Below are 57053 nucleotides of genomic sequence, written 5' to 3'. Positions count from 1 at the left end.
CAGGCATCTTCGAGCAGATAAAACCCGTATCGGTCCTTCAGGGTCTGCAGTTCCTGCATGCGATGCGGGACGCCGAGCACTTGAACGAGTAATACCGTCTGCGCGTCATGGCGTTGTAAGAGGTCTTCCAGATGATTGAGGTCAAGTCCGAAGGTATCAGGATCGGCCTCGCACATGATGGGTGTGAAGCCGAATTGAATCGCCGGAGCGATCGAAGTCACCCATCCGACACTCGGGACGATCACATTCGTGTTGCGCAGCTTGCCGGAGCGCAGCAAGGCGTAATACATCAACAGATTGGCCGACGAACCGGAGTTGCAGTGTACCGAATAGGGACGCCCCAGCCATTCCGACCATTGGCGTTCAAAGTCGAGGGTCACCGCCCCCTTGGTGAGGCGAGGATAGGTCCGCAGCCACTCGATCAAATGGTCGATATCCTGCCGGTCGATCGTATCCTGTGCGAGACACCAGCGAGGATTGAGCTTGGCACTCTGTGTATGAAGCGTCATGATTGTCGTCCCTCTTGCTCCTGAACATGGCCTGCGTCCCTCACAGGACGAGGTGTGGCAACGGGATACCAATCAAGATGTATGCCACTGGCGTGTATGGCGGGAGGAATTGAAACGACGGGATTTCCGGGCGTTGGGAGCGAGTGGCGGCACAGGACCGGGCAAAAACTTCCCAGTCATCGGCAACCGCTGCAGTCTAGGCGGACTCGAAGGTATGTTTACGATGTACGAAGGATTCAAGCGCGTTCCGCACTGATCCTCCCCAGCCCCGGTACTCGATCGTTTCTTTGCCGTCGAACCGGAACTCCAGACCAAGATGCGTTCCGTCGGCCTGCGGTGACAGGTTTCGGACGACCCCTGTCAGATTGTTGACGTGTCCGGTGCCGGTGATTTCAAACTCAACAAGCAGAGCCATCCCCGGGTAAAAGTCCTGTACCGGACGTTGAATGAGCACGGCGCAGCCGGAGGCACTCAAATCCTTCAGGAGCCCGCCGATTCGGATCGGGGGTTCATTTGGCAGGTTGGATGCGAACTCCTGCACGACAGACAAGACAATCGGCTCCTGGGCCGATACCCGCCCGTGCTTCCGGAGCGGCACCTCTTCCAGCTCGGAGGGAAATGCGAGCAGCAGAAACGGGAAGGGTTGCATCTGCGTGTCCAGCACCTTCGTGCGATATCCGATCATGTTTCCTTCATGGATGTACCGCAGCAGGCAGATGGTTCCTTTCACGCAAGGAACCGGCTGCCCCAAATGAAACGGCCATTCACAGACGATCCAGCTCCGGTGTTTCCACCCCAGGACCGATGAGCCGTATTGCCCCCGCGTGTCGTCCTGCGACACGCTGAGCTGAAGCGAGAGACCGACCGACAGAAACGAGGACGGATGACGATGAATAACCAGTTCGCTCATAGACTCTTCCCCCACCCTGCAGGTGCGTAGACGCACCCTCGTCAGCTCTATCGGTCGCCTTTCGCAAGACCTGAAGGAACCGGTGGATCTAAGTGGTCGCACAGGTAAAGACCGGCCTCTGATCAACCGATATGAACGTTACATCATAGATGAATCACCGGAAACACTGCGCTCAATCCAATCCGTGTTGGCAGTAGGTACAGCTCTGATATGGCTTCGACAAAGCACATCTCTATCGATCAGCTCACCGTCGGCATGTTTATCGCCGGTTTGGATCAGCCTTGGTACCGCACTCCGTTTCTCCTCCATAAGTGGTTGGTTTCAAATCCCGACGACATCGTGCAACTCAAACGCCATGGCATCCTCGTCGTCACCATCGATACTGACCGCGGGCTGGACGTCGGGGCTGCCACCCCGCCAGCGCCGGCCGCCGTGCCTCCTCCGGAAGAACCGCCGCCGGCCAATGTTGAAGCCGTCGTGCCGCAGGAGAGCGAGCAGAGTTCGCACGCTGCAGTGGCTGCCGCAGCCTATCGGGAAAGCATGGCTGCCGTGGAACGCGTCTTCAGTGACCTCGAAGCGGGTAACCCGCCAAAGATCGCGGCCCTGAAGCCGATCGTGAGCAGGCTCCTGGAGCAGATCGTGGCACAGCCGGAAGCGATGCTGATCCAGTTCTGTCTGGATAAAGTCCGACGTTTCGACGCCACCCTCGCCAGCCATGGCATGGATGTCTGCGTGCTCACGCTCATTCTGGCGGTGGAAAACGGCTGTGCGGAAGCCGATCTGGAAGCGCTCGGGTTGGGGGCTCTGCTTCACGACATCGGTTACGTGCGGCTCCCGCGTAACCTGTATCGAAAGACCACCCCGCTGACCGATCAGGAGCAGGTCCTCATGAGACAGCACCCGCAATTGGCGGCTACCGTACTCGCTCAAGTGGGCACGGTCCCCGATGCGGTCTCTCGCATTATCCTGCAACATCATGAATATCAGGACGGGAGCGGGTTTCCTCAACGCCTGAAGCACGACAGTGTCTCCACGTTGGCGCAACTGGTGGGTTTGGCGGACAGCTACGACGATTTAGTCAGTGCGCGCCATGGCCGTCCGCCGCTGTTGCCGCACGATGCGATCCGGCAGCTCTTCGTCTTGGGAGCGAAAGGCCGGTATGAGAAGACGCTGGTGGAGGTCGCCATCAAGGCCTTGGGCGTCTACCCTCTGGGGAGTCTCATCAAGCTGAATACCAATGAATGCGCATTGGTCGTCGGTCTGAATCATGAAGACCGGTTGAGACCACGTATCCGAATTATCAAGGGAGCTGAAGGGCAGAGTCAGCAGGAGCCTTTCGAAGTCGACCTGCAAAACCAACCGCCCGACCAACCGACCCGCACCATTCTTCGGGCATTGGATCCAAAACTGGAACAGGTCGATCTCCCGCACTACCTTGAACCTGCCGTGGGTGCTCGCTCGTGACGAATCATCCGCAGCATCCACGCACCCCGCAGCCCCAGCACGCAGCCGGCCTGGCCGTCCCACCGGAGGTCTTAACCCTGCTGTGGGATGCGGTGCCGCTGGGCATCTGTCTTCTGGGGGCCGAGCAAACCGTTATTTTCGCGAATCGGACCGCTGCTCGTCTGTTCAGGCGATCTCCGGGGGGCTGTGCCGGACAAGCGCTGTCGGATCTCCTCGGTCAGCGGCTCGATCTGAGCGACTCGCTTCGCGCCACGGGAATCGTGAAACTGCCTGACGAGCCGTTTTCTCACGCCGGCCAGGCGGCCAGTCACGATGAGAGCGAAACCGGCAATTCCACTGTGATCGAATGGCAACACCTTCGCATCTCCGGAATTCCCTCGGTCGCCACGTTGATGACCTTGCGCGATGTGTCACGCGAAGTCGAATTGGAGAAAGATCGTGACCGTCTGGCCGAAGTGGCCGAGGAAAGTCCCTATCCGATCGTGGAAATCGACCGGCACGGAAATCTGGTCTATGCGAATCCGGCCATGGCAGACGTACTCGGTCGCTTCGGATACGACCTTGCAGGAAAGCCGGAGATCCTTCCGGACAACCTCCCCGCGCTTGTCGCGACCTGCTTATTGGAAGGACGAACCTTGACGTCCCAGGACGTCGTGCGAGGCGAAGCCTGTTATAGCTGGACTCTCTGCCCGGTCCCCGGACACGGCCTCGTGCGGGCTTTTGCCATTGATCTGAGTGAAGTGCATGCCACCCACCGGGCGCTCAACGAGACCGCTGATCGTCTTCGCGAGAGCAACCGCCAGTTGGACCAGGCACTTCAGCAGGCGCAGACCGCGGCACGGGCGAAGTCGTCGTTTCTAGCCATGATCACGCACGAATTGCGCACGCCGATGAACGGCGTGATCGGGATGGCGAGCTTGTTGCTGGAGACACCGTTGACCGAAGAGCAACGGTCTTTCACGAATACCATTCAGCAATGCGGAGAAGCGCAACTTTCGCTCATCAACGATGTGCTGGAATGCAGCAAGATCGAGGCGGGCAAGTTGGAATTGGAACACCTCGATTTTCATCTGCGTACGACCGTTGAGGACGTGTTGTCTCAGTTCGCGGAACGGGCTCAGCGTAAAGGCCTGGAGATTACGGGCCTCGTCCATGCCGCCGTGCCGAACGCGTTACGAGGCGACCCCGGACGGCTGCGTCAGGTGCTGACGAATTTCGTCGGCAACGCCATCAAGTTCACCGAGCGAGGAGAAGTCACGTTGCAGGCCTTTCTGGAACGCGACTCCCCTTCCGAGGTCATCATCAAGTTCGAAGTGACGGACTCCGGCATCGGCATCAGCGAAGACGTGCAGTCACGGCTGTTCCAGGCCTTCACCCAAGCCGACAGTTCCACCACCAGAAAATACGGAGGGACGGGACTGGGGCTCGCCATCTCCAAACAATTGGTGGAACTCATGGGTGGTCAGGTCGGGCTGCGCAGCCAACCGGGCCAGGGCACCACGTTCTGGTGCACGGCGAGATTTCAGAAGCAGGCGGTCTGTGCGCCGGCCATCGTTCCTTCGGTCGAGTTGAGCAATCGCCGTATTCTGATCGTGGACGATAATGAGTCCAATCGCACCATTCTTCATCATCTCGTATCAGGCTGGGGGATGCAGGACGGCCAGGCGCGTCATGCCGATGAAGCCATTCTGATGCTCGAACAGGCTGCCGCACAGGGCCGGCCCTACGATGCGGCGGTGCTCGATATGCTGATGCCGGGGAAAGATGGACTTCAACTGGCTCAGGAGATCAGAGCCCACCCTCAGGGTGCCGGGGTTCGCTTGATCGTCTTGACCTCCCTGATCCAGCCGGGGCATGCCGAACGAGCGCGGCGCGCAGGCTTTACGGCCTACCTGACGAAGCCCGTACGTCATGACCAGCTTCAAGGCTGTCTCCGCGTCGTGTTCGGTCTGCAGGGATCAGCCACCGCCACCGCTCCAGGGGTGGCGGCGGGACCGACGATCGCCCCGACATTGATCACCCGTCACACCTTGGCCGAACAGCGTGCCCGCCCGCGTATCCTCGTTGCAGAAGACAATGTGGTGAACCAGAAGCTGGCCGTGCGTATGCTGGACCGCCTCGGGTATCAGCCGGACATTGTATCGAACGGCCAGGAGGCCGTGGCGGCATTTGAACGAGGTCTCTATGCCGCGATCGTCATGGACTGTCAGATGCCGACGATGGATGGATATGAGGCGACCCGCCGCATTCGCGAGCAGGAACAGAAGCCCGCCGCATCCGGCACCCGCGCCCATATCCCTATCATTGCGCTGACGGCGAACGCCATGCCGGGAGACCGCGAGCGCTGCAAAGCCGTCGGTATGGATGACTATCTCTCCAAACCGGTGAAGACCGACGATCTCGGTAGAATCTTGCAGCGGTGGGCTCCCCTCGCGACACCGGACCATGCACCGGCCCCGACGCCTCCCCGTGAAATGACGAAGACCGATGCCCGCGTGTTCGACGCGAGCACGATGCTGGTCAATATCGGCGGCGATGTGGATCTGTTCGATCAGTTGATTCGTCTGTTCTTGGAGCGACACCGGATCATGGTCCAGGAGATCGAAGCGGCCATCAAGCAAGCCGACGGCGTCGCTCTTGAGCGGGCGGCTCATAGCCTCAAAGGCACGGCAGGCAACTTGTGCGCACCGGAAGTGGTGCTCGTGGCCAGTCAGTTGGAGGCCAACGGACGTCTCGGGACGCTCGCCGAAGCCCCTGCCCTCTTCTCCCAGCTCGAACGTACGGTTCAGCAACTCGTCGCCGTGCTCGAGCGTCAAATGACACCAACCGACCCGGCTCAGCCCCGTTAGTCGATTCACCGTACGTCGGACAACCACAGCGCGCTTGTCGGCAGGCTGCGGAAACAGTCCGGCAGCGGCGTTTTCGACATCCGCGAAGCGTGAAGCGTATCTCGTCCCGGTCAGAACGTATAGCTGAGAGTAGAGGCCCCCACTCTCGATTTCTGGCCATACGCTCGTTTCTGCGGACGAGAGACGAACGGCGTGTCACGAACGACGGGTTATGAGGAAGGCGCTTTTGCGAAGCCTGCCGGTGATCGTCCAGGCGACAGCGGCACGTCGATCCTGGTGTGCAAATGAGTAAGGCGTGATTTAGCGGGCCGTCGCCTGAAGCGGAGCCGCCGGAGAGGGGCGTTGTGCGGGGGCGGCGGAAAAGAGAGGATATCGAGTCGGCCACTCCTCCGAGAGGACCAATTGCTTGCAGAGCCTGGTCCGGTGATTCATGACCAGCGGTCCCCGCAAATTGGCCGTCACGGCCGTGGGATCGTCCGAGGGAATGGTCAGGATCGTGACGACGGACAGTTCATCGCCGTCCTGCTTTTGAATTTCGATGAGCGCATCCAACGACACCTCGATCTGATAATCGGGCTTGAAGAAGGCCGGGTCCAGGATGACGAAAGCCAGCTGCGGTTCTTCGACACATTGCAGCCACTTGAACGGGGCCTCGGTATCGTGGTCGAGCAGCACGTACTTACTCCACTCGGGAAAGCCGAGGATGCCCGATGGAAACACCAGGAGTGTGTCGTCATTCACCTCAAAATTCCCGAATCTGGTCGACCGACACTTCATGACGCGTCCTCAACCTCCACGGCGGCCTGTTTTGTTCGACAATTGACGAAACGCTTCCAACGGAATCACCCCCGGCCCGGCGGCAATGCGATTTTCGTCCTGGATCCTCGCATGCACTTCATCGCGATGCACTTGCACATTGGGCGGGGCTTCGATCCCGAGCCGGACCTGGCCGCCTTTGATGCCGAGCACCACGATGCGAACATCGGGCCCGATGGTCACGCCTTCTCCCCGGCGTCGTGTTAAGACCAGCATACAAGCCTTCCTTGGCGTGTGAATACAAGTACATGGATATATCGGTTTCGATAAAGGTGAACTTGAGCGTCGATCAGCGGAGATAGTTGATCAACGACGAGTCAAAAATTTTGGTGAAGGTTTGACTGGCGGCCTGCACGGCAACTTCCTGGAGACGGAGTTGGGTAATGGCTGTTGCCAGGTCCGCATCCTGATTGTCCGAGATGGATTTTGTGATGGTCAAGGTGGCCGTATCCAAGGCGTCGTGTGTGACCTGGAGGCGATTGGCCAGCGCGCCGACGGTGCCCTGCGCATCGCTGATTTGAGCCGTCGCCAAATCCAGGTTTCCCAGGCCGGCTTGAATGCCGGCGCGATTGTCGCTTTCCAGGGCCGTGAGCAGGTCACGCAGCGAATCGAACATGTTGGTCGTCGACCCGGTGAAGATGCTGCTTCCCGGCACCAGGATCTGCACGGTTTGATTTTCACCGACCGCGATCGACTGGGTCTCGCTGTTGCCCTGATAGGCGACCGTATCCCCTGAGGTGATCGTGAAGGGCTGCACATCCGTTTTCGTCCCGCCGAAGATCGCCTGCCCGGCCACTTCGGTGTTGCCCAGTTGAACCAGTTGCCGCTGAAGCTGCCGGACCTCTTTGGCGATGCTCTGACGCCCTTCTGTTGACGTCGTGTCGCTGCTTGCCTGAATGGTCAACTCCCGCACTCTGGTGATCAGGTTCTGGACCTGTCCCAACGCCTGATCGGCGGCATTCACGCGTGCGGTCCCGAAATTAATATTGCGAACCCACTGCGTCGTTTGCGAGAGCGCGGACTTGTCGAGCACGATCTGGCCGTACGAGCTCGGATCGTCTTCGGGAGTCGAGACCCGCTTTAGGCTGGAGATCTGCTCCTGCGAGGTCAGCATTTGCAAGCGGGAGCGTTGGAGATTGCCGAGTAGGGTGTTGTACATCTGTTGATCGGCGACTCTCATAATGCCTGCTCCCGGTGAAGTGACAAGAGGGTTATCGCTTCAAAGACAAGATCGTTTGCAGCATTTCATCGCTGGTGGTGATCAGCTTTGAAGCGGCCTGAAACGCACGCTGATACTTCAACAAATTGATGAGCTCTTCATCCATCGAGACCCCGGAGACTTCCGCTCGGTGGGCCAGCAATTGATCGTGGAGAATCTCCTGTCCTTGCAGGTCCCGGGTGGCCCCTTGAAGGGTGGCGCCGAAGCTACCGGCCATGGCGCCGTAGTAGCTTTGAAAAGTCGTATTTCCTAAGCCCGCGACCGAAGCCGTTTGCAGGTTGGCCAGGGCGAGGGCATTGACATTATTGCCGGGCACACCGGCTGCGGTCGAAGAGGCAGCGATTTTCTGGCGATCCGTCAGGGCCATGCTGATCGTGCTGGCCGTGGTCCCGGTGGCCGTGAAGAAATCCTGTGTCGTGGATCCATCCAATCCATAACCGGAACGATGCTGAGTGTTCACTTGCGACACGAGCTGCGACGTGAGGGTGTCGAGAGAAGTTTGCAGCCCCGCGGCAGTGGTATCACGCGCGTCGATCAATCCCTTGAGGCGACCGCCGCTGATCGAAGAGGTGATATCCGTGTTGGGGCCGGTCCCGCCGTCATACCGCACGTCGAGCAATCCACCGTTGGTCACATCGGGAACGCCCGTGAGTTTGTATGCCGTGTGGTCGGTCACAAGGATTTGGCCGACCCCGACAAAAACGGTGACCTGCCCGCTTCCATCCTCGATCGAAGAAATATCCACCAGTCCGGCGAGGTCGTTCAGGAACCGGCCTCGTTGGTCCCGCAGATCATTGGCCTGCTGCCCGCTCACTTCGGTCAGTTTGATCTGGCCGTTCAGATCAGCGATCTTGCTCGCGAGCGAATTGATGTCGTTGATCCCGCTCCCAATTTGTCCATCAAGGGAAATCCGTTGCGCCGACAGTTGCGATGACGCCTGGTTCAACTGTTTGGTCAGCCCGTCGGCTTTGGTCAGGAGCACCGTGCGCGCGGTCAGATCGGCCGGATTGGTCGCCACGTCCTGCCAGGCCTTGAAGAATTCGTTGAGCCCCGCCGCGATGCCTTGATCATTCGCATCGTTAAAGAGGATTTGAATTTGCGACAGGGCCTTCTGCGACGCGCCGAATTGCCCGATCCGTTCATTTGAGCTCAGGAGTTGCTGTTCAACGAAACTGTCGACGGAGCGGCGGATTTCCGATACCTGGACGCCGGTTCCGATCTGGCCGGGGCGTCCGTTTTCCGGGAGGGATTCGGTCAGAACAGCTTCCTGGCGGGAATAGCCGGGGGTGCTGACATTGGCGATGTTTTGCCCGGTGACGGACATCGCCCGTTGAAAACTGGCCAGCGCGTTGGAACCTACACCGAATAGTCCGTTGAGTCCCGACATACGATCACCCGTTATCCCTTGGCTCTCACCCTGCCGCCTGTGCTGGCTACTGCGGTGCCCGAGGACGAATACAGTGCCGCCGACTGCGGTGAGCGTTGCCAGATGCGGAGCGTGCCTTGCAAGAACTCGAGCGACTGCCCGATCAGGGCGGCGTTGAACCGGTTGAGCCGATCCGTCTGCTCGATGGCCGCGACAAGATCGGCCTCCTGCTGCTTGCGCGAGGACGGCGAGCTATACGAAGCCGACAACGTCGACTCGTTTCGGCGTTGCTGCTCCAATTCTCGAATCTCATCCAATAGGTGAGCTTTTCGCATAGTCACGGATGTGAATTGTCCGAAGGAAAGGGACCGAATGGCATCCTGCTCTTCAATCAGCAGAGCCTGAAAGGCCGTGAGTTTGTCGAGCATGTGGCACAGAAGGGAGTCGGAGACTGTGGCAAGTGGCTGCTGTGCGGTCGACACCATGTCTCCCCTTCAAACGAACGGTTCCGCCATGTGAGGCCGCGTGATCGAAGAGTCGAGCCGTACGCGAAGGGCGTTACAGGACCGCGTCGGTCAGGACGTTACGAATGATGGCATCCGCAACCTTCTTACCGTCCACGTTGTACGTGCCCCCTTCGACCGACTGACGAATGTGACCGACTCTGGCATCACGCTCCGCGTCCGGCTGTTCCGCTGCCGCCCTCAGACGCTGGAGTTCTTTGGCCTGTTCGGAAATCTGGACACGATCCTGAGACTGCGTCCCTTGAGACGCGGTCTTCTTGTTGTGTGTCCGTTCAGTGTCCTGAACTCCCAACAGGATTTTCGCGAGATCTGCCGCCCGGCCATTATGTGAGATCTCCATGACTGCTTCTCCTCCCCCATTGCCAGGGTGTTCCGAAAGGCCTTTCCCCTAGTCGAGTACTCTATCGGCGGGACCGGCCGGGAACTTTAGGAAAAGCGATCGAATTAAGGAAGTTTTTCTGCATAGGCATCGACGAATGCCGTAATGCCGATCCCCCCTGCTTCTGTGGATAACTTGGCTATTTCTTGATCGTAAAAGGAGTACCAGACCTGCTCGTTTTTCCGGTCCAGGAGTCCCTTCGGAACGGTTTCCCTCATATTTTTAATAAGATAGGAAATGAAATACGATTCAAACTCCTGCCCGGCTTTATGGAGCGCCGCGCGGGCCTTCTCCCCTGCCGGCGCTTGCTCGACCGGACCGCGGAATCCAAGCGGCTGTGGAGTCGCCATTTGGGCCAGATCGAGTTGTCCTGACATCAGATGCTGTATTTCCATTGGAGACGCGACCCTTTCTTAGACAATCTCAAGATTTGCTTGAAGTGCTCCCGCGGAACGCAGGGCCGAGAGGATGGCCACGAGGTCTCGTGGAGTCACGCCCACCGCGTTGAGCGCCCGTACGACTTCTCCAAGCGTCACCGTTTGATCGACCACGATCAGTCGCGACTCCTGTTCGGTGACTTCCGTCTGCACATCGGGAGTGACCGTCGTTTGCCCTTGTGTCGAGCCGATCAACGGAGCCGGAGGCTGCGAGACGTTGAGCGTGTTCTTGACGGAGATCGTCAGGTTGCCGTGGGAGATCGCACAGGTGGAGAGTCGAACATGTTCACCCAGGACCACCGTGCCGGTCCGTTCGTTCACCACCACTTTGGCGGCGACATCGACGGTCACGTCTAATCCCTCCATGGTGGCGATGTATTCCACGACTCGGCCGTGAAAGGTTGCGGGAAGCGACGTTTTCACGAGGCCCGCATTCACCGGAACAGCCGTACCCTTCCCGAACGTTCCATCGATCGCTTCGGCCGTTCTGATGGCGGTGGTGAAATCGGGGTGTCGCAGCAACACGGAGACACTGTCCCAGTTCTCGATATCCACCACCAGCTCTTTTTCCACGATGGCACCGGCAGGCACCACTCCGGCGGCCTGATGGTTTTTGGTGATCGTCGCGCCGCCCGCCCCGCCGGTCCCGCCCAGGAATCCGCCGATGGAGACAGGCCCCTGCGCGACCGCAAATACCTGTTGGTTCGGCGCCTTCAGCGGCGTGGAGAGCAACGTGCCGCCTTGGAGACTTTTCGCATTGGCCATGGAAGAGACGACCGCGTCCAGCGTCATGCCGGGTTTCACGAACGGCGGGAGCTTCGCCGTCACCATCACCGATGCAATATTGCGGGTGAGCAACTGGATGGGATCGATCACCAGATTGATACCCATTTTGTTCAACATGGACATCATGGCTTGAATCGTGAACTGGCCGCCGATGACCTGATCACCCGTCCGGTCGAGACCGACGACCAATCCATACCCGATCAGCTGGTTTTCGCGCACGCCTTCGATTGTGGCCACATCCTTGACTCGAACAGCCTGCGCCAATGAGGCCGTAAATAACGTGATCGTGAGGAAGGCCAGCATGCCCACCGCGGTGCGCCGAAACCAGGCCGCTCCTTGTGGCTGCCGGTCAGGAACAGGCGCCGGTTTCGGCGGCGGGGGGGACCAGGGGCGCGCGAGAAGGCCGGGATCCATCGAGGCCGGTCGCAGCACCCCGCTTGAAAGCATGAGACGAAAGCATTGCGTGATCATCGCCCGTTGTTGTTTGCGCGGCCTCGTCATGATGACTCCTGTGGCTGGTCGATTCTTCCCGACGGACTTGCGACTAAAACGGATAGACCCAATCCAGAATTCTGACGAGCCAGCCGGGCCGCTGCACATCGTCGACGACTCCCAGGCCGGAGTATTCGATCTTGGCGTCGGCAATGGCACTCGACTGCACGGTGTTCTTCGTATTCACATCCACGCGCCTGACGATGCCTCCGATGGTCATGATCTGGCGTTCCGAATTGACAGTCACCTCACGTCGCCCCTCGACCCGTAAGTCGCCGTTCGGCAACACTTCCGTCACGATGGCCGAAATCGTGCCCGTCAACGTGTCTTCCCGGTTGGTTGCGCCTTTGCCGCCGAACTTGCTCTTGGCGGTGGCATCGATGCCGAACCCTCGCTTGGCTTCTCCCCCCAGGCGGATTCCCGGGATGCCCAGGTAGCCCATCCCCGTCCCGCCGATCCCATTCGAAATGGTGGAGTCCCGCTCTGCGTTCGTGTCGGCGCTCTTCGAGCCCTTGTGTTTTTCCACGATCAGAATCGTGATGATGTCGCCGATGCGCATCGCGCGAAGATCTTCATAGAGATAGGCCCGCCCATTCTCTTCCTGCCACAGCGATCCCATGGTCTTGGGGGGAGGCAATTTGGCCATCTCCACCTTTTGCTGCTTCGTGCTGGGCGAGGCCGAACACCCGACCATCACGCACAGCGCCAGACCGAACCAGATGAACCGGATGCGGCGATATTGTGTGAGCGACCGGTTAAAAACTGACACGGACCACCCCCGGGGCAACGACGGTCGCCCGCAATTCCTTGCCGGAATCGACATTGGAGACCGTGATGGTTTGACCCAATTCACCATGCGATTTCGTGACGCCCACGGTTTGAATCGACAGCCCGCCCTGCCGGGCTTCAATCGTCACCCGATCGCCCTTGTGCACGGCGAAGGGGCGCCGGACTGAGGTCATGCGTATGGCATTTTGAGGCGGAAGCGGGCGAATGGCCGCTTTGCCGATGACTTCGGCGGGGCTGGTCACAAACGGTTGCTTCAGGTCGTACTGGACGATCCGTTCCGTGGTGACGTCGTCGGCCGCGATCTCCTCGTCGACCTTGATCGACCGCACCGGCACCACCACCTCCACAATGGCGGCCACATCGGCGGTGGCCTCGATGGTCTTAATGAATCGACCGTTCACGGCCAGATGAATCTGGAACACTCGACGTCCCAGCGGTTCGTCCGATCGCCCGGCGCTGACTTGCAGATCGACCGTCCCGGAGGGCACGACGATCGGTTGCTGAGGATCGCCGATCGCCACCTGGCAATCGACGGCGCGTCCGGCCAGTTCCCGTTTGACGAAATCGTGGATCACCCCGCGGATTTGTTCGGGATAGATGAGCCGTTTCCCGCGGGCCTGCGGGAGACTCTGCGCCTGATGCGCATCAGCCCCCTGCACCTGGAACAGCGGCCGGACCGGAGCCCGCTCCCCTGCCATGGCCGGCAGGACGGCACTCATGACCAGGCTGATGATCCCAACAGACAGGAGGCTGAGTCGATTCACAGGTGTCACCCTTGGTTGAAGGTGCGGCGCCGATTACCGGCGCAGATTGTTGGCAATCTGCATCATTTCATCGGATGCCTGAATGGTCTTGGAGTTAATTTCGTAACTCCGTTGGGCGATGATCATGTTGACCATCTCCTCCGCCAGATTGACGTTCGAACTTTCGAGGAAGCCCTGCTGCAAGGTGCCGAAGCCGGTTGAGAATCCGCCGGTGCCCTGTTGCGCCGGCCCGGAGGCAAAGCTGTCCAGGAACAGGTTGCCGCCCATCGCCACCAGGCCGGAAGGGTTGTCGAAGCGGACCAGCTGAATCTGCCCCACCTGTGACGCTTGTGTGACGCCGGGAAGCAGAACGGAGACGGTGCCGTCCTGGCCGACATCGATTTTCAGCGCGCCTGACGGAATCGTAATCACCGGGTTGAGCTGGTCGCCGTCGCCGGTCACGAGGTTGCCGACGTTATCGCGCTTGAAGGATCCGTTGCGGGTATACATGATGGTCCCGTCGGGCCGGGTCACTTGGAAAAATCCGGCGCCGTCGATAGCCAGGTCGAGATCGTTCCCGGTCTGCCGCATGTTCCCTTGCACCCATTCCTTGGCCACCGTAATGGGACGCACACCGCCCCCGACCTGCACGCCGACAGGAAAGACGCCCACGTTCGAGGCGTTTGTGCCCGGCAAGCGTTGAATCTGATACAGCAGATCGCCGAATTCCGCACGGCTGCGTTTGAACGCGTTCGTGTTCACGTTCGCCAGATTGTTGGCGATGGTATCCACGTTCAGTTGCTGGGCCGTCATGCCCGTCGCGGCCGTCCACATTGCGCGAATCATACGCTCCTCCTATTGCACCCGGCCCAGATCCTGAATGGCCGTTTCGGTCATGCGATCCATCGTTTGGATCAATTTCTGCGCCGACTCGTAACTGCGCATGCCTTGCATCATCTTCACCATTTCACTCAACGAATTCACGTTGGACTCTTCGATGTGTCCCGACTGCACCTGCGGCCTTGTCGACACCGCCGGTTTCCCGCCGACAAACAGTCCTTCGGCAAACTTTTGCGGCATTCCGTTCTCCGGAAACTCGACCACCTTGATGCTGCCGATCGGAGTGCCGTCCACCTGGATCGCCCCCTCCGCATTGATCTGAATGTTGCCGGGCGGCACTTTGATCTCTCCTTTGGTGCCCATGACCGGGTGCCCGAGATTGGTGACCAGGCGTCGTTGGCTGTCGAGAGAAAAAATGCCGTTGCGTGTGTAACGAGCGCCGTCGGGAGTCTTGACCTCAAAAAATCCATCGTTCTGTATGGCGACATCCAGCGGATTGCCCGTAATGCGGATACGCCCCGGCTCAAAGGCCGTTCGGACTCCATGCACCTCGGCAAAAACCCGTTCGCTGGGACCCGCTGGTCTGGTCGAAATGGCGGAGGAGAGGCCTCCTGATACCACTCCCATCCCCGTCGAACTGGCACGGGCAAAGAGGCCGCGGAATCCTTGCTGGTCCTGCTTGAATCCGGCCGTGTTCACATTCGCCAGATTGTTGGCGAAGACCGTGAGTTGCTTTTCCTGGGCGACGGCGCCTGACAGTATGGGGTAGATGGCTCGATTCATTGCTCGCCTGTTCCAGATGAACCTGTTGTGCTGCAGAAGGAGTTAGCAATGGACATGCCATCGCGATTCGCCAGGCGACCCGGTGCTGCCGAAACGAGGGTCGGACAAAATTCCTTGTGATTGTCGAGAGATGGGAACCGGAAGGTCTTTGAGATGCCGGAGGGAAAATTCTTCCGCCGTCAACGGTGCCTGTCAAACGGCGTGGCAAACCGGAAGTCTTTGCCGGAAGCAGGGAAAGTCCTGCCTACATGGAATCGTGTGCGACGAGAGTTCCGGAGATCAGGCAGCGATCGTGGAAGTGGCATCAACGGAGGCGGATGCACTTGCGCCGGGGAGTCCATAGAGGGCGTACCCTTCGGCCCGAGCCCTTGCCACGGCCCGGGTGGCCGCATCGAGGAGCGCGTCACCGTTCTCAGTTTGAAGGCTGGAGAGACTGATTCCAATCCGGCTGGTGAGGAAGAGTTCGTGCCCGTCAAGGGTGACCGGCAGCGATATCGTGAGTTGCATCTTTCTGGCGATGGCCAGCACCTCTTCCGGACCGGTGACCTGATCCAGCAGGACGCCAAAGGTGCGTTCAGCAAGTCTTGCCACCGTGTCGGTCGTGCGCAGGGCGCTCTTCACTCGTGCAGCGTGCACGCGATACATGAGGTTGAGGTTGATTTGCGCCTGTTCGTCGGTTTTCGGGGTGAAGTGATCCAGCTCGATCATGAGGACCGCTACCGGCCGGCCATGCTTGTCGGCCTGCGCCAGGGCTTGCTTGAGGAGAGACGTAAAAAGACGATAGGTCGGCAATCCGGTGACCGAGTCGTAGGTGTGCATGCCGGACCCGTTCAATTCTTCCGACAGTGCATGCATCCCGGATGCCGATTGCGGGCCGCGCGGAGTCCAGAACGTTGCGCCAAAGACCAGCAGCGTGAGGAGAAGAGCAGCCGAGATCATGACGGGATAGGCCGTCAACGCCGAGATCGTCAGCAGACCTACAGAGGCGGTCCAATACAATCCGCCGGCCATGAACAGGAGACAGGACACGACGCCGACTCGAGCGCTCTCAAACGATTCGGTCTCCGCATCGCTGTGGGGCCACCCATGCCGGTTCGTTGAATCCGACCCGTCGTGGTCGCTCGACGTGTTGAGTTCCGGACGTGACAAATGCATACCCTCCCCGATGGAGCAGCGCAGCCAACGGGATGTTGGACTAGGGAGGTATCGGAACAGTGGAGACGAAACTAAAGGCAGGGTGGCCCGCAGGACGCCGCTGGGGCGCCGACGATACAAACGAACAGCAACGACCGCCAAACCGCGCGGAGGGTCATCTCACACATCCACCGGTTCGAGCCGCGCTTTCAAGTGGAGGATGGCTTTCGAATGGATCTGGCATACGCGCGATTCGGTCACCTTGAGCGCCTGCCCGATCTCCTTCATCGTGAGTTCCTCGAAATAGTAGAGCGACAATACCAACCGTTCTTTCTCCGGCAGATCCTGGATCGCCGCTTCGAGCACGTGGCGCGCCCGTTCGTTCACCAGGACCGAGAGAGGATCCGGCTGATTGGAGTCGGTCAACACACTGATGATCTTATGCCCGTCCGCATCCTGTACGCCGAGATCGTCCAGGCTGATCACCACGGCGCCGCGTGAGCGAGTCAGGAATTCATCCAGTTCCTCCGCGGACATCTTCAATTCTTTGCCGACTTCCTGGTCTGTCGGCGGGCGCCCGAGTCTGTGCAACAGCTCTGAATAGGTCTTTTGCAGAAGCGTAATCCGCTCATGGACCGAGCGAGGAATCCAATCCATCGACCGGATTTCATCGAGCATCGCGCCACGGATACGGAACTCCGCGTAGGTTTTGAACTTGGCTTCGCGCGTCGGATCGTACTTGTCCATCGCATCCATGAGGCCCATGATCCCGACGGAGATCAAATCTTCCGCGTCCATATAGGCCGGCAGTCGAAAGGCCAGACGATGGGCCATGGCCTTCACGACGTGCGTGAATTCCTGAATCACCCGTTCACGATCCGCCTCCGCAATCACCCGGCGCGGGGCGTTTCTGACCGCAGACATTTTTCGAGCGTCCATCATTCGCTACAGTCCTTTCAGTCAGTGCGTCCGCAAAAGTTGTTGCCAGAGGAACTGCACTGTGCCTTTGGGAAGCGCCGGTGGAGTCAACTGAGCCACCGCCTCAGTCAGTTCGCGAAAGGCACGGCTGGACGGCGCGTGCGGAAAGAGATCGATGACGGCCCGCTGCTGGGTCACGGCCATCGGCACATAGTCGTCCAGGGGAATCGCACCCAGGTAATCCAGAGAAATATGCAAAAATCGACTGACGGCCAACTCCAGTTTCCGGAAAATCCGTGCGGCATCCCGCGGCGACTTCACCATGTTGACGAGCACATGGAAGCGGCGCTCCCGGTACTGCCGTAACAGGACTTTCATTAACGCATAGGCGTCCGTCATGGAGGTCGGCTCGGGAGACACCACCACAACGATGGATTGGGCCGCCGCCGCAAAGTAGGTCACGGTCGAGGAAATGCCCGCCCCGGTGTCGATCAACAAGACATCCATGTTCGATGCCAATCGCTCAAGTTCATCTTGAAGGATGAGCTGTTGCGCTTCCGTCAGGATCGTCAACTGAGAGATACCGGTACTGGCCGGGAGGACAGTAATGCCGTGCGGCCCGGTCAGCGCGATATCCTCCAACCGGCAGGTCTTCGCGAGGACATGCTCCAACGTGTATTTCGGTGTCAGGCCGAGCAGAATATCGACATTCCCCAGGCCGAGATCCGCATCCAGCACGAGCACACGCTTTCCGGTTTGAGCCAGGGCGATGGCGGTATTGGCCACAACGTTGGTCTTTCCTACCCCGCCTTTTCCGCTGGTGACGGTGATCACTTGCGTGCGTGAAGGACCGACGTTGTCATCAAGCGCTCTCAACTGCGGATCCAAAATTCCTGGTTGCATCGCCATCGTCACTCCCCTCTTGTTCGCCAGTCGCCTATCGCGCGTAGGTCTTGATTCCGGGCACAAATGTCGGTGTCGTCTCGCGCTCCCATGCCGGAGTGGTGCCGGTAGCCGGTGTCCGTACCTGCCCTCCCAGCAGTAGATCGCCCAGGCGATCGACTTGCGCCTGAACCAGGTCATCGGGCACCCGTTGACCTGTTCCCCAATAGGACAGCGGGATGCCGGTACGATGAGTGGCTTCGAAGATGCCGCCATAGCCCGCCGTCTCGTCGAGTTTGGTAAACAACAACCGGAGGCCCGGCACGTCTACGCATTGACTGGTGCTGACCACGAGATCCGGCACTCTGGTGCCTGCCGCGAGAACGAGATGGACCTCCATGGGATAGGCCCCGTTCAGCAACCCTCTCCAACGCTGCGCCGTGATGGGTTCATAGGGATTAAATCCTGTGGTGTCGATCAAGATCAGTTCCGCTTCACGGGCCTGCGCAATCGCGGCCCGGGCTTCCTCACAGGAAGCCGCCACTGAGAGCTCGATACCGAGGACCTCGGCATAGAGGCGAAGGTGTTCCACCGCGGCAGGCCGATACGTATCCATGGTAATCAGGGCCACACTCCGCTGCTCGACGATGCCGTACTGCGTCGCCAGTTTCGCGATGGTCGAAGTCTTGCCGACTCCGCTGGGGCCGACGAACAACGCAATTTTTTGTTCCCCTGCCGCGCTCAGCAACGGGCCGGCCGTGGTCACCCGATCCAACAGCACTGTCCGGAGTAACTGCAAAGAGGAGTTCCGCTGAGCGGACCCCTGCTCCACCAGCGTTTCCCGCAATTCCCGCAGACAGGCTTCCGCCGTAGCATGCTCGACTCCTTGAGCCAACAGGTCTTCATAGACGCGCTGGAAGGACTGGAACGTTGCACCCTGGTTTTCTCCATTGTTGCGTGTGGATGCCGGTGTCGCGCGACTCTCCCGCGAAGGGCCGGAAACCTGACGAGCCGCAGGCCGCGACGGTTCTTTCCCCGTTTCCATCGCTCCCTGCAGGGTTTTTTGAAAGCGCGACTCCTCCGCCGGCACCATCGGCGCAGGAGCTACGGCCGCACGTGTCCGCTCATCTTCCCCGAGCAACGGCGCGGCCTCGGGAACGGCGGCGTCATCTTCAATGGCCGCCATGACCTCGAGCATCGACCCGCCCAGCAGGCCGAATCCGTTATCCCAGGAACGCACGCGTTTCGTGGACAGAATCACCGCATCCGGCCCTAACGTGTCCTTAATGGACCGAATGGCCTCATGCATCGACTTGACGTGGAATGTCCGTACCTTCATGCCAAGCTCCTGGTATCACCGACCTCAAGGTCGAGCCGTACGGTTTCCACTGCTTGCAAACGTGTCACGCTCTCCACCTCGTTCAATCCTAAAATCGGAACCGAGTGCAAAATTCTGTCCGTCAGTTTCCGCAGATGTCGTCGCAACGAAGGCGAACACAAAATGACCGGTTGATGCCCGCGCCCGACCATACGTTCCGCGGCAGCCTTCAATGCAGTGAGCAGTTTCTGTGCCACCAGCGGGTCCGGCACCCACTGGGATCCCTGTCCGGCTGCATTCGCTTGATCGGCGAGCGTGCGATCCAATCGCGGATCCAGTCCGATGATCGGCAACGAGCCATCTGGCGCGAGATATTGCTTCGTGATGGTCCGTCCCAGTGATTGCCTGACGACTTCCGTCAAAATATCGGCGTCTTTTGTGGTTGCCGCATGGTCGGCAATAGTTTCAAGAATCGTCCGCAAGTCACGAATTGGTACACCCTCCCGCAGGAGATGCGACAAAACTCTGACGAGAGTGCCCAACGGAATCAGATTGGGAATGACTTCCTCAACCAGCTTGGGGTGATTTTTGCCCAGTTGATCGAGCAAACCCTGCACTTCTTGCCGCCCCAGGAGTTCATGCGCATGCCGTTTGATCAACTCGGACAAGTGGGTTGCGATGGCCGATCCCGGATCCACGACCGTATACCCTGCCATTTGCGCCTGTTCACGTTGCTGCTCCGGCACCCACATGGCCGGCAGGCCGAACGCCGGTTCTTTGGTCGGCAATCCATGGATGGCCCCCCGCTGAGCCGTACCGGGGTCGATCGCGAGCACATGCGCCGGCATCACCTCAGACTTGGCGAGTTCCACGCCTTTGAGCAGCGCCGCATATTCATTAGGCCGAAGCTGTAAGTTGTCGCGAATATGGATCGGCGGCAGGACAAAGCCCATCTGTTCCGCGAACTGTCGCCGAAGCCCTTTGATACGATCCAGCAACGCACCGCCTTGCCCGCCATCGACGAGCCCGATGAGGCCGTAGCCGACCTGTACTTCCATGAGATCGAGGGGAACCACTTGTGTCGCGGCCTCTTCGGCTTTGACTTGTGTGGAGGCCTGGGCGGGTGCGGCTTCGACAGCCTTCTGCTGTTCGTTGATCTGATACGCCATCCAGGCGGTCAGGCCGCCCAACGCGAGGAATGCGATATGGGGAAGTCCCGGGACAAGGCCCAGCGTGATAAGAATCCCTGAAGCCGTGCCGATAGCCTTCGGGGAGATGAGGACCTGACGGCTGATCTCAAATCCTAAGTTCACTTCGGAAGCGGCGCGAGTGATGACGATACCGGCTGCCGTGGAAACGATGAGCGCCGGGACCTGCGCCACGAGACCTTCACCCACCGTCAACAGCGTATAGGTCTGCGCCGCTGCGGCCAGCGTCATGCCCTGTTGCAACACACCGATCGTCAACCCGCCCAGAATGTTGACGAGCGTGATAATGACGGCCGCCACGGCGTCGCCTCGCACAAACTTGCTCGAACCGTCCATGGCGCCGTAAAAATCGGCTTCTTGCGCGATCTCTTTTCTGCGTTGACGGGCTTCTTTGTCATTGATCAGGCCGGCGTTCAGATCGGCGTCGATGCTCATCTGTTTGCCGGGCATCGCGTCCAAAGTGAATCGGGCCGCCACTTCGGCGACGCGGCCGGCGCCCTTGGTGATGACCACGAAGTTGATGATGACGAGAATGGTGAACACGACGAGCCCGACGGTGTAGTTGCCGCCGACCACGAATGTGCCGAAGGCCCGGATGACCTCGCCTGCGGCGGCGGCGCCTTCATTGCCGTGCAGGAGGATCAAGCGCGTGGAGGCGATATTGAGGGCGAGACGAAGGAGCGTCACCATCAGCAGAATCGACGGAAACACGGAGAATTCCAGCGGCCGGCGTACCTGCATGCCGACCAGCAGCACGATGATGGAGAGTGTGATGTTGAAGGCGAGGAGGAGGTCCAGAAAAAACCGCGGAAGAGGAATCAACATGACCATCAAAATGCCCACAACCCCCACGGACATCATGATGTCCGGGTGCTTGACCAAAGAGGTCGTGGATACGGATGTCTGCTCGTTCGTCATCTACACTCCAATCCAACCCGCATTACGCCGGCGGCAGTTTGCCGCGCACGCGATACACAAACGCCAGGATTTCTGCGACCGCACGATAGAGATCTTCGGGCACTTCCCGACCCACCTCGACCAGCTTAAACAGGGTACGGGCGACCAACTTGTTTTCGACGATCATGACCCCGTGTTGTCGACCGATTTCCCGGATCTTCTCGGCCACGTAACCGGCGCCCTTGGCCACGACGATCGGCGCTCCCATGGCCTTGGAGTCGTACTTCAGAGCCACCGCCAGGTGCGTCGGGTTGGTGATGATGACATCCGCCTTTGGGACGGCGGCCATCATGCGTTTCCGGGACATCTCTCGTTGAGTGCTCCGGATCTTCGCCTTCAGCCCAGGATCTCCTTCTGCCGCCCGACTTTCCTCTTTGATTTCGTCGCGTGACATGCGGAGGTCGCGTTCCCATTCAAACCGTTGGAAGCCATAGTCCAGGCCGCCGATCACAAGGGCCGCTCCCCCCATCATGAGCGCAGCTTTGAATGTCGCCCACCCTACCGTCGGCAAGAGCGTCTCCATGCCGAATTGCGTCAAGGGAGAGAACAGCACCATATCCTGCTTGATCGTGAGATAGCCGACTCCTCCGATGGCAAAGATCTTGAGCCACGATTTCACCAGTTCGCTGAAGGACCGGACGGAGAAGAGCCGCGAGAACCCGGCCATCGGGTTAATGCGGGAAAACTCCAACTGCAGGGCGTCTCGCTTCCAGAGGAAACCGGTTTGCATGAGGTTGGCTCCCACGCCGACGACCGCGATTCCGGCAATGACCGGGCCGAGCATCACAAACACATCGATTCCGATCTGCCTCAGGATTAAATGCAGATGGTCGAGACTCAGTGTGCGCTGCGTGGAATCCTCCATGGATTTACTCAACCACAATTGAAGCGACTCTCGAAGCCCGTTCAGAATGCCGGGCGTCATCCAATAGAGAGCGCCCAAGCTTCCCAATAACCCCACCGCCATGGCGGCGTCCCGACTGAGAGCGACCTGGCCTTTCGCCCGCGCATCTGCTTTGCGTTTCGGGGTTGCCTGTTCTGTCCGATTCTGCGCGCTGTCAGCCATGACCGAGTGCCTTCAGGAGTCCGAGGATGGTTTCCACCAGGGTTTCGAATTCTGTTTCAAACAACAACAGGGTGAAGGGCATCGCCAGGCTCATGGCGAGGAAGCCTGCCCCGATGGTGATCGGAAAACTTGTGACAAATACATTCATCTGAGGGACCGCCCGGCCAAGGATCGCCAGAACGGTATTGACGATGAGGAGCGTTGCGAAGACGGGAGCCGCGAGCTTGAGGGCGACTCCCAGCATATTTTGCGCCAGGTGAATGATATCCTGAGCGATACCGTCGGATAACGAGGCTCCGAACGGCGGGACGTATTCGTAACTCATGCCGATCGCATGCACCACCAGCAGATGCGCGTTGAGAGACAGAAATACCAAGGACCCAAGCGTGAGTTGAAATTGCGCAATGATCGGCGTGTTCTGGTGGCTCATGGGATCAAACATTTGAATGGCGCTGAAACCCATCTGCGTGCCGATCATGTCACCGGCGACCTGAAACCCCGAGAACAGCAGTCGCACGGCCAAACCGATCGTCAGCCCGATGAGAAACTCACTGCCGATTCCGGCGATGACCAGGACCGGATCGTTCGGCAGGCTCGGCAGGCGAATGATCGGCGCCAAAACCAGCCCCAGCATGGCGACGAGCCCCGTTTTGACCGGCATGGGAATCGTGCGCGTGTTGAGGATGGGAAAGACGCTGACAATGCCGGCAATCCGCACCAGCAGGATGGAAAAGGCCTGGAACTGAGGCAGGGCGAGATGCAGGGTTTGCGAGGCGCTCATCATGGTACCGGCCTATCAGTGAATCAGGGACGGGATACTCGTGATGATATGTGTCATGAACGCAATGAGGACGCCCATCATCCAGGGCAGAAACAAGAGCGTGGCGGCGAACACCGCCAGGACCTTGGGCACAAAGGTCAACGTCGCTTCGTTGATCTGAGTCATCGCCTGAAAGGTGCTGACCAACAACCCCACAATCAGGCTCAAACCCAAGATCGGCGCCGACACCAGCATGGTGGTTTCAATCGCTTGGCGACCGATTTCTGTGACGGTTTCAATCGTCATGCGTGCGCTCCTACTGAAAGCTCCTGACCATCGAGCCGACGACCAGGTACCAGCCGTCGGCCAGCACGAACAAAATCAGTTTGAACGGCAGCGAAATCATCACCGGCGGCAACAACATCATGCCCATGGACATCAAGACGCTCGCGACGACCATGTCGACGATGAGGAACGGAATGTAGAGAAGAAATCCGATTTGAAACGCAATCCGCAGCTCACTCAGCACGAAGGCAGGAATGATCACATGGATCGGCACCTGTTCGACCTGCGTCGCTTTGGGCGCATGCGACAGCTCCATGAACAGTTCGAGATCCTTGTCGCGCATTTGTTTCAACATGAAGGCCCGGATCGGCAGAATCCCTCGATTCCAGGCATCTTCGTACCCGATTTGCTCGGCAAGCAGCGGTTGCAGGGCATCCTTGTAGACGGCCTGTCCGACGGGAGCCATCACGAACATGGTCAGAAACAGCGCCAGGCTGATCAGAACTTGATTAGGCGGTACCTGCTGCGTCCCCATGGCCTGGCGTAGAAAGGAGAGGACGATGACCATACGGGTAAACGATGTCACCATGATGAACAAGGCGGGCGCCAGGGAGAGGACGGTGAACAGGGCCAGAATCTGCAGGACTACGGCAGTCTGTTTGCTCCCGCCCTGGCCGAGATCGATCGTGAGCGAAGGCCCATCGGCGTAGGCGGAGGTGGCGAGGAACAGGCAGGCGAAGACGATGACACTCAGGAGGCAGCCGGCCCACCATCCGGAACGGTGCGCGACTGATGCTTGTCTCGGCCGGCTCAGGACACTACCTGCGTGCACGCGCGATCTCCTCAAGGTTGCCGGACTCGGGGATTCCGGGTGCTGCTCCGGGCGGCAGCATGGATGCCTCGGCGATGAGGCGTTTTGCGACGTCAGGATCGGCGATTTTTCCGAGCGGCACCAAATCGTTGGCGGTGGTGCCCAGGATCAGCACCTCTCCTGCCACCGCCACCACCATCACATGCTTTCTGGACCCGAGCGGACCACTTCCTATGATCTTGACCAACGGCGGGCCGTTCACAGGGAGAAAGCGCCGTCCGACGGCGGATCGCGCCACGGCCAGCAGACCCAGGATCAATGCCAGGACGACCCCGAGCGCCGATACCATCCGAACCACACTTTCCCAAATCTCCATGGGGACCGTTTATTCCTCTCGCCGCAGGAGCGGCGGAATTGCCGCACGTTCCGCCGACTACCCGAGTTGCTGAATACGCTGATTCGGACTCACGACATCCGTGAGGCGAATCCCGAACTTTTCGTTGACCACGACGACTTCGCCGCGCGCGACCAATTTGTTGTTGACCAGCACTTCCATCGGTTCGCCGGCCAGCTTGTTGAGCTCGATGACCGACCCCTGCCCCAACTGCAGCAACTCCCGGATCAGCATCCGCGTCGAACCGATCTGCACGGTCACTTGCAGCGGAATATCGAGCACGAACTCGATGTTCTTGTTGGCGGGGACGGCGTTCTGATTATCGACCGGGGGAAACGAGGTCGCTTGCACGTTGGTGTCCCCGGCGCCGGTATTGGAAGCGTCCGACGGTGCAGTGGTGTCTCCGTTGCCCATGCGCAAATCTCCTTTAATTCCGGACGCTCTCTACCCCAATATCTTGGTCACGCGGCACGCATGATTGCCCTTAAAGATCCCGGGCTGCCCTTGAAATTTCGGATCACCCTCGACCAGACACAGCATCGGATCGCCGGGATGTTGGTCGAGCATCAACACGTCCCCGGGGTTGAAATTGAGCAAGTCCTGCACATTGATGCGCGCGGTTCCCAATTGCACGGTCAGAGCCACGTCACATTCCTGTAAGGAGTCCTTGAAACGACTGCCCCAACTGCTGTCCTGTTCCACATTGTCGGCGAACAGACCGGAATACAGTTTCTCTTTGATCGGCTCCAACATGGAGTAGGGATACGCGATAAACATTTCGCGGGAGATGTCGCCCAGATGCACCTGCAACGTCACCACCACAACAATTTCCGACGTCGTCACGACCATGGCGAACTGCGGGTTGCTCTCCGAGCGTAAGTATCCGATCTTCACCGGCATCACGGCCTGCCAGGCTTTCTCCAGGTCAGCCAAGGCCTGCTGCACCAGTTTCTTGATCAGACGGAGCTGAATCGTAGTAAACTCCCGGCCTTCGGGCTTCACATGCGTTTGCACTTTTCCGCCGAAGAAAAAGTCCACTATCAGGTACACCAGCATGGCATCCATGACGAAGAGCCCGTTGCCTCGCATCGGCTCCATGGCAAACAGATTGAAGGATGAGGGAACCGGAACTTTTTGAATGAAGTCGCCGAACTTCATGATTTGGGTGCCGAGGACGCTGAATTCGATCTTCTCGCGAAGCACGGCGCTCCAGGAAATGGATTGCTGACGCGTGAAGCGATCGTTGATCATCTCCATCGTGGGCATACGCCCGCGAATGATACGTTCTTGGCTGGTGAGGCTGTACGCTTTGACCCCGCCCGGTTCTTCCTCCTCCTTCGGAGCCGTCTCGACTTCGCCGGACATGACGCCGCCCATCAGGGCATCGATTTCTTCCTGGGAGAGTATTTTATCCATGGCGTCTCGGCGAACGACGATCGACTATTGAATGACGAATTCCGTAAAGTAGGTCGACTTCACCGACTTTTTCGGCAACAACCCGTTGATGCGATCCGTGATGTCCTCGCGCAATTTGTGTTTGCCTTGAGGAGAACGGGCGGTGGCGGAGTCCAATCCCGTCAGCAACACGAGGATGGCGTCGCGGATTTGGGGAGTGCGCGCTTTGATCTGTTCAACGGTGTTCGAGTTGTCGGCCTCTACCTTGAGGGTCACTTTGAGATAACGAATTTCCGGCGTGTCCGCGAGGTTCACGATGAAGGGGTCCAGGTCGGCAATCGCACTGGCATCGGCGACGGCCCCATGGCCCCCGCCTTTGTCTTCGGCCTCCCCGTGAGCGGCTTGCTTCTCTCCACCGTTTTCGCCATGCGCTTTTTCCCCGGAGGGGCCGCCCATCATTTTAAACATCGCAAAGGCGCCACCCAGGCCAAGAATCAATACCCCCGCGACGATGATGATGACCATCTTCATGGGAATACCCGCGGGCGCTGCGGGCGCCTTCTCTTCAGCTGCTTCTGACATACGGACCTCCTGCGGACAGTGTTTGCCGGTGTTGGTGGGTTGTGCAATGCATATGCCACGCAACGACCGACAACAGTCCGATGCAGATTTCCCTTTGTGCACCGGCGCCTGCGATAACCCACTGATTTCAGGTCACGCCGTCCTCCGGACGCGCGGCATCGCCGACCGTTCGTGAGACCTTGTCAGCGGAGTGACGGAGACGTTACGAGGGCCGACAGAATGTTGACGAAGGTGAGAAACGTGAGGGGGATCGGGTGTGGGCGAGCGCTAGGTAGAAATTGCCGACTTGGGCCCTGACGCGCGCTTTCAGACGCATCAGGGCCCTCCTCGCTTACCGTTTGAGATTCACGAGTTCCTGCAACATTTCGTCGCTGGTCGTGATCGCGCGCGAGTTGGCTTGAAATGCGCGCTGGGTAATAATCATGTCCACAAACTCTTTGCCGAGATCCACGTTGGATTGCTCCACGGTTCCCGACAGGACTCTGCCCAATCCATTTACAGTCGGGGCACCGGCCAGAGCCGCCCCGGACTCGACCGTCTCCAGAAAGTGATTGTCGCCCACGTTGACCAAGCCGTCGGGATTGGTAAAGCGGCTCAAGACGACCTGGGCAAGAGCACGTGTTTCCCCGTTCGTGAATTGGGCCATCACTCGTCCTTCTTTATCGACACTGATACGGTCGAGCGTGCCCGATGAATAGCCGTCTTGCGTTTGACTCGCGACACCGGAGGCGGCGCCGAACTGCGTCAGAGAGGACAAATCCACCGTCATGGCCTGCGGCGTGGTGGCGCCGTTGGTCAGTGTCGCAGTCACCGTCTGTGTTCCGCCCGCGGTGACGGCCCCGCTGGCGTTAAACGTCATGTTGGTTTGGGCGGCAGCCGCACCCCCGTCGATTTGAGAGTACACGCCCCAGGCATTCGCCGCTGTCTTCCGGAAATACAACTGCATTTGATGGGAGTTCCCCAGGGAGTCATAGAACGTCATGCCCGTGGAGAAATTGTAGGAGGTCGTATCGGTGACGCTGAAGGCTGTCGTCGGCGCCGTCGCATTGGCATTGAGATTCCCAAGTATCTCGGCGCTGGTCGTCGCGACCGGCGGTACGGCACTCGATGTCAGTGTAATGCCGCCGATCGTGCTCGTGATGTTGCCGTTCGTGTCGGCCTGGTAGCCTTGCAACAGGGCTCCGCTGCTATCGACGACCTGACCGAGATTGTCGACTTTGAATTGGCCGGCCCGCGAATAGAAATTGGCGCCGGACGTGTTTCTCACCAGGTAGAAGCCGTTTCCATCGATCGCCAGGTCGAAGGTATTGCCTGTGGTCGTCATCGACCCTTGGGAGAAATTGGTCTGCACATCGTTGAGGAACACGCCGAGACCGATTTGATCGCTGCCGGAGCCGCCGCCCAGGCTGGATGAAATCAGGTCCGAGAAGGTCGCCCGGCTGGACTTGAATCCTGCCGTCCCGACGTTGGCGATATTGTTCCCGATCACCCCCATGGCGTTGCCGTAGGAGCTCAAGCCGGTGACTGCGGTAAACATCGATGTTAAAATGCCCATTGTCTCATCCTCCTTGTTACCACGACCTGAACCATGTTCCCCAAGCGTTCGCCCGCGCCGCAGGACGACGGGCGTTATGCGACGGCCGTCGTGCCGGTGGTCGCGGTTTTATTCTGCGCGTTTTCCTGAAGCGTCACACTCTTCTCCATCAAGGACACCAGCTTGGACATTTGTTCCAGCTGCGAGAACTGCGCGGTTTGCGCGACGAAGTCCTCATTCTCCATCGGCTTGAGCGGATCCTGATGTTGAAGCTGGGTGACGAGCAGCTTCAGAAAATCGTCCTTCCCCAACGGCTTCGGGCCGTCGGTGGTCGGCGTGGATGAGTCTGGTGGGGTGGCCTGTGTAATTACCTTGCTGATATCCATGGGGCCTCCAATCATGCAAATAGGCTGACGCGTTCACTCCTGTACTCGCCGGTTTCTCCCCTCGCGCTGCGTTCCTCTTCTGCCGTCGTCCCTCTCTGACTGGACGCGGCGGTCTGGCGATCCTGATGCTGCTGTTGAAACATCCAGGCATTGTCGCTCCGACCCTGTTGTTGATCGACGGTGACCCGCAACATGCCCATTTCGAGGCCTGTCGTGCGGAGCGATGATTCCAGTGACTGCCCCTGTTGCAACAGCCCTTGTCCCAGTTCTCCATGTTCCGTCCGGATGTGCGCATGGACCGTTTGATCGCTCATCATGACACGGACCCGCAAGGGCCCCATGTCCAGGGGATCCAATTCCAGCATCACGCTTTGCGAGACGGGCGAGGCTCCTCGAAGTTCGTTCATGCGCTCGGATTCAGCCGCTCGCAGGACTGCAGCGGGCTGGCCGGCCTCGTTGCGGCCGACGGCGCTGTCGGCGGGAAGCGAGGTCGGTTGAGTCAGTCCACTCATCCGGTCCAGGAACAAGGGGCGATCGGGCGCCGCGTTGGGCATGCCTTGATTCGGCATTGAGCGATCGGGGTCGGCGGAAGAGCCGGAAAACGGTTCCGATTCATTCTCGAGAAATTTCCCGGCGCCCGCACTTCCCTGTTCGGCGTTCACCGGGGTGTTCTCCGCAAGGTCTTGAAGAAATGTGGACCGGTCCACCCGATCGCCCTCAGCCTGTTTCGTGGTGCCTTCCTCTGCCGTGCGTGTCGTGACAGTCGCAGCGACAGTCGTCACTTTCTCCGGGTCGATCGCGCCGGCGGTCACCGCCGCATCCATCCGGTCTGCGTTTACTTCCGGCACTTCACCATGGCTATCGGGCTGAGGAAAGGCTGAGAGGTCAATCGTTCCCTCCCCTGGCTGTTCCTTTTCAGCGGATTCTTTGATGTCTGACTTCTGCGCCATGGCTGTTGCAGCACCGCCGACGGGCGCCTCTTGAGAGGTTTCCACCGAGGCATTCATCGCTGCGAGTTGAGCAGAAGACATCTCAGGAGAGCCTGTAACGGCTGTAGCCGCCACTTTCGCGGCGTCCTCCGCAGAGGGATCCGATTCCGAGTCCGGTGCATCACCGGCTTGTACGTCGGTCTGTAAGACCGCAGGTGCGGGAAGAAGCATCGCGGCCACAAGGATCTCCTGCCGTTGCGCGCTCTGATCCTCAGCCTGTTCGGTAGTGTCTTCCTCTTTGGGGCGCTCGACTTCCCTGTCGGATACACAGTCAGCCTTCCCACAAGGCTCTTCGTTCGGGCCGGCAGTTCGTTCCTGTCGTGCGGCCTCCGTCGACCGAGCCGATCCTTGCTTGTCTGATTCCACCTTGGAATGGTGCGGCGAATGAGCCTGTGAAGCGGGTTTCGATGCGGCTCGCGCTGATGCCGGTTCCGGCGTCATTGCCGCCCGGTGAGCTTCTGTACGCCCAAGCAACGAATCGAATGTACGAGATGGCGATGAACCCTGAACCGTCGCCTGGCGATCTCGCCCGGCCGGGACGGCATGGGTGTTGTGACCTGGAATTCCATTCATGAAGGGCTGCATGTCAGTGGCCATAGGTGTTCCTGTCCGTTTCGAACTCCGTGCGTTGTCATGGAACAGCATTACAAAGGCCGTGCCATCCGCGTCGAATGAGAAAACCACGCATGACGCGGTATTTTCGCAAGAAGAATTGGAGTCGAGGACTTGAAGAGGGAAGTTTCTGCAGGAGGTGACGGCAAAACCTGCCGAATCACCGGGACACGAAGGGGCTGTTTACGGGGCTGTCAGCAATTGTTCGGTCAGGCGGGCTGCGCGCTCCGGTTTGACCTCAGCGAGAATTGCGCCGGCAGATTTGCCCTTGATCAGGCGTAGCACTTCGAGCGCCTTTCGATCCGGCATGCGCTCCAGGCGGGCGGCGGCCTCCTCGGCCGGCATGCTTTCATAGATTTTCGCCAGTTGCGTCTGATTGACGTTGGCCGCCCCTCCTGGCTTGGGCGTCGCCTTGGGCTTCTCCGCTTCACTCGTCGCCTTGCTCTGAGCGGCCTGACGACGTTTTTTTTCGGCCTCCACCGCCTGTTCATGACGAGTGACAATCTGTTCGAGTTCCGCTTTGAGTTCCAGGAGATGCATTTCCGATCCACGTAAGGCCGCCTCACGCTTATCCAGGGCACGTTTGCGCTGCTCCAGCATCTGAAAAATTTCACGCGGCGCGTTAATGGCAGGTCCCTGAACCTCTTTCTTGATCGCGTCGGCCTTTGGTTCTTCCTTCGCCGCTGCAGGAGCCGGAGCCGGCGCCACCTCCTCAGCGAAGGCCGCCGTGCCCATACTTCCCAGCAAGGCCACACCGAAGGCAACCCTGAGGATCCCCCCTGCACAGAGTGTGCGAACATCACCCCTCGCCATCACGGTCATGCCCGTTCTCCCTTTTGTAATAGACTCCGTCGCCAGGCACGTTCATCCAGCAGCTGCTGGTCCTGCCGTTCTCGTCGTCGACGTCGTTCCAGCGCAGCGCGCGCATCGAGGAGGTCCAGCTTCTTCCGATACTGCATGGCGTCCAGGAGTTCTCCGCGTTTGTGTTCCATTTCGACCTGTTGATCCCTCTGCACCTGCTCCATGCTCTTCCGTGCGGCGATGGCCCGATCCATCGCGTCAAGATGACCGTACACCTGATCCACGGTGCTCCCCTGTCTGACCTGAAGCAAATATTGGTCGGCATCCGCCTTCGCCCGCGAATCTAACATCGTCATACGGTCGACCGTCTGCTGCAGCGCGCTCGCGAGTTCCGCCAACTCGAGCTTGGCGACCTCTTCGAGTTGGATTGCGTAGGTGCGGAGCACGGTCACATTCATTGGATCGTTCCTGCCAACGCCAGCAAGGCATCGATGGACTGCGATAACCCGACGGACTGCTTCGTCTCCTGCCGCAGGAACGCCGTGATGCCCTCATGAGCGGACACGGCCTTATCCAGATCCTTGCTTGTGCCGGGCTTATACGCCCCCAGCGTGATGAGATCTTCAGAGCGCCGATAGAGCGCCGTGCGTTCCAGGACTAACCGTGCCGCAGCATAGTGTGCCGGCGTGACAATGTCCCGCATGACCCGGCTGGTACTCTGCAGGATATCGATGGCCGGAAAGTGATTGCGCGCGGCCAGTTCACGTGAAAGCACAATGTGTCCGTCGAGAATGGAGCGCACGGCATCCGCGACCGGATCATTGAGGTCGTCGCCGTCGACCAGCACAGTATAGAGCCCGGTAATACTGCCCCCGCTTTGTGCCGGTCCGACCCGCTCCAGCAATTTCGGCAACACGGCAAACACGGACGGTGTATATCCTTTGGTGGTTGGAGGTTCACCGATGGCAAGTCCGACTTCTCTCTGGCTATAGGCCAGCCGAGAAAGGGAGTCCATCATCAGCAATACATGTTTGCCGCAATCCCGAAAATATTCGGCGATGGCCGTCGCCACCAAGGCGCCGCGAATGCGCACCAGCGGCGGTTGATCCGAGGTCGCGACGACGACGATGGAGCGGGCCCTCGCTTCCGGTGTCAGGTCACGCTCCAGGAATTCTTTGACTTCGCGTCCCCGTTCACCGACAAGGGCGATGACCCTGACGTCCGCCTGCGTATACCGGCTGATCATGCCCAATAAGACGCTTTTTCCCACCCCGGAGCCGGCGAACACGCCGATTTTCTGGCCTTGGCCGCAGGTCAACAGCGCATTGATCGCTCGAATGCCAAGATCGACCGGCTGGGTAATTCTCGCGCGATGCAATGGATTCAGCGGAGGCGCATACAACGGAACCTGGACATCGGTACGCAGCGGCGGCAAGCCGTCCAACGGGTGCCCGAGTCCGTCGAAAATTCGTCCCAGCATTTGCGGTCCGACCGGCACCGACGCCACGTGCCCTTTCATCACGACACGGCTGCCAGGCCCGATGCCTTGCATTTCACCCAGCGGCATTAGCAGCACACGATCCTCGCGGAATCCGACCACTTCTGCCATGACGGCGCCATGGCCACCCTCACGGGTGATCTCGCAGACCTCTCCGACAGAGGTGAACGGCCCCGAGGCTTCAATGACGATCCCGACGGCTTGGGCCACCCGGCCCGTGACGGACAAGGGTTCGACTTGTTCGAGGCGTTCGCTAAGCTTCACCGGCGTCCCGCTTTCTTAAGGCTTCACCGAGCCTCAGCAATTGGGTATCCAGCGTGGCGTCGATCAAGAGGCTCTGCGCCTGCACGAGACAGCCCCCCGGGCTGATACCGGGATCCGTTTCAAATTTCAGGGTCAATAACCCATGCGGAGTCTGACTTAATGCCGCCCGCGACGCTTCGAGCAGCGGCAGATCCGATGGATGCACCCGGATCCGGACAAGCCCGCTTTCATGCAAATGGGCCAGTGCCGTTCGTACCTGCGTCACGATCACCTCGCGTTTTTCCGTCACCAGTTCGCGCAGGACCTTTTGCGCGATCATGAACGAAAGGGATGCGACTTCTTCTTCCACCGTGTCGTGCAGATTGCGCCAGCTTCCCTCCAACTGCGCCATCAGTGAGGCGACCAGCGCCTGTTCCCGTTGACGCAGCGAGGAGACCCGCTCCGTGACCCGCTTTTCCCCCTCCGCCACGCCCCGCTCGAATTCGGTCACGTCATCCGTTCCGAAGGGCCGATTCCCTCGGCTGAAATCGGCCAGCGGCACCGTCCGCAACTGAATGTTGCCGGAACGAATCAAGGTGCGCGTGAGCACCGTATTCTCCTGCCTGAGACGATAGAGCTCCAGCAGTCGCGACACGGATTGTCTGACCAATTCCACTTCGAACGGTTTGGTTAAGAAGTCCGCGGCGCCTGATTTCATGGCACGCACAGCCAGTTCGATGTTGCCGTGTCCGGTCATAACGATACTCAGCAGACGGCTATCGACCTCCAACGCCTGTTGCAAGAATGCAATTCCATCTGTTCCGGCCAATTGAACATCAACGATCAACACGGCAATCGGGCGGGATTTCAGGTGCATCAGCGCTTCGCCGACAGACCCGGCCGTGAGAATCGGGTGTCCTGTGGACTGCAGCATTTCTGTCAAGAGGAAGCCGATGGATGGCTCGTCGTCGACGATGAGAATGGCACGTGGGGCGAGTTCCTTTTCATTATCCGCGGGAGACGTCTGCGGCAGGCGACTTCCCAAATCAACGGTACCCATCTACAGCAACTCCTCGCCTCCCCCGCCCCCGATCACGATGCGGCCTTCCTCCTCAAGCTTGCGACAGACTTTGAGAATGTTCTGCTGCGCCTTCTCGACATCGGAGACCTTGACCGGCCCGCGCGTTTCCATGTCCTCCTTGAGCATTTCGGCCGCGCGGCTGGACATATTCTTGAGAAACTTCTCCTTGATCTCCGGGGTGGCGCCACGAAGCGCGACCGGAAGGTCTTCTTTACTGATTTCCTTCATGAGTTCCTGCATGCCACGGGAATCCAGTTCCACCAGGTCATCGAAGACAAACATCAGCGCCCGGATACTTTCGGCCAAAGCCTGGTCGCGTTCGGTGATCTTGGCCATGATGGCCCCTTCGGTGTTCTTATCCACACGCGTCAGAATATCGGCCATCAATTCGGCGCCGCCGACCGACATGCTCGACATGCCCATCGAGGCCGACAGAATTTCCTGCAGACTGTCGCTCAATTCGGACAGCACCTCCGGCTGCACTTCTTGCATCGTCGCCAGTCGCAGCGACACGTCGGCATGCAGGTGTACCGGTAGCAAGGCCAGCACGGCGCTGGCCTGTTCGGCTTCCATTTGCCCCAGACAGACGGCAATGGTCTGGGGATGTTCGATCTTAAGAATTTGCGCGACGGTTCTGGGATCGACCCACTTCAGGGCATCGATCCCCGGATAGGTCTTCGTATTCAAGGACTCCATCATTCTGGCGGCCTTCTCAGGGCCCAGCGCCTTCTTCAGAATGGCTTCCATGAATTCGCGTCCCTCGAATTGCACCTCGCCGGATGAGCTCGCCTGTTCGAATTCGGCGATCACACTGTCCTCTTCCTGCTTCGTAATGTTTGCGGTTTCTTTCATGAAGCTCCCGAGCTTGCGAATATCCTTCGGGTCGAGAGTCTTCATGACCGCTGCGGCAGCTTCTTCACCGATGGCTCGCAGTAAGATCGCCGCTTTTTGTGCGCCCGATAGTTCTTTATTCATGTTCCGCTTGGTTAGGCGTTATTTTTCAGCCACTGTTTCACGACGACAGCAGTATTGGCAGGGTTATTCTTGGCCATATCGAGGATCTGCCCCGGCTGTTTGCCGCTGATGGCCGCTTCAACCTGTCCCACCGACGCGGGCAGCGCCGGCGTCTCGCCGCCGCCGGCCGCGGGCGCGGACTGAACCAGCATCACCATCAACGGGCGCACCACCATGAAGAAAATCAGGAAGAACAGCACACCTCCGACTGCGTAACGCACGTAGGGCATCCAGGCCTTGCTCGCATCCGGCGCGGCCTCGACCCCGCCGGTCGGTTCCTCCGCTCCCAGCCCGAATTGGATGCTCACCACCTCCACTTGATCCTGCCGCTCGGTCGAATACCCCATCGCCTTCTTCACGATTTCTTCGATGCGTTTCATTTCTTCCTCGGAACGAGGTACATATTTCTTGGGTTGATCCGCCCCCGCCTCGCCCGCCTTGCCCCCGCCCTCATACGTGCCGTCTACCAGGACCGCCACCGAAAGCTTCTTGATGGTGCCCGTCGGCTCCACGATGCGCGACACCGTCCGGCTGATTTCATAATTGACCGTCTCGTTTTTTGTCTGATTGTTGTTCGAGCTGGTCTGTCCGCCTTCGGCTTCGGTACCACCCGGAACGTTCGACTCGACGCCGGGCACGCCGCCCGAGGTGCCGTTCACCCCGCTCGATTTTTCCTGTCCGCGCTGCTCACTGCGAACCACCTGTCCGTTCGGATCGTAACGTTCTTCCGTAGTTTCGATTTTGCGGAAATCCAGCACGCTCGACACGCGCACGACGGCTTTGTTCACGCCGACAATCCGTTCCAACATCGTTTGAATACGGGTCTCGATGTCCTTTTCGAGCGTCCGTTGATATTCCATCTGGGTTCCGGAAAGCCCGGCTGATTCATCGCTGGAGGTATTGGACAATAAATTTCCGTGGCCATCGACGACGGTCACATCGCGTGATTGAAGTCCCTCGACGCTGCTGGAGACCAGGTGCACGACGCCTTGAATTTGCGCCTTCGACAACGTTTGACTGGCGCGCAGCGACACCACCACGGAAGCTCGCGCACGATCCTGCTCAGTGGCGAACAGCCGGCGTTCAGGAATCGCCAAATGCACCCGTGCTCGTTCCACTTCCGGCATTTGAGCGATCGTGCGCGCCAACTCGCCTTGCAACGCCCGTCGATAATTCAACTTCTGCACGAAATCGGACATGCCCATGGTCGTCCGGTCGAAAATTTCATACCCCACACCTCCGCCATGCGGGAGGCCTTGACCAGCCATCTCCAAACGCAAGTCATGCACCTGCGCACTGGGCACCAGCACCGTGGTCCCTCCGTTGGCCGTTTCGTAGGGCACCTTCGCATCTTTCAGTTTGTCGATAATGCCCGACGCATCATCCACCGCCAGATTAGCAAAGAGGACCTGCATATCCGGCTGCTGGGTCCAGAGGGTCACCGCGACCAGTCCCGCAATGGACCCGGCGAGCGCGAGCAGAATGATGAACCGTTGGTTGATCGTAAACTGGTTGAATTTTGAAAACATACGGTGTGGAATCCTTTATGCGTGAGACCGGAGACCGGACAACAACCGCCTAAATCTGCATCCGCTGAATTTCCTCGTAGGCGGTGACCAGTTTGTTCCGTACCTGCATCATCAACTGAAAGGACACATCGGCCTGTTGCAATGCCACCATCGTTTGATGAATGTTGGTGCTCTGTCCGGTCACCAACGCATCGACGGCCTGGCTGGCGCCGGTCTGGGCGTCGTTGATATGCCCGATGGCCTCCTTGAGGGACCCCATGAAATTGGCTGCGCCGGCCTCGCCGCCCGGCCCTGCCTCGTGAATCTCAGGCACCTCAATCGGTCGGAGCCCGTTCGCTCCCGCAATGCGCAGATCAGACATGGTTACCTCCCGATCTCCAACGCGCGATTCCACATGGTGCGGGTCGCGTTAATCGCCTGCACGTTCGCCTCATAGGCGCGCGAGGCGCCGATCATGTTGACCATTTCTTCCATGACATTCACATTGGGCATCGTGACGAATCCCTTCTTATCCGCATCGGGATGACGCGGGTCATACACCGTCTGTCCGGGCTTCTTGTCTTCGATGACGCGCGCGACTTTGACTCCGTCCAAGGCTTGACGGCCGGGGCCGGACGTCACTTGCTTGAAGGCCTTTTGAAATGCCGAGGATACGGGCGCGGCCTGAAACACGACATCACGACGGCGGTAGGGACCGCCCGTGCTGGTTTTCGTTGACTGGGCGTTGGCCAGGTTGCTGGCAATGACATTGAGTCGATGCCGATGGGCATCCAGCGCGGAGACGGAGACCGCAAGGCTATCTGTCAATTCCATCACACACCTCTTTGTGGTTGCTTCCGGAAGTCATGAGTTCACTGTTTCACGCGATCGCGCCTACCGTCCTTCTCGAATGGCACCCAACAGACCTTTGAACTTCATCCCGATGATGGTCGCTGCGGTGTTGTATTGCTGAGCGTTATCCGACATTTTGGCCATTTCCAATTCAATGTTGACGGAATTGGCGTCCAGCGGGAGATCGCCTGCCGGCACGTCTTCAAGCTGGCCGAGGACCCGTTGGTACCCCGTGCCCTGTGGTCCGAAATGTTGCGCGTTGGTGGAGACCAGGGAGATCGGTAACTTGCCCTGCTGCGCATTGGCCAGCGCCTGGCCGAAATTCAAATCCTTCGCGCGATACTTGGGCGTTTCTTCGTTGGCGATATTCGCCGCGATCACCTGCTGGCGGGCACCGCGAAGATCCAACGACCGACTCAACAATTGCATGGTTCTGTCAAAAATAGTCATATCCGACGCTCCTTAGAAAAACTCCACCATCACAGAGTGTGCAATACATATACCGCGCTTGCGACTCATCGAATTGGGATCACGTCCTCCCTATGGGCGGCGCTCCGGTCGGTACCCGGCAAAAACGTCCACCCCGGAGAATAATCTGCCTATCTCCCTGCCTGTGTGATCAGGACTTCTCCGCCTCGACCTGGTAGCCCATGTCGCGATACTCCCGTAATTTGTTCCGCAGCGTTCTGATGCTGATCCCCAATTCCTTCGCCGCATGCGTGCGGTTTTCTTTCACGCGCGCCAGGGTCTTGAAAATAAGGTCGCGCTCCATCTCCCACAGCGATCCATGCGCTGAGGCAGTCACGAGGGTATCGACCGCCTCTACCTCCCGTACCGGCACCGTGCCATCGCCCGGCATCAGATGATCCACATCCACCGCCCCTCCGGTGGCCACAAGAATGGCACGTTCCATGACGTTTTCGAGTTCACGCACGTTGCCTTTCCAGGGGCGTTGCTGAAGATCGGCGATCGCGCGCTCGGACAACGTCGGCATGGTGAGCCCGTTTCGCTGCGCCGAAGAACGAAGGAAATGTCTCGCCAGCAGCGGAATGTCGCCGGACCGATCACGAAGCGGAGGCACCGTGACGGGAAACACGTTCAGTCGATAAAAAAGATCCTCACGGAATCGGCCCTGTGTAACTTCGTGATACAGGGAGCGATTGGTTGTAGCGATGACGCGAATATTTACCGGGACCGGCTCACGCCCACCGATACGATCGACCTCGCGCTCTTGCAGGACGCGCAGAAGTTTGGACTGCAAGCCCAAATTCATTTCGCTGATTTCATCGAGAAACAGCGTCCCGGTATGCGCCATTTCGAACTTACCCAGTTTTTTTTGAATGGCTCCGGTAAATGCGCCGCGTTCGTGGCCGAACAGTTCGCTCTCGAGAAGGCTGTCCGGGAGCGCGGCGCAATTCAACGCGACGAAGGGTCGATGTGCGCGCGGACTGCGCGCATGAATGTAACGGGCCATGAGTTCCTTCCCGGTTCCGCTCTCGCCGCTGATCAGTACGGTTGCCTGACTCGCCGCGACACCCTCCAGAGTGGTGAGCAGGCGGATCATACCGGGGTCCTGCGTCAAAATCGCCCGCGCTTCCAGTGTGGCTGGCCCTTCCTGCTCGTCCGTCGCCGTGGTGGCCTGCAGGTTGAGAATCACTCGTTCCAACAGATCCGTCGAGAAAGGCTTTAACAGGTAGTCATTCGCGCCGTATTTCATCGCTTCCACCGCGGTCTCCACCGTGCCATAGGCGGTCATCAGAACAATGAAGGTCTGGGGGGATTTTTGTTTGATGGCCTTGACGAGTTCCAGCCCCGTCAGGCGAGGCATCTTCAAATCGGTCACTACCAGCCACGGTTTGATTCGTTCAATCTGCTCAATCGCGTCCACGCCGTCGATCGCCCCCCGGACTTGATAGCCCAATCTGCGCACCGTTTCAGACAGGGCCGTTCTCATCGAGGGTTCATCATCGACGATCAGGACCATCCGAGCTTCTTCGGAGGTGGCGGAGGGGCCTTGTAGATCCTGTTGCACGCTCATTCGTAAGTCTCCTCTTCGGTGACATTCGCGATCGGGTGGATTTGTACGGACCGTCCGACCAGTGCAGCATTTCGCGCCGCCGTCGTGGCTTGCTGCATGGGGCCCTGGGGCAATGTCATGACAAATGAAGTCCCATGCCCCGGTCTGCTCTCCAGATCGATGCGGCCGTGATGAGCCTCGACCAGCGCATGGACGATGGCGAGCCCCAGTCCGGTCCCCTGGTCTTTCGTAGTAAAAAACGGGTCGAATACCCGCGACTGCAGCTCGAGGGGAATCCCCGTGCCGGTGTCACTGACCGTGAGTTGAATCGCAGGCGCTTCTGAAATGTCTTCCGGAGCCATACGAGCGGACAATGTCAGGCGGCCCCCTTCCGGCATGGCCTGGACGGCGTTCAGCACAAGATTCAGGAGTACCTGTTTCATTTTCCCGCCGTCACACCATATCTTCGGCACGCAGGGGTCGACCTCGCAACGGACCACGATCGACGCCGGTGACATGGCATGGCTCGCCAGCGTGAGTACTTCTCGAATCAGCGATTCGGTATCCAGCCAGGTCAACCTCGAACAGTCGGGTCTGGTATAGACGAGAAGGTTCGATAACAAGCGGTCCATGGCCTGCACTGCCACAGAGATATGCTCCGCATAGGTCCGCAGATGCGGCTGATCGCGCAGATCCTTGCGCAGCATCGACGCGAACAACTCGACGCTTCCCAGTGGATTCCGGATCTCGTGCGCGATGTTCCCGACCATCTGCCCCATGGCTTCCAGGCGGTTGCGCCGCTGCAAACGGTCTTCAAGCTGTCGAATGTGAGTGACGTCATGGATCAGGACCAGTTTGCCGATCAAACTCCCGGCTTCATCGGTCAAGTCGCTCTGCGAGAGGGCAATGGTGACGTCCGTCGGAAGGACCAGCGGATACTCGCCGCGATCTTTCCTGATTTCCTCCAGGACCTCCGTCGCCCGACGTCCCCTGAGGCTGGCTTGCGACACTCCCAACAGACGTTCCGTGGCGTGATTGCACCGCACGACCGAATCCTGCGAGTCCGCTACGATCACACCCGTATCCAGCGACTCCAGCACCGCCGTCACATGGGCCCGCATCTCTTCTGTTTCACGCAGATGCTCGCGCAAACTAGCATTGGTTTGCGCGAGCTCCAGATCCATCTGCTGCAACCTGGTCGTCAATGCGTCATACGACTGTTGAAGAACGGTAGCAGCCTGGTCAAAGTCGTGGAACGCACGTGTCAGCAGGTCATTGTTCGATGTGGCGACCTCGCGCGTGGTCATCGCTTTTTGCCTCCTGCGGCGGGAGTGGATTCAGGCAACTCAGTCTGCAATACGGCAGCCATACGCCGAACGAGGCTGTCGCTGTTTTCATGCAGTGCGCGAAGTCCGCTTCTTGCGAACCCTTCACGCTTCACTCCTCGCGCCAACTGCACGATCTGTAATTGCGCCCAGGCTTCCTCTTCAGGTTCCAAGCCCGCCACCAAGGCCTGCTTATACAGAGCCAGTGCCGGCTCTTGACGATTCAGTCTGGCCAACACATCGGCATATCGGAGCCGGTCCAATGCGGACAGGTCCGTCCCCGCCCTAAGCACGTCCTCATACAGGGGAGCGGCCTCGGCATCCCGTCTTGCTTGCCTTAAGGCATCGGCGACCTTCAGCTGAACCGATGCACGGTCAGGATGGCGCGGGTTGTGTATCAACCACTGCTTTCCAAGCTTCACCAAGCCGGCCGTGTTTCCTTCCCCCTCGAAGGACGTCAGGATTCCAAGCAGAGCCTGTCCAGCGAACCGGCCGACGGGAAATTGCAGGCGATACCGCTCGAAGACGGCACGGGCCGCGCGCATGTCTTTTTGTTCCAAGTAACTCTCGCCGAGCCCCATTAAAGCGACTTCGTGAAAGGTCTCGGCTTTGGAATCTCGAATCAACGACTGAAAGAGCCGCGCCGATTCGATTGGAAATCCAAGCCGACGATGCGCCTCGGCTACCTTGAGCAAAAGATCCGTACCGGCGTAGAGCCGATCGGCAAACGGGCCGTTACGGTGGAACAGGCTGATCAGCTCAAAATCGTCGCCCGCTTTCAGCGCCGCTTCCAGCCTGGGTCTCATAAATCTGACGAGTTGCGCCCCGCTTTTCTCCGGCCAGGGATCGTTCTCAAATTTCCCGGCCCGCTGGACCCCCTGCTCGTAGGCTTTCAGCGCATCCTCCTGCTTGCCGACTCGCTCCAACGCCTCCCCGAGATGAAATAACGCTTCGCTTCCAACCGGTGAGTCCTCATATTCCTTGGCGGAGCGTTGGAACAACTGGCGCGGGCTGAGCATTTCACCGGGTTTGAGAGGAACGTTTGCGAGGTGGGCGGCGATCGTGTGTCGAAGATTGACCTCTTCGCCTTCCGGGGTGAGATGCTCCTGCACATCCGCATATCGGAGCCTGGCCGTGGGCACAACCTGCGCATCCGGATATTGGCTCAACAACGCCGCATAGAAAATGCTCGCATCTTCCCATCGTCCGGCCTCTTTGTAACTGTCGGCCAAGTGCATTAACACAAAAGGATTCTCCGGCCTGGAGGGATACAGATTGTAGAAATGAAGGAGTTGTTCCCGCATGACCGGGCCGCGCTGAGCTTCTCCCGCCGTATCTGCATACCGCAGCAATGCATACGGATCCGCCCGAAGTGCGGAAGGCCAGCGGTTGCTGAGGCTTTCATATAGCGCATCAGCGTCCTTGATCCGCCCCATTCGATAGAGGCTGTGGGCCTGTCCCAGGGAAGCGGACACCAGCAACGTGGGGTCCGTGGTTCGCTTCAAAACGTGATCAAACGTCTGTACGCTGTCCTTCCAACTCTTGATGCCGCGAAAGACATAGCCCAGACCGAGCATGGCTCGATTGGCATCGTAGGAATCCCGCTCGGAGAGACTGAGCGCATGCTGGTAGGCGATCTGCGCCTCCTGGTACCAACCCTCGACACGATACACATCACCGATTCTCCAGGCGGCCCGCCTGGCATTTGTCGACCGGGGATCGTCTCGCATCACCGCCTTGTAGAGATCGATGACTTCCAGCGGCCTCAGTTCTTGTGCGCCACTCTTTAAAGAGCTTTCTGTGAGAAAGGCTTGAATAGACGATCGTAGCGGAAGATCGCGATGGTCTCGCAGCAGGTTGGTCAGGTGAAGCCGCGCTTCGAGATACTGCCCCTGATTGTAGAGAGTGACTCCCCGTTCAAATTCACCCCATTCCGGACTCTCGGGAATCCCTTCCACGCGAGGCCCTGGATCCGGAAGTGCCCCGCGCACCAATTCAGACGGCTCAGGCATCATGGCAGGCAATTCTTGTCGCATCGTCGAAAGGCCACCGGCAGCCATGGCAGATGCCCCCCCGGCGAAGAACAGACTTCCCAGGACAAATGCCAGGACTAGACGGACCCTGACGAGTTCTTGTGACGAAGCTCGGTATTGCACAGGGGGCAAATCAGCAAGTCCTGTGCCCCTTCGGGAATCATTCAAATAGCGGCATCACTTGATGATTTCGGTCGGTAGAGAAAACCAGACACAAGGTGTTGTCAGAAATCCCGACAGGCACTTTGCGGGGCCGGTCAAAAAAATGACGTGTAGGAGGAGAGACGGTGAGAGGAATGCTAGTTTTGAATCGAGTACCCGTGAGTCTTGGGATCAAAGCCTTTCCGTTTGAGTTTTTCCACCAATGTGGTGCGATTCACTTGAAGCAACTGTGCGGCTCGGCTGGTAATCCCATTGGCCTTTCGCAGCGCTTCCCCGATAAGCCTATTTTCATAGTGTTCGAGTTCTTTGGTCAAATTGATCCCGTCTTCCGAGAAGCGAATAAACTGCTCAGGCGATTCGGCTCCCTTGGCGGCATTCAGTTTGACCGGCCGCTCAGGCAAATCGCCCATGGTGATCATGCCTCGTTTCTTCAACACACAAAGGCGTTCGATCATGTTTTCAAGTTCCCGGATATTCCCCGGCCATTCTTCTTCCATCATGCGCGCTAGCGCATCGGGCTCCATGCCGAGAATCTCCGTTCGCCGTAATTGATTAAACTGGGCGATGAAATGGTTGACCAGAAGCGGAATATCGCTACGGCGCTCACGCAATGGCGGAATGTGAATGGGAATGACGTGCAGCCGGTAATACAAGTCTTGTCGGAACCGGCGCTCTTGAACCGCTTGCGCCAAATCCTGATTCGTCGCTGCAATGATGCGGACATCGACATTGATCGTCCTTGTCCCGCCCACGCGCTCGAAACATCGCTCTTGCAACACCCGCAGCAGTTTGACCTGCAACGGTAAACTCATCTCTCCGACCTCGTCCAAAAAGATGGTTCCGCCATGAGCCAACTCAAAGCGCCCGAGGCGCGTATGGGCCGCTCCGGTAAAGGCCCCCTTCTCATGCCCGAAGAGTTCGGATTCTAAGAGAGTTTCCGGAATGGCCCCGCAGTTCACCGGGACCAGCGGACGTTCCCTCCGCATGCTGTTAAAGTGCAACATCCGAGCAATCAATTCCTTGCCAGTCCCGCTCTCGCCCTCAATCAGCACCGTACTGTCGCTATCAGCCACCTTTTCGACAAAATCAAGTACCATGCGCATCGGGGCACTCGTCCCCACCAGATGCTCCAGGCGATATTGATCTCGCACGGCTTTTCGAAGGAGGTGGTTCTCCTGCTTCAACTTATAGACGTCCAAGGCCTTTCGGACCACTACCGCCACGGTATCGGGTTCAAAGGGCTTGGTAATAAAATCAAACGCGCCGGCTTTCATCGCCCGTACCGCATAGTCGACCGTCCCATAACCCGTCATGACAATCGCGATAATCTTGGAGTCGATTTTCGAGATTCGGTCGATGGTTTCCAACCCATCGATTCCCGGCATCTGGAGATCCGTCAGCACCACGTGCACCGGCTGATCCTTGACAGCCTCCACTCCCTCCAGCCCGCTGGACATGACCGTCACCTGATGGCCTTCACCGGTGAGCGTCTCCGCCAAGATTTGACGCACGGCAGGATCATCATCAATCACGAGAATATGTGACTGGCTCATCAAGGGCACTCCTCTCTGAGGGGACCAAAGAAATCAGGTTTGGCTCTACAAGGATGATCAGAACGCACTACGAGAAACAACTCTCTCGTCGAAGGGTTGAACACAGAATTAGCTTATTGGGAATTGAAACTTTATTCAAGTGAAAGTAAGGATGGCCTGCATCGTTGAGTCATCAGACCCTGCACAAAGAAAGCCTTTCTCTTAAATTGCACCCGGCCTAGATCTTGACAGGTGAGAAGAAGAATTGTAGGGTTCGCAATCTTCCTTTCAGATTCTTTAGATAGTAAATCAGATAGCTGATCTCTCGGGCTGGCGTAGCTCAATTGGCAGAGCAGCGGTTTTGTAAACCGCCGGTTGGGGGTTCGATTCCTCTCGCCAGCTCCATAAAATACATTGAACTATCAGAAGGTTGGATAGAAGGAATAGAGGAAGGACTATTTCCACGAATACCTGTTGCTACCGTTCTGCTACCACTTTCGCCGTCCAGGCGATCCACCGCACCTTTATTGCCCATCGGTAACCATTTTCCATACGTATCGACCGTGAGCTGAATGCTCGCATGCCCAAGCTGCCGCTGAACATAGACGATGGACTCGCCCTGTTGCAGCATGAGGGAAGCATAGGTGTGCCTCAAGCAATGTGGGGTGAAGTGCGAGGGAAGCGATGCCTTCTTTAAAATGTCCCTCATTACGCGACGAAGATTTGTGCCATCAAAAGGCTTTCCCCCGCTCGTGGGGAAAACCCAATCGGGAACCGCAATCCGCTTTGTCGGGGCGGCCGGAAGCCTCGTCAAACACTCGTGAGCTTTCAAAATCTCTATGAGGCTACGGGACAGATCGACAGTTCGCCCATGGCCTGACTTGGGTGTCTGTATCCCTCCATGTGTTGCATGATCCGAGAACGCCCGTTCGATTCTTAGCTCTCGACTCGAATAATCCAGATCGCTCCATTGAAGTGCGACCACCTCCCCTAGCCGCATGCCGGTGCCTGCCAACGTTGCGAAGAGTGGATAGAGCCGAGGACAGTCCTGTTGTGCCTGCACCAGAAAGCACTGTCGCTGTTCACGAGTCATGGACTTAATGTTTTCTTGTCGCGTCACCTTCGGAGTGACCAACCGTAACTGTCGCCCCAACTTCTCGGCGGGATTATTTGTCAATAACCCATCATCAACCGCAGCACGAAGCATGGCCCGCAAGGTCGCATGAATATTGCGAACCGTGTTCTTCGTGAGCGAATTCGGTCCAACAACAACAAGCTTCGAGGCGAGGAAATCTTTTATTTGGGATCTGTGGAGACGCTGTACCGGAATGGAGCCTAGAACAGGGATGACATGAACTGTCAGTAGCCGATCATAGCCGACGTAGGTTCTATGTTTTATGGTTGGCTGAATCGAAGCGAGCCAGCGAGTTTTGTAGGTGGCTACCGTCGTATCGAGTGGAACTGCCGAACGTTGCCATTGTCTGGCCTTTGGTCTTTCCTGATCAAGAAAGTCTTCAGCCTGCCGACGTGTCTCGAAAGTCTTCCACTTCCGATTTCCAAAACCATCTCGCCAATCCGCAATCCACTTGCCTCGACGTTTACGAATACAGGCCATCAAAAATTACTCCCCGACCAGACGTTACCACAAGCGCAGGACGAGCATCCAGCCGCTTATGCTGTAGCGAGCGAGGCCTGATACTCTTTGAGCACTGTTGGTAGAACGCGCACATATTTTCCGACCCGCACACCCCTCAATTTGCCTTGGCGTACAAGTTCATAGGCCCGTGACAAAGGAATGTTTAATCGTACAGCGACATCTGACATGTCGAGCAAAGCCTCGTCTGGTTGCCCCTTCTCCGTGGTCATAAACTCTGCCCAAATAACCGCCTTAATACGCTCCAGCTCTCCCAGCACGACGGGCAATTCTGACCTCGGTATCCGTTCTAGACTTTTTGAGAGCTTGTCTATCGCAGATTGATAATCAGTCATGAATGTATTCCTAGCATTAAGCATTACCCTCTTCCGGATAATGCTATCTATGACTCCAACCTGTCCCTCAGTCTTCAAGAGCACAACGGGTGCGACCCGTGGCTAAGGAGCAGCGGGACAGGCCTTCCCGGTCCCCTCCGTACCGGTCTCCGCCCCTCCAGGCCTGCCCGCTGCGAGAGCCCCGTGCCGCCTCCTTCGTTACGCCCCACCCTTGGTTGGTGAAGGGTGGGGCTAGAACATAATTTCAGAAGGAGGCGGACATGTCCGTTGATAGCTCTCTCGGTTCCTCGAACGGTGTACAGCCACTGAAACCGGTTCGCAAATACGGAATCCCTCGGTACCGTGTGACCCTCGTGCGCGAGGGCCGTGCCATTCCAGCTGCGGAATCGGTGCATACGTCGGAAGGCGCTGCGGCGATCCTCCGGCCTTTGTTTGCGGGTCTCGACCGGGAGCAGTTCCTCATCTGTGGCCTGGATGCGAAGCATGGGCTCATTGGGATCAATGTGGTCTCCACTGGATCGCTGACCTTGGCCATTGTGCATCCACGCGAAGTCTTCAAGCCGCTGATCCTCATGAATGCCGGCGCCTGGATATGCGCGCACAATCACCCCTCCGGCGATAGCACGCCCAGCCCGGAAGATCGTGTGCTGACCAAACGGCTGCGCGAGGCGGCTGATCTGTTCGGCATTCCGCTGCTGGATCATCTTGTTCTCGCCGAGGAGCGCTACTACAGCTTTGCCGACCAGGGCTGGCCCGGCGCTTAGCGCAGGAGCCGCAACACCCAGGCGGCCCCAGCGGCCACCAAGGCGAGCCCGATCGCGGCCGTGCCCCAGGCGACGAGGTCGGCAGCCAACGCATTGCCGATGGTCTGGATTTGTGAAGCCGTCATGCGCCCTCTCCTTGGTCATCATTCTCATTCTTGGTTTGTCGCTGGAAAAGGAGGCAGGCTGCTGCCAGCCTGCCTCGATGGGCCTACCTAGCCCACAATCGCGCGGACGCGCTTAAAGGCGTAGATCGCCAGCGCCACGCCAATCAAGGCCGTGGCCCACAAGAGCAGATCGGCCCGCACCGTGGCCACATCCGCCGAGACCGGAAACAACTGCGCCTGTGACAGCGCCGGCAGGCCCAGGGCGAACACGAACGCCATGAGCACGCCACCGAGCCCTTTCACCCAAGCCCATCCCTTCATAACGCACCTCCTTATGCTGTGTGGTGGGCACGTCCACCCACGCCGTCGGACTCCTCGCCGACGGTCGAGCGCCTCAGTGACTCTGAGGCAGGATTAGTTTGATAATCAGTCCCACGGCGAAGCCACCCAACCAGAAAATCGCCGTGAAATAGGTCATCGTCTCAACCGCCGGCAGGTCCATAGAACACTCCTTCACCGATGAGCCGAATCGAGCCATCTTCATAAACTTCCGAGACCATAAGGCCGTACCGTCCGGTAATCTGCGCGGCCGTGAGGATCTCGCCGCTGTCCAAGAGATAGCGCCAGCCTTGACGGTTCTTGCTCATTCCGGCCCCGCCGAGGATTCGGACGGTTCGCCTGGGTGCTGGCGGAGTCACGCTCACCGACGGAGCTATGCCCAACGGGTTGAGCAGGCTTGCAGAGCCGGAAGGGACTGCCCCCGCCGCCACGTTCGGGATAGAGGTCGCCCCAGCTGCAGGTGTCGGCTTGGTGGAACTCAGCGATGACCAGGGCCGCCAGAACATGAGGCCGATGGCAAACAGGCCTGCGGCAATGCCGATCGCCACCCGAGCGGACTTGAAGACGGTATGACTACGTTTCTCCTCCCGAATCGCCGCCGACGCATAACTCGAATAGTAGGCGTAGATCGCTGGCGAGTACGTGCCGACAAAGGCCCGGATGACTTCGTTATCTTCCGGGTTCCCACGCACCTTGCCCTGATACTTTTTCGACAGACCGACGAAGGCCAGCTTCCGAAACTTGACGGTCGCTTCAATGAGTCGCGTGACGCCCTGGGACATCTGGCGAAAATCCTGGCTCATGAGCAGAATGTCCACGCCGTAATGCCGGTGCGTTTCGAGCCAGCGCAGCAGACCCGGCTCCACCTTCTGCATGGACCGAAAGACGGTCTGAGCTTCGTCGATAATCACGGCAGAGCCCGGCTCGACATGCTGAAACGCTTGCAAGACTTCGACGGAGTCCTTCCAGAGCGTGATCTGTTGTTCGAGTTGTTCCAGACCAATTCCAGTAAACAGTGCCAACCGATCCAGATAGATTCCATCAACCGCGATATAGAGTCGTCGCCCTTGCCGGACCCAGGGCAGAAACTTCTCGCAGATCGCGTGATAGGACTTGCCGGAGCCTGGGACCCCTTCATACAGTTCGATCATCGGAGACTCCTGAGATACACCCAGATCCAGAGGGCTAAGACGACCGTCCAGGCATAGGCCCAGCCCATCACTAGCTGGTTCATGAGCCCCACCGCACAAATGGAATGGTTTGCAGGATGAACCGAGTCCCCATGGCGCTCGCCACGATGGCCAGCCCCTGACTCATGCCCGTCGCGCCCAGCACCCACGCATATTGATCGGGAATCAGCGGCAGGGTGAGCCCTGCCGTCCCAATGGCGGCGAGCGTGCTGTCCGCCACGGAGAGCAGCGAATCCCAGATGCTTAATCCCCAATCCGTGAGGGAGAAGAAGAACTCCTGCAGCCAGCAATAGATGAGCGTCAGAATGGCGGTCATGTCGTCTGGCCTCCACCGACAAAAATGATGCGGTACGCGGCAATCGACGCCGTCGCAATGACCAGTGTTCGGAGCACGGTGAAGAACCAGGCCCATTGGTTGAAATCGACTTGCTGGCTCCCAAAGAAGGCGGAGGGCAAGGCAATTACCGGCAAGGTGGAAGGCCAGGTCAGGGATTTGAGCAGGTTCAGGGTGCCAAGCAGGCCACTCGTGCCCCAGCGGGTCTGATGTTCCTGGAGGACTGTTCCGAAGGTCCGGCTTTCATGAGATCCCACGGAACAAGAGGTGGTCGCCTGGGTTTCTTCTTGTTGCGTCGTCGAGCCGTCCGGATTCTGCGTCGTTGTCGTCGTCGTCGTGGTGGTCTGCTGTTGCGTATTCTGCTGTGGGGTGCTGGCCGGAGGCGGCACGTTGTCTGCCACCACGATATCCCCGGCTGGTACGGGCTTCGGTTTTACCGTCGTCGGCATCTCGGTCGGACTGACCGGTTGTGAGGTCGTGTTGTCTGCCGGTTGCGTGGTACCGGTGGTGCCGACGGGGCTCGTATGTTGTTCGATGGCATCGGGTGAACTGGGTGATTGCGCCAGCAGATACTGCTGAATGTCCGATGCGCTGGGCGTGCCCGTGGCTTGTTGCGCAGGCGAAGGCGGACACCACCAGTTGGAAGGCCCGGCGGAGGTCATGCCCGGCGTCGGACTGCCCAAATAGCCAAACATGAGCCCACCGGGACAGACTGGTGCGGGAGCGGGACTTCCCGCGATGTTGTGATTCGGAATGGTGTAGGTCTGCCCATTGTACGAATAGGTCCAGTTGCCTGTCGGGGGAGACGCCGCCTGTTTGATGGCGGCCAGATCCGGCTGTGAATAGTACATCTGGGCGAGCACCAAGCCTGCACTGACTCCGAGGGCCGCCCAACCAATAGGGCCCGCCACCATGCGAACGGCCAACGAGGCAGCAGAAGGCGCCAGGGCTGCCGTGGCGACTTGAGAGGCCAAGGCAGAGCGTTGTGCGGCTAGATAGGCAATGCGTTCGGCCTGGGCGACGACCCGAGAATATTGCGTCGTTGTCTGGCCTAAGGATTCCACCGGCGTCAGGCAGATGGAGAACAAGAGTCCCCAGATGAACGTCAGATAACTGGTTAAAGACAGTAGTTTCACAATCGTCCGACTCCGAGGCCGGTGAGGAAGGCCAGTAACAGGACCGCCACGAGAATAATCGTCAGATCCACCGGCCTTCCTCCCTCTGCCGTTACTTCTGCACGTCCAATCCGGTGAGATCGAAGAACGTGCGTCCGGTCTGTTCGAACTTGCGCACTTCGATCGACACCTTGGCCTGTTTACCTTCCGCCTGCTTACAGACCTCAATGAGCGACATCTGATCCTCCGGTATCCCCAATCGCAGCACCCCCGGATCTTTGCCCTTCACATACAGATCCACCGACCGAAACACCTTGCCCTCCCGGCTCCTCCGCTCCACATACCCCTGCACCGCCCCCTCTGCTTTGACTTGCATCGTTCGACCCTCCTGATTGTGAAAAGACCCTCGGATCAGCTCTGCGCCTGACCCACACGCCCCGGCCCGCAAGCCGGACTTTCGGCAGCAACTGAAATTGGAAACGACAGGTTGTGCAGATCACAAACAACTTTCCCTTCCGAAACTCACCCCAGGCTCCGGCGGCCTTGCAATCCGGATCTGGACAGGCACGGATGTACACCACGTTATGTCCGAGGTTTGAGATGAAGCACATAGGGCGTCACCACCTTCTTGCGTTGCTTCAACAGGGCATAGTGCTTCTGGTTCCATCGTTTCGTACCCGCATAAATCATCTCCGTCAGAAACTGATCACCGCGACAGGCCACCACCACGGCGAGCATGGGGCTGAGAGCGTTGGCGAACCACGCGACGACATCGTCCAGCCGCTGTTGAATGCGTTCGACCACGAGCCGACAGCGCCTAAAGCCTTCGGTTAAGCCTTCCCACCAACCCAACAGAGGAGCCCGATATTTTTCATACGCTTCGGCTTCTCGTGTGGTCTCTCGGAAATCCACATAGGAGCGCAGTACCCCAACTAAGAAGGCCCGCCAATCTTCGGAATCGAGTGTGAGCAGCGCTTTGGCGCAGGCTTGCGCCCGGTCCTGTTTGAATTCCATTTCCCACCGGACGCCGTAAGTCTCCGCGTCTTCTCGTCCACGACTCTGGAGTTCCAACCGTTTGTCATAGACCCGCAGCATGCTTTGGCTTTCCCGACTGCCGAAATACAGGGTCTCTCCAGTCCGGATGCCTACGCGATGATTAGAGGCCTGGATCACCTTGAACTGCTTCGATCGACTCACCGCTTGTCCGGCCTCCACGGCTTGCCGCACGGTCTCGACTGCGACAGTCGCCTCCCGGTCGTCCATGGCGACATCGATCCGGGTCACATGGCCCTTCTGCGCAAAGATCCACGCAAGGACCGTCTTGAGCTTGGTCTCATCCCACTGGGAGACAATCCCAGCCGACAGATCCACATGCACTTCCTTCGGATTGCGAGGAGCACCCGTCCCCAGTTTGCCGACACCCGTCTTGCCCTGCGTCATGAGCTGAGCGACGGGGTAGCCCCGAAAGCCGCTCTCACTTTGAAACCAGTCGCCACCAATGAGCCTGATCACGTCTGCGACTTCAGCCTTCGGCAGGGTGAAGGCCAGCCAATCGATGGTTTGGGTGAATCCTCCGGAGACGGTCATTTCTTCCTCCTTGGCGTTTGTGCGATAGACGCCCCCGTCTTACCAAGTCGGGGGCTGGTCCGCTGCGCGCGCCGCCCGCTGGCGCCGTCGGTCGCGCTGCGCTGTCCCTCCTTCCTCATGGACACCACAAAGGTCTGACCACGCCCCTTGGCCTTCAGGGCCTCCTTCACGCGCTCCAGATCGAAACGTACAAATCGGCAGAATCGATCTACCGGAATCTCGCCTTTGCGGTAGGCCCGGCGGATCGACTTTGGACTGACTTTGAGGACGGCGGCCAACTCATCGACGGTTAACCATGTTTGTTCCATCACGTCTCCTTTACGTTTCGTCGCTCGATGTATGGTCAAACCATACGCATCGGCGTGCGGTGGTGAAAGAGGCCCGTTCGGGGACACTAGGGGACAACAGGGGACACTAAGGGACACTACGTCATCCCTCAGAAGTGTTCCTCAGAACACGAGGAGCACCGTGTGACAGCTATGCAAAACGGTTGTACGAAAAACGTGCGGCAAGTATGGAATGACCAAACAATGCGCTAGTAGCGGTGATTCAGATTTTTCTCTCGAAGTAACGATGGCCCGTGATAGGGCGAATGGAACCAGAGTGAGCCAAATGGTTGTGATGCCGCGATCGAAAATACGGCATAATATTGCAAAAAAATGCTCTAGGGCCGAAAAACTCCAGACAGGTCCAAACGGCTCTAATTCCCTGGGTAGTTGCCTAACGTCCCCAGTGATTACGCCAGTCTCGCCGCTTTGGGAGAGTTATGAGGGTTGCATCAATAACATTGTATGGCCGCAATCGGAACCTGTGCCACATTGCCCCCAAATAGACACAGTCGATCGATAATTTCGTCCCGCACTCTCTGAAAGACATCACGGCGTTGTTTGGGGTGGCAGCGGGGTCGTCGGAACTCCAGTGCCGCAGTTGATGAACCTCAGGCATAATTGGAAAAAGTTTCTCTCCCACGACCCTACAGTGATGTCATGATCGAACGGCTGACAAATAAATTCCTCTACATGCTTGAATCAAATGTGCGAAAGATCCCAGTTTCTTCATCACTTCCACAGTTACAGCGTTTGAATCCAGCGGGATGTGTGCCCGCGCTTGCTCACTGGAAGTAATCTTCCTCGATTGGCTGCAACAGTGCCTATGCCATTCGGCTTCTCGTCGAATTGTCTTTGCACAGAAACAGAATCCGACGCTTCATGTTCGCTTGTACGTGCTGCTGGCGTCGGCCCACCAATACCGCTTCTCTTGAAGTTATGAGATAGGTCTCTCACAACCATACGGTGCATGTCGAAAAAGGCAACCTTGCCTTTGCGAAGCAACATCTACGGCGTCCGCCCAATCGTAGCCGATTCTCGCCCAACGACAGCATCGCGCCGGGGCCTGTCTCCAAACGCAGATTTTGGCTTGGCCCATTACCGCGATGAGGCGTCGACAAAGTAAGGGGAATAACTCTTGCTGACGGCGGAATGCTTACTGATTCACGTCGGGTGAGAGGCAAGATTTGGGAACAGTCAGACCTGCATCTCCGCAGGGGGCTGCGAAGCACGAAGCAGGAGTTAGGCAGCGGACGCTTCTTCGGAGGGCGGGGCTTTGGCTGGGTCGTTTACTTTTTTCGAACCACGACGCGCCGAGAACTCCAATGATAATTCCTGCAATGCCCGTACAAGGGCAGAAAGCTGTGATCGTGTCAACGCATCCTCGGCCAGAAGTTTCGCATAGAGGCTTGAGAACTTGTCTGCGCCGAGCAGACAGGCGCTCTCCGCCAGAGCGCCCAGTGATTGATTTAATGCTCCGGAGATCGGCTCGTTAGATGTGGATTCCTCCAGAACTGCGTAGGGGATGGTTTCGTTTACCTGAATGGCAAACATGTCACTCAGCTCCTGATATTCCTCGTCACCTATTTGTAAGGTGTCGGACACATCAAACTTGCTACGCAACACCAGGGGTTGGACGCTCAGCACCTGTTCCACCCGTTCTAACAACTGTTCCTTCTTCACTGGCTTGACGAGGATGCTATTGCAATGCAGACCTCGCGCTATCTTGGCCGTAGGGATATCGCAATGAGCCGAGAGAATGATGGCCGGAATGTCCCTCAAGCCGGGAAGCATTTTCAACTGTTGAATCAGCTCGATACCGTTTATTTCCGGCATCAGATAATCCGTGATGACGAGATGGATGTTGCATAGCGTAGGGAGCAACTCCAGCGCCTCTTTACCGTTATTGACGACAACCGTTTGATAACCGGCTTTTTGGAGCAGCCCCTCGACCAATTTCGCGCATACAATATTGTCTTCCACGATCATAATGGTCACAGGAAACTCCACTCGAACGTTGATTGAAACGGACTAGGCACAAAAGTGCGACAGATCGTTATCGGATAAATATCGTGTAAAGTTGAGGGCCATTGAAGGCTGGGAACACTAGAGATCGCACCAACCAGCCATCCTCTATTCACTTGATATATAAGATATTTTTTCTCTAATCATGCCGTCTAACTTGGTCATCTACCTTGCAGCGGCTTCAATTCTCCGGCAGACTGCAATAAAATCCAGAGACGATTTTCAAGGGTATACGTGTGCGCAATGAATGAACCTTTAACAGAACAGGGTCCCAGTATTTCGATCAACGACGGATGAAGCGGAAAAGAAAATAATTCGGCTTCCATCTCGCTTCCACGCGGAGTCGGTGGCCGCTCTTCCAGTGCGCAAGTTCGCTGATCGTGGCGTCGAGATCGAGAAACAGCATGCCAATCGTCCCTCCAACTTCCATGTCAAGATTGGTGACAACCGCTTCGCTCACCCGCCCGTCCACCCTCACCATTCGGCACCTCTCAGAGCCGTGATTCGCCCGGTGTCATGCCGTGATCCTGAGTAACGGCGCGCCGTGGACGGCGCTCTGCGTCAATCGCCTTTCTCGATCCCGCGTTCCACTGGTCGCGGGGAATCCGCTGACGTCAACCGGACGTGGAGGTGGTCAGGATCATTCTTCGGGAGCATGTCTGCCACATAGACGCCCTGCAGACTCTTCAGGTTCGTGTCGTTGGTGGCCAGTGTGGAGATCTCTAAGAGGGCCTCGACGTGGAGTGGCCGCTTGCTCGCGATCATGTCCTGCCAGAAAGGCAACTCTCGTGCGGCCACCTCCAGCATGACTCGATGCCCGCCAGGGATCAATTGAACCCCACGGACCGTGGCGTCTCGCATCACGTCATTCACGATAATCATGGTTCGAGCGCTCCCATTGCCTCACCGGCGATCAATTGAGGACCGTAGAACCCACGACGGCCCTGTCATCGAGGGGTTATTGGTCGGCGAAAACGATACGCTTTTTGTCTCACGGCTGCAACTGTGTCACCCGTGATCGTTACCTGCTCGACGCGTGGAACCATGCTTCCGCACTGGGTTTTCGTCCTGACGGTAGCCCTGACGAATGTCCACAATTGATTGACCATTTCGTTCGGTCACAATATGACGGGTACAGGTATCCAGTAGAAGGACGCATGGGATCACGAATCACAGGCACGGAGAGGGTGTTTCGGCTGGGACCGCAACCAACACTGACCTTGCGCGAGCGGCTCATCCTGGACGGGCTATGGTCCGGGAAGAGCACGAATCAAATCGCGGAACAGCTCGGCCTGTCCCTGAATTCTATCAAAGCGGTGCGTCACCGCCTATTGAGGAAGTATCAGGCGTCCAATGCGGCGCAGCTCGTACGAGCCGCCCTCGCGCATGGCGATCTCACTGTGGTCTAGCTGCCCCTCCTCCACACGTTATCGCCCCTCTCCACGTAATTATATTTGTGGGCAATATCCATTCTCAGAGTCCTATTCGACCAGACATCGAATTTCTGCGAGTCACTTTAGCGTCGCTGGAAATCCGTAGTTTGTTCCAACTCCTCCGTGTCGCTCTCACGCGACGTGCTCAACGCGTACCCTGTCATCGGAAAACCACAAGCATCGCAAGTCACGGTTGGTGCACCACTGGGAATCAACATGACCTGACGGCACAGATGGCAAGCTCGAATTTTCATACGCCTCCTTTTGAGTCAGTGTGTCCGTTGTGTGTCCGCAAGCACCCTGGTCCCAAGTTTCTCAATGGCGGTAACTGCTAACCTCGCCACGTTGCGGGCAAACTTGACAAACTCCCTGTACCGTTTTATTAACATCGCACCCTGCTCTAGCCTAACGAGCACTACCTATTCGAGGTCATGATTCGTTATTTTGCATAAGGATACATCATCCTCGTTCGTCACTTCGTTGGTTTGTCAACAGCCTGCTAGTATTGAGTGAGTATGCTTCCGATGGGAGTCTTACTCGCTGAAACGTGTGTTCTGGCTGTGCTGAGCTTTCGTCGGCACATCGTGGTCCTGGTGCCGACGAACCTGCTCCGCCGCATCGTGTTGTCCGGCCAATGTCAGTGCACCGATGAGATTCTTGGTGAGGCGTGGATGATCCTGCGCATACGGGTCACCCAAGCGAAAACTGGCAATCGCGTCATCATAGCGCCTCAATGCAACGTAGGTTTGCCCAAGGTTGTTGGCCAGGGCAGGATGCTCCGGCTTGATGGAGTAGGCGGTTTGAAATGCGGCAAGAGCATCGGGATACCGTTCCTGAACATAGGCAACAATGCCCAGCCACGCATAGGCGCGCCAATCTTGCGGATTCAGAGTTAGGGCTCGGCGAAACGCCTTCTGGGCATCTTCCAACCGGCCAAGACTCGCCAACGCTCGCCCCTCCCCGTCGAACGCCGCAGCAGAAATCGGGGTTTGATCGGCCATGGCCCTGAATTCCAGAAGGGCGTCCTCGGCCAATCCCCTTTCAAGAAACAGGATGCCGCGTTTCTCTCGAACCCGTGCGCGCCCCGGGTCCAGTCGCAACGCTTTCTCGTACTGCGCCATCGCAACGGTCAAATTCCTCCCGGCCACGGATCGATCTGCAAGATGCTCATACTCATCGGCCGTCAGAAGCGGGGGTACCGGCGAGAACCCGTTCTCCGACTTCGGCGACTCAGCCCCTACGCCGATCCGTCCGGCGGTGGCGTCATGATGACTCCGCGGAGGAGGCGCTTGCCCCGCGCACCCGCACACCACACCTGTCAGAGCTATGGCAAGATACCATGCAGGATGACGACGACTATTCATCACAACCGTTATCGGCGGCCGGCGCATAGACTTAACCCGGACTATTCATGAATGCCGTCGCGAGGCGTTCGAGACCGAAGTCCGCCGGGGCTCTTCGCAAGTAAGGCCGATGCAGGCGTACTTGCAGTCCGTCGAGGAGGCCGAACGAGAACAGCCCCGCCGGGCGAGAGGATCGGACGACGGAACAGGTATTTATGAATAGTCCGGGTCAAGGCGGTATGACATCGAAGAATTCGGAGGGACGGTTTGGGCCGTATCAGGGAGCGACCGCATCGCTGAG

Annotated in this window: 59 protein-coding genes, 1 tRNA gene and 2 pseudogenes (1 of these 62 running past the window's edge); 5 read left to right on the top strand and 57 right to left on the bottom strand. The window is 58.3% G+C overall.

Annotated features, from left to right (window positions below):
- Both H8K11_18255 and H8K11_18250 read right to left on the bottom strand, forming a co-directional pair.
- On the bottom strand, positions 1-509 hold the start of the coding sequence (locus H8K11_18255) for a DegT/DnrJ/EryC1/StrS family aminotransferase (protein ID MCS6265691.1). 685 nt of this gene lie to the left of the window's left edge; the window shows 509 of its 1194 coding nt (coding positions 1-509); its start codon is at positions 507-509; its stop codon lies off the left edge, out of view.
- Between the two features lie 196 nt (positions 510-705).
- Positions 706-1419: a flagellar brake protein gene (locus tag H8K11_18250; protein MCS6265690.1), complete on the bottom strand. Its 714-nt coding sequence runs from the start codon at positions 1417-1419 to the stop codon at positions 706-708.
- Between the two features lie 210 nt (positions 1420-1629).
- Between H8K11_18250 and H8K11_18245 the strand changes: the two genes are divergently transcribed.
- Positions 1630-2883: a DUF3391 domain-containing protein gene (locus H8K11_18245; GenBank protein ID MCS6265689.1), complete on the top strand. Its 1254-nt coding sequence runs from the start codon at positions 1630-1632 to the stop codon at positions 2881-2883.
- Positions 2880-5732, top strand: a complete 2853-nt coding sequence (locus tag H8K11_18240) for a response regulator (protein MCS6265688.1) — start codon at positions 2880-2882, stop codon at positions 5730-5732. The genes H8K11_18245 and H8K11_18240 overlap by 4 nt, the downstream gene beginning before the upstream one ends.
- Positions 5733-6032: 300 nt before the next feature.
- Here H8K11_18240 and H8K11_18235 read toward each other — a convergent pair whose 3' ends face one another.
- From H8K11_18235 to H8K11_18035, 41 genes are all read right to left on the bottom strand, one after another.
- On the bottom strand, positions 6033-6509 hold the full coding sequence (locus H8K11_18235) for a flagellar assembly protein FliW (protein MCS6265687.1): 477 nt from the start codon (positions 6507-6509) through the stop codon (positions 6033-6035).
- A gap of 9 nt (positions 6510-6518) precedes the next feature.
- On the bottom strand, positions 6519-6764 hold the full coding sequence (gene csrA / locus H8K11_18230; GenBank protein ID MCS6265686.1) for a carbon storage regulator CsrA: 246 nt from the start codon (positions 6762-6764) through the stop codon (positions 6519-6521).
- A gap of 73 nt (positions 6765-6837) precedes the next feature.
- Positions 6838-7728, bottom strand: coding sequence for a flagellar hook-associated protein FlgL (gene flgL, locus H8K11_18225; GenBank protein ID MCS6265685.1), 891 nt, complete (start codon positions 7726-7728; stop codon positions 6838-6840).
- A 31-nt stretch (positions 7729-7759) separates the two neighbouring features.
- Positions 7760-9154 carry a flagellar hook-associated protein FlgK gene (flgK, locus tag H8K11_18220; protein MCS6265684.1) on the bottom strand — a complete coding sequence of 465 codons (1395 nt, stop codon included), beginning with the start codon at positions 9152-9154 and terminating at the stop codon, positions 7760-7762.
- Positions 9155-9165: 11 nt separating this feature from the next.
- Positions 9166-9618: a flagellar protein FlgN gene (locus H8K11_18215; protein ID MCS6265683.1), complete on the bottom strand. Its 453-nt coding sequence runs from the start codon at positions 9616-9618 to the stop codon at positions 9166-9168.
- Between the two features lie 73 nt (positions 9619-9691).
- Positions 9692-9997, bottom strand: coding sequence for a flagellar biosynthesis anti-sigma factor FlgM (gene flgM, locus H8K11_18210; protein ID MCS6265682.1), 306 nt, complete (start codon positions 9995-9997; stop codon positions 9692-9694).
- A 104-nt stretch (positions 9998-10101) separates the two neighbouring features.
- Entirely contained in the window at positions 10102-10413 is a 312-nt protein-coding gene (locus H8K11_18205; GenBank protein MCS6265681.1) for a rod-binding protein, read from the bottom strand.
- Positions 10414-10449: 36 nt separating this feature from the next.
- Positions 10450-11562: a flagellar basal body P-ring protein FlgI gene (locus H8K11_18200; GenBank protein MCS6265680.1), complete on the bottom strand. Its 1113-nt coding sequence runs from the start codon at positions 11560-11562 to the stop codon at positions 10450-10452.
- Positions 11563-11803: 241 nt separating this feature from the next.
- Positions 11804-12520, bottom strand: coding sequence for a flagellar basal body L-ring protein FlgH (locus H8K11_18195; protein MCS6265679.1), 717 nt, complete (start codon positions 12518-12520; stop codon positions 11804-11806).
- On the bottom strand, positions 12507-13304 hold the full coding sequence (flgA, locus tag H8K11_18190) for a flagellar basal body P-ring formation protein FlgA (GenBank protein MCS6265678.1): 798 nt from the start codon (positions 13302-13304) through the stop codon (positions 12507-12509). Before flgA ends, H8K11_18195 begins: the two co-directional genes overlap by 14 nt.
- 33 nt (positions 13305-13337) lie before the next feature.
- Positions 13338-14129 (bottom strand): flagellar basal-body rod protein FlgG, encoded by a 792-nt coding sequence (gene flgG / locus H8K11_18185; GenBank protein ID MCS6265677.1) that lies wholly within the window; start codon positions 14127-14129, stop codon positions 13338-13340.
- Between the two features lie 9 nt (positions 14130-14138).
- Positions 14139-14906, bottom strand: coding sequence for a flagellar hook-basal body protein (locus tag H8K11_18180; GenBank protein ID MCS6265676.1), 768 nt, complete (start codon positions 14904-14906; stop codon positions 14139-14141).
- Positions 14907-15185: 279 nt separating this feature from the next.
- On the bottom strand, positions 15186-16061 hold the full coding sequence (locus H8K11_18175) for a diguanylate cyclase (protein ID MCS6265675.1): 876 nt from the start codon (positions 16059-16061) through the stop codon (positions 15186-15188).
- Between the two features lie 159 nt (positions 16062-16220).
- Positions 16221-16982, bottom strand: coding sequence for a FliA/WhiG family RNA polymerase sigma factor (locus tag H8K11_18170; protein ID MCS6265674.1), 762 nt, complete (start codon positions 16980-16982; stop codon positions 16221-16223).
- An 18-nt stretch (positions 16983-17000) separates the two neighbouring features.
- A complete protein-coding gene (locus H8K11_18165) occupies positions 17001-17867 on the bottom strand; it encodes a MinD/ParA family protein (GenBank protein ID MCS6265673.1) in 867 nt (288 codons plus the stop codon).
- Between the two features lie 28 nt (positions 17868-17895).
- Positions 17896-19179: a flagellar biosynthesis protein FlhF gene (gene flhF, locus H8K11_18160; protein MCS6265672.1), complete on the bottom strand. Its 1284-nt coding sequence runs from the start codon at positions 19177-19179 to the stop codon at positions 17896-17898.
- Positions 19176-21284 (bottom strand): flagellar biosynthesis protein FlhA, encoded by a 2109-nt coding sequence (gene flhA / locus H8K11_18155; GenBank protein MCS6265671.1) that lies wholly within the window; start codon positions 21282-21284, stop codon positions 19176-19178. The genes flhF and flhA overlap by 4 nt, the downstream gene beginning before the upstream one ends.
- A 22-nt stretch (positions 21285-21306) precedes the next feature.
- On the bottom strand, positions 21307-22389 hold the full coding sequence (gene flhB / locus H8K11_18150) for a flagellar biosynthesis protein FlhB (protein MCS6265670.1): 1083 nt from the start codon (positions 22387-22389) through the stop codon (positions 21307-21309).
- On the bottom strand, positions 22382-23173 hold the full coding sequence (fliR, locus tag H8K11_18145; protein ID MCS6265669.1) for a flagellar biosynthetic protein FliR: 792 nt from the start codon (positions 23171-23173) through the stop codon (positions 22382-22384). The genes flhB and fliR overlap by 8 nt, the downstream gene beginning before the upstream one ends.
- A gap of 12 nt (positions 23174-23185) precedes the next feature.
- A complete protein-coding gene (gene fliQ, locus H8K11_18140; protein MCS6265668.1) occupies positions 23186-23455 on the bottom strand; it encodes a flagellar biosynthesis protein FliQ in 270 nt (89 codons plus the stop codon).
- A 10-nt stretch (positions 23456-23465) separates the two neighbouring features.
- A complete protein-coding gene (gene fliP / locus H8K11_18135; protein ID MCS6265667.1) occupies positions 23466-24266 on the bottom strand; it encodes a flagellar type III secretion system pore protein FliP in 801 nt (266 codons plus the stop codon).
- Positions 24253-24621 (bottom strand): flagellar biosynthetic protein FliO, encoded by a 369-nt coding sequence (locus tag H8K11_18130; protein MCS6265666.1) that lies wholly within the window; start codon positions 24619-24621, stop codon positions 24253-24255. The genes fliP and H8K11_18130 overlap by 14 nt, the downstream gene beginning before the upstream one ends.
- A gap of 57 nt (positions 24622-24678) precedes the next feature.
- Entirely contained in the window at positions 24679-25053 is a 375-nt protein-coding gene (fliN, locus tag H8K11_18125; GenBank protein ID MCS6265665.1) for a flagellar motor switch protein FliN, read from the bottom strand.
- Positions 25054-25083: 30 nt separating this feature from the next.
- Positions 25084-26055 (bottom strand): flagellar motor switch protein FliM, encoded by a 972-nt coding sequence (gene fliM / locus H8K11_18120; GenBank protein ID MCS6265664.1) that lies wholly within the window; start codon positions 26053-26055, stop codon positions 25084-25086.
- Positions 26056-26079: 24 nt separating this feature from the next.
- Positions 26080-26616 carry a flagellar basal body-associated FliL family protein gene (locus tag H8K11_18115; GenBank protein ID MCS6265663.1) on the bottom strand — a complete coding sequence of 179 codons (537 nt, stop codon included), beginning with the start codon at positions 26614-26616 and terminating at the stop codon, positions 26080-26082.
- A gap of 331 nt (positions 26617-26947) precedes the next feature.
- On the bottom strand, positions 26948-28171 hold the full coding sequence (locus H8K11_18110) for a flagellar hook protein FlgE (GenBank protein ID MCS6265662.1): 1224 nt from the start codon (positions 28169-28171) through the stop codon (positions 26948-26950).
- A gap of 74 nt (positions 28172-28245) precedes the next feature.
- Positions 28246-28536 (bottom strand): hypothetical protein, encoded by a 291-nt coding sequence (locus tag H8K11_18105; GenBank protein ID MCS6265661.1) that lies wholly within the window; start codon positions 28534-28536, stop codon positions 28246-28248.
- Positions 28537-28547: 11 nt separating this feature from the next.
- On the bottom strand, positions 28548-29705 hold the full coding sequence (locus tag H8K11_18100) for a flagellar hook-length control protein FliK (GenBank protein MCS6265660.1): 1158 nt from the start codon (positions 29703-29705) through the stop codon (positions 28548-28550).
- A gap of 615 nt (positions 29706-30320) precedes the next feature.
- Positions 30321-30959 (bottom strand): hypothetical protein, encoded by a 639-nt coding sequence (locus tag H8K11_18095; protein ID MCS6265659.1) that lies wholly within the window; start codon positions 30957-30959, stop codon positions 30321-30323.
- The gene (locus H8K11_18090; protein ID MCS6265658.1) at positions 30956-31396 is read right to left on the bottom strand and encodes a flagellar FliJ family protein; all 441 of its coding nucleotides are present in this window, start codon (positions 31394-31396) and stop codon (positions 30956-30958) included. Before H8K11_18090 ends, H8K11_18095 begins: the two co-directional genes overlap by 4 nt.
- Positions 31393-32700: a FliI/YscN family ATPase gene (locus H8K11_18085; GenBank protein ID MCS6265657.1), complete on the bottom strand. Its 1308-nt coding sequence runs from the start codon at positions 32698-32700 to the stop codon at positions 31393-31395. The genes H8K11_18090 and H8K11_18085 overlap by 4 nt, the downstream gene beginning before the upstream one ends.
- Positions 32690-33739, bottom strand: coding sequence for a response regulator (locus H8K11_18080; GenBank protein ID MCS6265656.1), 1050 nt, complete (start codon positions 33737-33739; stop codon positions 32690-32692). Before H8K11_18080 ends, H8K11_18085 begins: the two co-directional genes overlap by 11 nt.
- A complete protein-coding gene (gene fliG, locus H8K11_18075; GenBank protein ID MCS6265655.1) occupies positions 33740-34735 on the bottom strand; it encodes a flagellar motor switch protein FliG in 996 nt (331 codons plus the stop codon).
- Positions 34736-34746: 11 nt separating this feature from the next.
- On the bottom strand, positions 34747-36303 hold the full coding sequence (gene fliF, locus H8K11_18070) for a flagellar M-ring protein FliF (GenBank protein MCS6265654.1): 1557 nt from the start codon (positions 36301-36303) through the stop codon (positions 34747-34749).
- Between the two features lie 49 nt (positions 36304-36352).
- Positions 36353-36664 carry a flagellar hook-basal body complex protein FliE gene (gene fliE / locus H8K11_18065; GenBank protein ID MCS6265653.1) on the bottom strand — a complete coding sequence of 104 codons (312 nt, stop codon included), beginning with the start codon at positions 36662-36664 and terminating at the stop codon, positions 36353-36355.
- Positions 36665-36666: 2 nt separating this feature from the next.
- Positions 36667-37116 (bottom strand): flagellar basal body rod protein FlgC, encoded by a 450-nt coding sequence (gene flgC, locus H8K11_18060; protein MCS6265652.1) that lies wholly within the window; start codon positions 37114-37116, stop codon positions 36667-36669.
- 60 nt (positions 37117-37176) lie between these two features.
- Positions 37177-37584 carry a flagellar basal body rod protein FlgB gene (gene flgB / locus H8K11_18055; protein ID MCS6265651.1) on the bottom strand — a complete coding sequence of 136 codons (408 nt, stop codon included), beginning with the start codon at positions 37582-37584 and terminating at the stop codon, positions 37177-37179.
- Between the two features lie 169 nt (positions 37585-37753).
- Entirely contained in the window at positions 37754-39172 is a 1419-nt protein-coding gene (locus tag H8K11_18050) for a sigma-54-dependent Fis family transcriptional regulator (protein MCS6265650.1), read from the bottom strand.
- On the bottom strand, positions 39169-40458 hold the full coding sequence (locus H8K11_18045; protein MCS6265649.1) for a PAS domain S-box protein: 1290 nt from the start codon (positions 40456-40458) through the stop codon (positions 39169-39171). The genes H8K11_18050 and H8K11_18045 overlap by 4 nt, the downstream gene beginning before the upstream one ends.
- Entirely contained in the window at positions 40455-42491 is a 2037-nt protein-coding gene (locus tag H8K11_18040) for a tetratricopeptide repeat protein (GenBank protein MCS6265648.1), read from the bottom strand. The genes H8K11_18045 and H8K11_18040 overlap by 4 nt, the downstream gene beginning before the upstream one ends.
- Before the next feature lie 317 nt (positions 42492-42808).
- Positions 42809-44224 (bottom strand): sigma-54-dependent Fis family transcriptional regulator, encoded by a 1416-nt coding sequence (locus H8K11_18035; protein MCS6265647.1) that lies wholly within the window; start codon positions 44222-44224, stop codon positions 42809-42811.
- 308 nt (positions 44225-44532) lie between these two features.
- Here H8K11_18035 and H8K11_18030 point away from each other — a divergent pair.
- Positions 44533-44608 (top strand) — tRNA-Thr (locus tag H8K11_18030).
- A gap of 145 nt (positions 44609-44753) precedes the next feature.
- Here H8K11_18030 and H8K11_18025 read toward each other — a convergent pair.
- The 3 genes and pseudogenes from H8K11_18025 to H8K11_18015 form a co-directional block, all read right to left on the bottom strand.
- A pseudogene (locus tag H8K11_18025) lies at positions 44754-45410 on the bottom strand (site-specific integrase).
- Between the two features lie 72 nt (positions 45411-45482).
- Positions 45483-45818: pseudogene (locus H8K11_18020) on the bottom strand (hypothetical protein).
- Between the two features lie 56 nt (positions 45819-45874).
- Complete coding sequence (locus tag H8K11_18015; protein MCS6265646.1) at positions 45875-46192, bottom strand: helix-turn-helix domain-containing protein; 318 nt, start codon at positions 46190-46192, stop codon at positions 45875-45877.
- Between the two features lie 260 nt (positions 46193-46452).
- Between H8K11_18015 and H8K11_18010 the strand changes: the two genes are divergently transcribed.
- On the top strand, positions 46453-46956 hold the full coding sequence (locus H8K11_18010; protein MCS6265645.1) for a JAB domain-containing protein: 504 nt from the start codon (positions 46453-46455) through the stop codon (positions 46954-46956).
- 212 nt (positions 46957-47168) lie between these two features.
- On the opposite strand, the gene H8K11_18005 is transcribed toward H8K11_18010, so the two are convergent.
- From H8K11_18005 to H8K11_17960, 10 genes are all read right to left on the bottom strand, one after another.
- Entirely contained in the window at positions 47169-47381 is a 213-nt protein-coding gene (locus H8K11_18005) for a hypothetical protein (protein ID MCS6265644.1), read from the bottom strand.
- Between the two features lie 161 nt (positions 47382-47542).
- Positions 47543-48550 carry a hypothetical protein gene (locus H8K11_18000; protein MCS6265643.1) on the bottom strand — a complete coding sequence of 336 codons (1008 nt, stop codon included), beginning with the start codon at positions 48548-48550 and terminating at the stop codon, positions 47543-47545.
- Positions 48551-48629: 79 nt separating this feature from the next.
- Positions 48630-48905: a hypothetical protein gene (locus tag H8K11_17995; GenBank protein ID MCS6265642.1), complete on the bottom strand. Its 276-nt coding sequence runs from the start codon at positions 48903-48905 to the stop codon at positions 48630-48632.
- Positions 48902-50059, bottom strand: a complete 1158-nt coding sequence (locus H8K11_17990) for a hypothetical protein (GenBank protein MCS6265641.1) — start codon at positions 50057-50059, stop codon at positions 48902-48904. Before H8K11_17990 ends, H8K11_17995 begins: the two co-directional genes overlap by 4 nt.
- Before the next feature lie 91 nt (positions 50060-50150).
- Positions 50151-50414, bottom strand: coding sequence for a hypothetical protein (locus H8K11_17985; GenBank protein ID MCS6265640.1), 264 nt, complete (start codon positions 50412-50414; stop codon positions 50151-50153).
- Between the two features lie 206 nt (positions 50415-50620).
- Positions 50621-51625, bottom strand: coding sequence for a replication initiation factor domain-containing protein (locus H8K11_17980; GenBank protein ID MCS6265639.1), 1005 nt, complete (start codon positions 51623-51625; stop codon positions 50621-50623).
- A complete protein-coding gene (locus H8K11_17975) occupies positions 51622-51933 on the bottom strand; it encodes a helix-turn-helix domain-containing protein (GenBank protein MCS6265638.1) in 312 nt (103 codons plus the stop codon). Before H8K11_17975 ends, H8K11_17980 begins: the two co-directional genes overlap by 4 nt.
- A gap of 1260 nt (positions 51934-53193) precedes the next feature.
- Entirely contained in the window at positions 53194-53949 is a 756-nt protein-coding gene (locus tag H8K11_17970; GenBank protein ID MCS6265637.1) for a response regulator, read from the bottom strand.
- Positions 53950-54259: 310 nt separating this feature from the next.
- The gene (locus H8K11_17965) at positions 54260-54457 is read right to left on the bottom strand and encodes a hypothetical protein (protein MCS6265636.1); all 198 of its coding nucleotides are present in this window, start codon (positions 54455-54457) and stop codon (positions 54260-54262) included.
- Positions 54458-54537: 80 nt separating this feature from the next.
- Positions 54538-54858: a hypothetical protein gene (locus tag H8K11_17960; GenBank protein MCS6265635.1), complete on the bottom strand. Its 321-nt coding sequence runs from the start codon at positions 54856-54858 to the stop codon at positions 54538-54540.
- 275 nt (positions 54859-55133) lie between these two features.
- Between H8K11_17960 and H8K11_17955 the strand changes: the two genes are divergently transcribed.
- A complete protein-coding gene (locus tag H8K11_17955) occupies positions 55134-55385 on the top strand; it encodes a helix-turn-helix transcriptional regulator (GenBank protein ID MCS6265634.1) in 252 nt (83 codons plus the stop codon).
- A gap of 557 nt (positions 55386-55942) precedes the next feature.
- Here the strand turns inward: H8K11_17955 and H8K11_17950 are convergent.
- Positions 55943-56773: a tetratricopeptide repeat protein gene (locus H8K11_17950; GenBank protein MCS6265633.1), complete on the bottom strand. Its 831-nt coding sequence runs from the start codon at positions 56771-56773 to the stop codon at positions 55943-55945.
- Between the last annotated feature and the right edge of the window lie 280 nt (positions 56774-57053).

Source organism: Nitrospira sp. (assembly GCA_024998565.1).
Lineage (GTDB): Bacteria > Nitrospirota > Nitrospiria > Nitrospirales > Nitrospiraceae > Nitrospira_A.
The sequence above is the reverse complement of the archived record's forward strand: the minus strand, read 5'-3'. Positions and strand labels throughout refer to the sequence as shown.

Bases quoted from the DNA above. Each gene is read 5' to 3' on its own strand.
- H8K11_17985 (MCS6265640.1), bottom strand. From the start codon at position 50,414: ATGCAAGTCAAAGCAGAGGGGGCGGTGCAGGGGTATGTGGAGCGGAGG.
- fliE (MCS6265653.1), bottom strand. From the start codon at position 36,664: ATGTCTGATCTGCGCATTGCGGGAGCGAACGGGCTCCGACCGATTGAG.
- H8K11_18090 (MCS6265658.1), bottom strand. From the start codon at position 31,396: ATGAATGTGACCGTGCTCCGCACCTACGCAATCCAACTCGAAGAGGTC.
- flhA (MCS6265671.1), bottom strand. From the start codon at position 21,284: ATGACGAACGAGCAGACATCCGTATCCACGACCTCTTTGGTCAAGCAC.
- H8K11_18000 (MCS6265643.1), bottom strand. From the start codon at position 48,550: ATGATCGAACTGTATGAAGGGGTCCCAGGCTCCGGCAAGTCCTATCAC.
- H8K11_17980 (MCS6265639.1), bottom strand. From the start codon at position 51,625: ATGACCGTCTCCGGAGGATTCACCCAAACCATCGATTGGCTGGCCTTC.
- H8K11_18035 (MCS6265647.1), bottom strand. From the start codon at position 44,224: ATGAGCCAGTCACATATTCTCGTGATTGATGATGATCCTGCCGTGCGT.
- H8K11_18250 (MCS6265690.1), bottom strand. From the start codon at position 1,419: ATGAGCGAACTGGTTATTCATCGTCATCCGTCCTCGTTTCTGTCGGTC.
- H8K11_18045 (MCS6265649.1), bottom strand. From the start codon at position 40,458: ATGACCACGCGCGAGGTCGCCACATCGAACAATGACCTGCTGACACGT.
- H8K11_18005 (MCS6265644.1), bottom strand. From the start codon at position 47,381: ATGAAGGGATGGGCTTGGGTGAAAGGGCTCGGTGGCGTGCTCATGGCG.
- H8K11_17995 (MCS6265642.1), bottom strand. From the start codon at position 48,905: ATGACCGCCATTCTGACGCTCATCTATTGCTGGCTGCAGGAGTTCTTC.
- fliQ (MCS6265668.1), bottom strand. From the start codon at position 23,455: ATGACGATTGAAACCGTCACAGAAATCGGTCGCCAAGCGATTGAAACC.
- H8K11_18115 (MCS6265663.1), bottom strand. From the start codon at position 26,616: ATGTCAGAAGCAGCTGAAGAGAAGGCGCCCGCAGCGCCCGCGGGTATT.
- H8K11_17950 (MCS6265633.1), bottom strand. From the start codon at position 56,773: ATGAATAGTCGTCGTCATCCTGCATGGTATCTTGCCATAGCTCTGACA.
- flgB (MCS6265651.1), bottom strand. From the start codon at position 37,584: ATGACTATTTTTGACAGAACCATGCAATTGTTGAGTCGGTCGTTGGAT.
- H8K11_18245 (MCS6265689.1), top strand. From the start codon at position 1,630: ATGGCTTCGACAAAGCACATCTCTATCGATCAGCTCACCGTCGGCATG.
- H8K11_18010 (MCS6265645.1), top strand. From the start codon at position 46,453: ATGTCCGTTGATAGCTCTCTCGGTTCCTCGAACGGTGTACAGCCACTG.
- H8K11_17960 (MCS6265635.1), bottom strand. From the start codon at position 54,858: ATGATTATCGTGAATGACGTGATGCGAGACGCCACGGTCCGTGGGGTT.
- H8K11_17955 (MCS6265634.1), top strand. From the start codon at position 55,134: ATGGGATCACGAATCACAGGCACGGAGAGGGTGTTTCGGCTGGGACCG.
- flhB (MCS6265670.1), bottom strand. From the start codon at position 22,389: ATGGCTGACAGCGCGCAGAATCGGACAGAACAGGCAACCCCGAAACGC.
- H8K11_18175 (MCS6265675.1), bottom strand. From the start codon at position 16,061: ATGCATTTGTCACGTCCGGAACTCAACACGTCGAGCGACCACGACGGG.
- flgL (MCS6265685.1), bottom strand. From the start codon at position 7,728: ATGAGAGTCGCCGATCAACAGATGTACAACACCCTACTCGGCAATCTC.
- H8K11_18130 (MCS6265666.1), bottom strand. From the start codon at position 24,621: ATGGAGATTTGGGAAAGTGTGGTTCGGATGGTATCGGCGCTCGGGGTC.
- flhF (MCS6265672.1), bottom strand. From the start codon at position 19,179: ATGAAGGTACGGACATTCCACGTCAAGTCGATGCATGAGGCCATTCGG.
- H8K11_18105 (MCS6265661.1), bottom strand. From the start codon at position 28,536: ATGGATATCAGCAAGGTAATTACACAGGCCACCCCACCAGACTCATCC.
- H8K11_17975 (MCS6265638.1), bottom strand. From the start codon at position 51,933: ATGGAACAAACATGGTTAACCGTCGATGAGTTGGCCGCCGTCCTCAAA.
- H8K11_18040 (MCS6265648.1), bottom strand. From the start codon at position 42,491: ATGATGCCTGAGCCGTCTGAATTGGTGCGCGGGGCACTTCCGGATCCA.
- H8K11_18050 (MCS6265650.1), bottom strand. From the start codon at position 39,172: ATGAGCGTGCAACAGGATCTACAAGGCCCCTCCGCCACCTCCGAAGAA.
- H8K11_18215 (MCS6265683.1), bottom strand. From the start codon at position 9,618: ATGGTGTCGACCGCACAGCAGCCACTTGCCACAGTCTCCGACTCCCTT.
- H8K11_18015 (MCS6265646.1), bottom strand. From the start codon at position 46,192: ATGACTGATTATCAATCTGCGATAGACAAGCTCTCAAAAAGTCTAGAA.
- H8K11_18200 (MCS6265680.1), bottom strand. From the start codon at position 11,562: ATGCTGGCCTTCCTCACGATCACGTTATTTACGGCCTCATTGGCGCAG.
- H8K11_18165 (MCS6265673.1), bottom strand. From the start codon at position 17,867: ATGGCGATGCAACCAGGAATTTTGGATCCGCAGTTGAGAGCGCTTGAT.
- csrA (MCS6265686.1), bottom strand. From the start codon at position 6,764: ATGCTGGTCTTAACACGACGCCGGGGAGAAGGCGTGACCATCGGGCCC.
- H8K11_18080 (MCS6265656.1), bottom strand. From the start codon at position 33,739: ATGGGTACCGTTGATTTGGGAAGTCGCCTGCCGCAGACGTCTCCCGCG.
- fliN (MCS6265665.1), bottom strand. From the start codon at position 25,053: ATGGGCAACGGAGACACCACTGCACCGTCGGACGCTTCCAATACCGGC.
- H8K11_18180 (MCS6265676.1), bottom strand. From the start codon at position 14,906: ATGAATCGAGCCATCTACCCCATACTGTCAGGCGCCGTCGCCCAGGAA.
- H8K11_18095 (MCS6265659.1), bottom strand. From the start codon at position 30,959: ATGACCGTGATGGCGAGGGGTGATGTTCGCACACTCTGTGCAGGGGGG.
- flgG (MCS6265677.1), bottom strand. From the start codon at position 14,129: ATGATTCGCGCAATGTGGACGGCCGCGACGGGCATGACGGCCCAGCAA.
- flgC (MCS6265652.1), bottom strand. From the start codon at position 37,116: ATGGAATTGACAGATAGCCTTGCGGTCTCCGTCTCCGCGCTGGATGCC.
- H8K11_18110 (MCS6265662.1), bottom strand. From the start codon at position 28,171: ATGGGCATTTTAACATCGATGTTTACCGCAGTCACCGGCTTGAGCTCC.
- flgK (MCS6265684.1), bottom strand. From the start codon at position 9,154: ATGTCGGGACTCAACGGACTATTCGGTGTAGGTTCCAACGCGCTGGCC.
- H8K11_18170 (MCS6265674.1), bottom strand. From the start codon at position 16,982: ATGATGGACGCTCGAAAAATGTCTGCGGTCAGAAACGCCCCGCGCCGG.
- H8K11_18235 (MCS6265687.1), bottom strand. From the start codon at position 6,509: ATGAAGTGTCGGTCGACCAGATTCGGGAATTTTGAGGTGAATGACGAC.
- fliM (MCS6265664.1), bottom strand. From the start codon at position 26,055: ATGGATAAAATACTCTCCCAGGAAGAAATCGATGCCCTGATGGGCGGC.
- fliG (MCS6265655.1), bottom strand. From the start codon at position 34,735: ATGAATAAAGAACTATCGGGCGCACAAAAAGCGGCGATCTTACTGCGA.
- fliF (MCS6265654.1), bottom strand. From the start codon at position 36,303: ATGTTTTCAAAATTCAACCAGTTTACGATCAACCAACGGTTCATCATT.
- H8K11_17965 (MCS6265636.1), bottom strand. From the start codon at position 54,457: ATGGTGAGGGTGGACGGGCGGGTGAGCGAAGCGGTTGTCACCAATCTT.
- flgM (MCS6265682.1), bottom strand. From the start codon at position 9,997: ATGGAGATCTCACATAATGGCCGGGCGGCAGATCTCGCGAAAATCCTG.
- H8K11_18205 (MCS6265681.1), bottom strand. From the start codon at position 10,413: ATGTCAGGACAACTCGATCTGGCCCAAATGGCGACTCCACAGCCGCTT.
- fliR (MCS6265669.1), bottom strand. From the start codon at position 23,173: ATGATGAGCGCCTCGCAAACCCTGCATCTCGCCCTGCCTCAGTTCCAG.